Source organism: Pseudomonas sp. EpS/L25 (assembly GCF_001512295.1).
In the GTDB taxonomy this organism is placed as follows: Bacteria; Pseudomonadota; Gammaproteobacteria; order Pseudomonadales; family Pseudomonadaceae; genus Chryseomonas.
Genome location: NZ_LNUP01000016.1, coordinates 172,328 through 228,757, shown reverse-complemented (window position 1 = coordinate 228,757; position 56,430 = coordinate 172,328). Strand labels below are relative to the sequence as shown.

At 62.8% G+C, this 56,430-nt stretch carries 51 protein-coding genes and 4 pseudogenes (2 of these 55 only partly in view); 32 read left to right on the top strand and 23 right to left on the bottom strand.

Annotation, left to right across the window (positions count from 1 at the left end; translation table 11 throughout):
• The 3 genes in view from AR540_RS21515 to AR540_RS21505 are tightly spaced (at most 9 nt apart) and all read left to right on the top strand, a layout consistent with a single transcriptional unit that may run on beyond the window.
• Window positions 1-402, top strand: the end of a protein-coding gene (locus tag AR540_RS21515) for a putative hydro-lyase (RefSeq protein WP_059231958.1). It extends 405 nt beyond the left edge of the window; only the last 402 of its 807 coding nucleotides appear in the window; its start codon lies off the left edge, out of view; it ends in the stop codon at window positions 400-402.
• A gap of 9 nt (window positions 403-411) precedes the next feature.
• Window positions 412-2,016: a 5-oxoprolinase/urea amidolyase family protein gene (locus AR540_RS21510; RefSeq protein ID WP_059231956.1), complete on the top strand. Its 1,605-nt coding sequence runs from the start codon at window positions 412-414 to the stop codon at window positions 2,014-2,016.
• Entirely contained in the window at window positions 2,013-3,737 is a 1,725-nt protein-coding gene (locus AR540_RS21505; RefSeq protein ID WP_059231954.1) for an acetyl/propionyl/methylcrotonyl-CoA carboxylase subunit alpha, read from the top strand. Before AR540_RS21510 ends, AR540_RS21505 begins: the two co-directional genes overlap by 4 nt.
• A 309-nt stretch (window positions 3,738-4,046) precedes the next feature.
• Here the strand turns inward: AR540_RS21505 and trpE are convergent, their stop codons facing one another.
• The 3 genes from trpE to rpe form a co-directional block, all read right to left on the bottom strand.
• Window positions 4,047-5,525 carry an anthranilate synthase component I gene (gene trpE / locus AR540_RS21500; protein WP_059231952.1) on the bottom strand — a complete coding sequence of 493 codons (1,479 nt, stop codon included), beginning with the start codon at window positions 5,523-5,525 and terminating at the stop codon, window positions 4,047-4,049.
• 240 nt (window positions 5,526-5,765) lie between these two features.
• Entirely contained in the window at window positions 5,766-6,446 is a 681-nt protein-coding gene (locus tag AR540_RS21495; protein ID WP_059231951.1) for a phosphoglycolate phosphatase, read from the bottom strand.
• Window positions 6,443-7,120 carry a ribulose-phosphate 3-epimerase gene (gene rpe / locus AR540_RS21490; RefSeq protein ID WP_059231948.1) on the bottom strand — a complete coding sequence of 226 codons (678 nt, stop codon included), beginning with the start codon at window positions 7,118-7,120 and terminating at the stop codon, window positions 6,443-6,445. Before rpe ends, AR540_RS21495 begins: the two co-directional genes overlap by 4 nt.
• A gap of 221 nt (window positions 7,121-7,341) precedes the next feature.
• On the opposite strand from rpe, the gene AR540_RS21485 reads away from it, so the two are divergent.
• On the top strand, window positions 7,342-8,346 hold the full coding sequence (locus AR540_RS21485) for a DUF3530 family protein (protein WP_065242559.1): 1,005 nt from the start codon (window positions 7,342-7,344) through the stop codon (window positions 8,344-8,346).
• Here AR540_RS21485 and AR540_RS21480 read toward each other — a convergent pair.
• Genes AR540_RS21480 through AR540_RS21470 form a run of 3 tightly spaced genes read right to left on the bottom strand, consistent with a single transcriptional unit; the run spans window position 8,321 to window position 10,766 of the window.
• Window positions 8,321-9,085 (bottom strand): DnaJ domain-containing protein, encoded by a 765-nt coding sequence (locus AR540_RS21480; RefSeq protein WP_059231946.1) that lies wholly within the window; start codon window positions 9,083-9,085, stop codon window positions 8,321-8,323. The two genes, AR540_RS21485 and AR540_RS21480, sit on opposite strands and share 26 nt — an antisense overlap.
• Window positions 9,082-9,747 carry an N-acetylmuramate alpha-1-phosphate uridylyltransferase MurU gene (gene murU / locus AR540_RS21475; protein WP_059231944.1) on the bottom strand — a complete coding sequence of 222 codons (666 nt, stop codon included), beginning with the start codon at window positions 9,745-9,747 and terminating at the stop codon, window positions 9,082-9,084. Before murU ends, AR540_RS21480 begins: the two co-directional genes overlap by 4 nt.
• Complete coding sequence (locus AR540_RS21470; RefSeq protein ID WP_059231942.1) at window positions 9,744-10,766, bottom strand: aminoglycoside phosphotransferase family protein; 1,023 nt, start codon at window positions 10,764-10,766, stop codon at window positions 9,744-9,746. Before AR540_RS21470 ends, murU begins: the two co-directional genes overlap by 4 nt.
• A 119-nt stretch (window positions 10,767-10,885) precedes the next feature.
• Between AR540_RS21470 and AR540_RS21465 the strand changes: the two genes are divergently transcribed.
• From AR540_RS21465 to AR540_RS21415, 11 genes are all read left to right on the top strand, one after another.
• Entirely contained in the window at window positions 10,886-13,690 is a 2,805-nt protein-coding gene (locus AR540_RS21465) for an LPS-assembly protein LptD (protein WP_059231940.1), read from the top strand.
• Window positions 13,671-14,966, top strand: coding sequence for a peptidylprolyl isomerase (locus AR540_RS21460; RefSeq protein ID WP_059231939.1), 1,296 nt, complete (start codon window positions 13,671-13,673; stop codon window positions 14,964-14,966). The genes AR540_RS21465 and AR540_RS21460 overlap by 20 nt, the downstream gene beginning before the upstream one ends.
• 50 nt (window positions 14,967-15,016) lie before the next feature.
• Complete coding sequence (pdxA, locus tag AR540_RS21455; protein ID WP_059231937.1) at window positions 15,017-16,012, top strand: 4-hydroxythreonine-4-phosphate dehydrogenase PdxA; 996 nt, start codon at window positions 15,017-15,019, stop codon at window positions 16,010-16,012.
• Window positions 16,013-16,303: 291 nt separating this feature from the next.
• Window positions 16,304-17,095, top strand: a complete 792-nt coding sequence (rsmA, locus tag AR540_RS21450) for a 16S rRNA (adenine(1518)-N(6)/adenine(1519)-N(6))-dimethyltransferase RsmA (protein ID WP_059231936.1) — start codon at window positions 16,304-16,306, stop codon at window positions 17,093-17,095.
• A gap of 36 nt (window positions 17,096-17,131) precedes the next feature.
• On the top strand, window positions 17,132-17,518 hold the full coding sequence (apaG, locus tag AR540_RS21445; RefSeq protein ID WP_059231934.1) for a Co2+/Mg2+ efflux protein ApaG: 387 nt from the start codon (window positions 17,132-17,134) through the stop codon (window positions 17,516-17,518).
• Between the two features lie 8 nt (window positions 17,519-17,526).
• Window positions 17,527-18,348, top strand: coding sequence for a symmetrical bis(5'-nucleosyl)-tetraphosphatase (locus tag AR540_RS21440; protein WP_059231932.1), 822 nt, complete (start codon window positions 17,527-17,529; stop codon window positions 18,346-18,348).
• Complete coding sequence (glpE, locus tag AR540_RS21435; protein WP_059231930.1) at window positions 18,345-18,671, top strand: thiosulfate sulfurtransferase GlpE; 327 nt, start codon at window positions 18,345-18,347, stop codon at window positions 18,669-18,671. The genes AR540_RS21440 and glpE overlap by 4 nt, the downstream gene beginning before the upstream one ends.
• Before the next feature lie 599 nt (window positions 18,672-19,270).
• The gene (locus tag AR540_RS21430; RefSeq protein ID WP_059231928.1) at window positions 19,271-21,193 is read left to right on the top strand and encodes a PrkA family serine protein kinase; all 1,923 of its coding nucleotides are present in this window, start codon (window positions 19,271-19,273) and stop codon (window positions 21,191-21,193) included.
• A gap of 76 nt (window positions 21,194-21,269) precedes the next feature.
• Window positions 21,270-22,541 carry a YeaH/YhbH family protein gene (locus AR540_RS21425; protein WP_059231926.1) on the top strand — a complete coding sequence of 424 codons (1,272 nt, stop codon included), beginning with the start codon at window positions 21,270-21,272 and terminating at the stop codon, window positions 22,539-22,541.
• The gene (locus AR540_RS21420; RefSeq protein WP_059231924.1) at window positions 22,538-24,079 is read left to right on the top strand and encodes a SpoVR family protein; all 1,542 of its coding nucleotides are present in this window, start codon (window positions 22,538-22,540) and stop codon (window positions 24,077-24,079) included. Before AR540_RS21425 ends, AR540_RS21420 begins: the two co-directional genes overlap by 4 nt.
• A 51-nt stretch (window positions 24,080-24,130) precedes the next feature.
• Window positions 24,131-25,258: a multifunctional CCA addition/repair protein gene (locus tag AR540_RS21415; RefSeq protein ID WP_059231922.1), complete on the top strand. Its 1,128-nt coding sequence runs from the start codon at window positions 24,131-24,133 to the stop codon at window positions 25,256-25,258.
• A 566-nt stretch (window positions 25,259-25,824) separates the two neighbouring features.
• Here AR540_RS21415 and folK read toward each other — a convergent pair.
• Both folK and folB read right to left on the bottom strand, forming a co-directional pair.
• Window positions 25,825-26,358, bottom strand: coding sequence for a 2-amino-4-hydroxy-6-hydroxymethyldihydropteridine diphosphokinase (gene folK, locus AR540_RS21410; protein ID WP_059231920.1), 534 nt, complete (start codon window positions 26,356-26,358; stop codon window positions 25,825-25,827).
• Complete coding sequence (gene folB, locus AR540_RS21405) at window positions 26,355-26,708, bottom strand: dihydroneopterin aldolase (RefSeq protein ID WP_059231917.1); 354 nt, start codon at window positions 26,706-26,708, stop codon at window positions 26,355-26,357. Before folB ends, folK begins: the two co-directional genes overlap by 4 nt.
• Window positions 26,709-26,817: 109 nt before the next feature.
• Between folB and plsY the strand changes: the two genes are divergently transcribed.
• A complete protein-coding gene (gene plsY / locus AR540_RS21400; protein WP_059231915.1) occupies window positions 26,818-27,387 on the top strand; it encodes a glycerol-3-phosphate 1-O-acyltransferase PlsY in 570 nt (189 codons plus the stop codon).
• 45 nt (window positions 27,388-27,432) lie between these two features.
• On the opposite strand, the gene tsaD is transcribed toward plsY, so the two are convergent.
• Window positions 27,433-28,458 carry a tRNA (adenosine(37)-N6)-threonylcarbamoyltransferase complex transferase subunit TsaD gene (gene tsaD / locus AR540_RS21395; RefSeq protein ID WP_059231914.1) on the bottom strand — a complete coding sequence of 342 codons (1,026 nt, stop codon included), beginning with the start codon at window positions 28,456-28,458 and terminating at the stop codon, window positions 27,433-27,435.
• A 205-nt stretch (window positions 28,459-28,663) separates the two neighbouring features.
• On the opposite strand from tsaD, the gene rpsU reads away from it, so the two are divergent.
• The 4 genes from rpsU (at window position 28,664) to AR540_RS21375 (ending at window position 34,536) form a co-directional block, all read left to right on the top strand.
• Window positions 28,664-28,879 (top strand): 30S ribosomal protein S21, encoded by a 216-nt coding sequence (gene rpsU, locus AR540_RS21390; protein WP_007159750.1) that lies wholly within the window; start codon window positions 28,664-28,666, stop codon window positions 28,877-28,879.
• Window positions 28,880-29,030: 151 nt separating this feature from the next.
• Window positions 29,031-30,938, top strand: coding sequence for a DNA primase (gene dnaG, locus AR540_RS21385; RefSeq protein ID WP_059231912.1), 1,908 nt, complete (start codon window positions 29,031-29,033; stop codon window positions 30,936-30,938).
• A gap of 77 nt (window positions 30,939-31,015) precedes the next feature.
• Window positions 31,016-32,869, top strand: coding sequence for an RNA polymerase sigma factor RpoD (rpoD, locus tag AR540_RS21380; RefSeq protein ID WP_059231910.1), 1,854 nt, complete (start codon window positions 31,016-31,018; stop codon window positions 32,867-32,869).
• 338 nt (window positions 32,870-33,207) lie between these two features.
• A complete protein-coding gene (locus tag AR540_RS21375) occupies window positions 33,208-34,536 on the top strand; it encodes an integrase family protein (protein WP_059231909.1) in 1,329 nt (442 codons plus the stop codon).
• 301 nt (window positions 34,537-34,837) lie between these two features.
• Here AR540_RS21375 and AR540_RS25560 read toward each other — a convergent pair whose 3' ends face one another.
• The 4 genes from AR540_RS25560 to AR540_RS25075 form a co-directional block, all read right to left on the bottom strand.
• Window positions 34,838-35,419: a hypothetical protein gene (locus AR540_RS25560; protein ID WP_153014298.1), complete on the bottom strand. Its 582-nt coding sequence runs from the start codon at window positions 35,417-35,419 to the stop codon at window positions 34,838-34,840.
• Between the two features lie 104 nt (window positions 35,420-35,523).
• Window positions 35,524-35,847: a hypothetical protein gene (locus AR540_RS25080; RefSeq protein ID WP_082707081.1), complete on the bottom strand. Its 324-nt coding sequence runs from the start codon at window positions 35,845-35,847 to the stop codon at window positions 35,524-35,526.
• Window positions 35,848-36,003: 156 nt separating this feature from the next.
• Window positions 36,004-36,399 carry a hypothetical protein gene (locus AR540_RS21370; RefSeq protein ID WP_153014297.1) on the bottom strand — a complete coding sequence of 132 codons (396 nt, stop codon included), beginning with the start codon at window positions 36,397-36,399 and terminating at the stop codon, window positions 36,004-36,006.
• Complete coding sequence (locus tag AR540_RS25075; protein ID WP_082707080.1) at window positions 36,396-37,196, bottom strand: GNAT family N-acetyltransferase; 801 nt, start codon at window positions 37,194-37,196, stop codon at window positions 36,396-36,398. The genes AR540_RS21370 and AR540_RS25075 overlap by 4 nt, the downstream gene beginning before the upstream one ends.
• 466 nt (window positions 37,197-37,662) lie before the next feature.
• Between AR540_RS25075 and AR540_RS25065 the strand changes: the two are divergent.
• Window positions 37,663-38,515 (top strand): annotated as a pseudogene (locus tag AR540_RS25065) (IS5 family transposase).
• A 361-nt stretch (window positions 38,516-38,876) separates the two neighbouring features.
• Here the strand turns inward: AR540_RS25065 and AR540_RS25060 are convergent.
• A pseudogene (locus AR540_RS25060) lies at window positions 38,877-39,729 on the bottom strand (IS5 family transposase).
• Between the two features lie 518 nt (window positions 39,730-40,247).
• Here AR540_RS25060 and AR540_RS25555 point away from each other — a divergent pair.
• On the top strand, window positions 40,248-40,685 hold the full coding sequence (locus AR540_RS25555; RefSeq protein WP_153014296.1) for a hypothetical protein: 438 nt from the start codon (window positions 40,248-40,250) through the stop codon (window positions 40,683-40,685).
• 147 nt (window positions 40,686-40,832) lie between these two features.
• Here AR540_RS25555 and AR540_RS25550 read toward each other — a convergent pair whose 3' ends face one another.
• From AR540_RS25550 to AR540_RS25540, 4 genes and pseudogenes are all read right to left on the bottom strand, one after another.
• Window positions 40,833-41,045 (bottom strand): hypothetical protein, encoded by a 213-nt coding sequence (locus AR540_RS25550; RefSeq protein WP_160328354.1) that lies wholly within the window; start codon window positions 41,043-41,045, stop codon window positions 40,833-40,835.
• An 80-nt stretch (window positions 41,046-41,125) separates the two neighbouring features.
• Window positions 41,126-41,970: pseudogene (locus AR540_RS21345) on the bottom strand (IS630 family transposase); the annotation flags it as partial.
• A gap of 114 nt (window positions 41,971-42,084) precedes the next feature.
• Entirely contained in the window at window positions 42,085-42,651 is a 567-nt protein-coding gene (locus AR540_RS25545) for a hypothetical protein (RefSeq protein ID WP_153014294.1), read from the bottom strand.
• Window positions 42,652-43,708: 1,057 nt separating this feature from the next.
• On the bottom strand, window positions 43,709-43,993 hold the full coding sequence (locus AR540_RS25540) for a hypothetical protein (protein ID WP_153014293.1): 285 nt from the start codon (window positions 43,991-43,993) through the stop codon (window positions 43,709-43,711).
• Window positions 43,994-44,586: 593 nt separating this feature from the next.
• Between AR540_RS25540 and AR540_RS25055 the strand changes: the two are divergent.
• A pseudogene (locus AR540_RS25055) lies at window positions 44,587-44,836 on the top strand (transposase); the annotation flags it as partial.
• 390 nt (window positions 44,837-45,226) lie between these two features.
• Here the strand turns inward: AR540_RS25055 and tyrS are convergent.
• Window positions 45,227-46,426 carry a tyrosine--tRNA ligase gene (tyrS, locus tag AR540_RS21340; RefSeq protein WP_059231901.1) on the bottom strand — a complete coding sequence of 400 codons (1,200 nt, stop codon included), beginning with the start codon at window positions 46,424-46,426 and terminating at the stop codon, window positions 45,227-45,229.
• A 168-nt stretch (window positions 46,427-46,594) separates the two neighbouring features.
• On the opposite strand from tyrS, the gene AR540_RS21335 reads away from it, so the two are divergent.
• Both AR540_RS21335 and AR540_RS21330 read left to right on the top strand, forming a co-directional pair.
• Window positions 46,595-48,031 (top strand): OapA family protein, encoded by a 1,437-nt coding sequence (locus AR540_RS21335; RefSeq protein WP_059231899.1) that lies wholly within the window; start codon window positions 46,595-46,597, stop codon window positions 48,029-48,031.
• Between the two features lies 1 nt (window position 48,032).
• Window positions 48,033-49,118 carry an anhydro-N-acetylmuramic acid kinase gene (locus tag AR540_RS21330; protein WP_059231897.1) on the top strand — a complete coding sequence of 362 codons (1,086 nt, stop codon included), beginning with the start codon at window positions 48,033-48,035 and terminating at the stop codon, window positions 49,116-49,118.
• Window positions 49,119-49,136: 18 nt separating this feature from the next.
• Here the strand turns inward: AR540_RS21330 and erpA are convergent, their stop codons facing one another.
• A complete protein-coding gene (gene erpA, locus AR540_RS21325) occupies window positions 49,137-49,487 on the bottom strand; it encodes an iron-sulfur cluster insertion protein ErpA (protein ID WP_058766943.1) in 351 nt (116 codons plus the stop codon).
• 184 nt (window positions 49,488-49,671) lie between these two features.
• On the opposite strand from erpA, the gene hemJ reads away from it, so the two are divergent.
• From hemJ to coq7, 4 genes are all read left to right on the top strand, one after another.
• The gene (gene hemJ, locus AR540_RS21320; protein WP_059231895.1) at window positions 49,672-50,097 is read left to right on the top strand and encodes a protoporphyrinogen oxidase HemJ; all 426 of its coding nucleotides are present in this window, start codon (window positions 49,672-49,674) and stop codon (window positions 50,095-50,097) included.
• Between the two features lie 41 nt (window positions 50,098-50,138).
• Entirely contained in the window at window positions 50,139-50,927 is a 789-nt protein-coding gene (locus AR540_RS21315; protein ID WP_059231893.1) for an SDR family NAD(P)-dependent oxidoreductase, read from the top strand.
• An 81-nt stretch (window positions 50,928-51,008) separates the two neighbouring features.
• Window positions 51,009-51,350: a histidine triad nucleotide-binding protein gene (locus tag AR540_RS21310; RefSeq protein ID WP_017642985.1), complete on the top strand. Its 342-nt coding sequence runs from the start codon at window positions 51,009-51,011 to the stop codon at window positions 51,348-51,350.
• Between the two features lie 39 nt (window positions 51,351-51,389).
• Entirely contained in the window at window positions 51,390-52,037 is a 648-nt protein-coding gene (gene coq7 / locus AR540_RS21305) for a 2-polyprenyl-3-methyl-6-methoxy-1,4-benzoquinone monooxygenase (RefSeq protein ID WP_059231891.1), read from the top strand.
• Window positions 52,038-52,097: 60 nt separating this feature from the next.
• Here coq7 and pcaG read toward each other — a convergent pair whose 3' ends face one another.
• The 3 genes from pcaG to pcaQ form a co-directional block, all read right to left on the bottom strand.
• On the bottom strand, window positions 52,098-52,709 hold the full coding sequence (gene pcaG, locus AR540_RS21300; RefSeq protein ID WP_059231889.1) for a protocatechuate 3,4-dioxygenase subunit alpha: 612 nt from the start codon (window positions 52,707-52,709) through the stop codon (window positions 52,098-52,100).
• A gap of 11 nt (window positions 52,710-52,720) precedes the next feature.
• Entirely contained in the window at window positions 52,721-53,446 is a 726-nt protein-coding gene (gene pcaH / locus AR540_RS21295) for a protocatechuate 3,4-dioxygenase subunit beta (RefSeq protein ID WP_059231886.1), read from the bottom strand.
• 99 nt (window positions 53,447-53,545) lie between these two features.
• On the bottom strand, window positions 53,546-54,469 hold the full coding sequence (pcaQ, locus tag AR540_RS21290) for a pca operon transcription factor PcaQ (protein ID WP_059231884.1): 924 nt from the start codon (window positions 54,467-54,469) through the stop codon (window positions 53,546-53,548).
• Between the two features lie 117 nt (window positions 54,470-54,586).
• On the opposite strand from pcaQ, the gene AR540_RS21285 reads away from it, so the two are divergent.
• From AR540_RS21285 to AR540_RS21275, 3 genes are all read left to right on the top strand, one after another.
• Window positions 54,587-55,279, top strand: a complete 693-nt coding sequence (locus tag AR540_RS21285; RefSeq protein WP_059231882.1) for a TetR family transcriptional regulator — start codon at window positions 54,587-54,589, stop codon at window positions 55,277-55,279.
• Window positions 55,280-55,377: 98 nt separating this feature from the next.
• A complete protein-coding gene (ureE, locus tag AR540_RS21280) occupies window positions 55,378-55,878 on the top strand; it encodes an urease accessory protein UreE (RefSeq protein WP_059231880.1) in 501 nt (166 codons plus the stop codon).
• Window positions 55,875-56,430 carry the 5' portion of an urease accessory protein UreF gene (locus AR540_RS21275; protein ID WP_059231879.1) on the top strand. It continues 116 nt past the right edge of the window, so only the first 556 of its 672 coding nucleotides appear in the window; the start codon lies at window positions 55,875-55,877; its stop codon lies beyond the right edge, outside the window. Before ureE ends, AR540_RS21275 begins: the two co-directional genes overlap by 4 nt.

Below are 56,430 nucleotides of genomic sequence, written 5' to 3'. Positions count from 1 at the left end.
GGCATCGAGATCCGTCACATCACCGACGGCTGCAACGTGCCCATGTACCGCACCAACCGCGCCTGCCGTCCGGCGGGCCGCCTACATGGCGAGATGGTGGTGTCCATGCGGCCCATTCCCGCCGAGCGGGTCGCCGAGGCGGCCACCATCACCGCCCGCTACCCGGCGGTGCACGGCGCCCCGGTCCACATCGGCGAGCCGGCGCGGCTGGGCATCGCCGACCTGGCGCGGCCGGACTTCGGCGATGCGGTGCGCGTCGAGCCGGGGGAGATCCCGGTGTTCTGGGGTTGCGGCGTCACTCCCCAGGCGGCGGTCATGGCCTCCAAGGTGCCCTTCGCCATCACCCATGCGCCCGGCCATATGTTCATCACCGATGTGCCCGACCGCACCTATCACGTCTAGGAGAAGCCCTTGCGTTTTCTGCCCGTCAACCTGGATGCGCTGCTGGTGGAGCTGGCCGATCTCGACGAGACCCTGGCCCTGTTCGACGCCCTGCAGGCCCGGCCGCTGCCCGGGATCGAGGAGATCGTCCCGGCGGCCCGCACCCTGCTGGTCCAGTTCCGCCCCAGCGCCCTGAAAGCGACCGACCTGGTCGACCATATCGCCGCCCTGCCCCTCGACGGCGGTGGCCGCGAGGCCGGCAAGCTCGTCGAGATCCCGGTGCACTACAACGGCGAGGACCTGGACGAGGTGGCCCGGCTGCTCGGCCTGAGCGTGGCCGAGGTGATCCGCCGCCATACCGGCAGCGACTACCAGGTGGCCTTCTGCGGCTTCGCCCCGGGCTTCGGCTATCTCAGCGGCGGCCCGGGCTTCCAGGTGCCGCGGCGCCCTTCGCCGCGTACCCGGGTGCCGGCCGGTTCGGTGGCCATCGCCGGCGGGTTCGCCGCCGTCTATCCCCAGGCCAGTCCCGGTGGTTGGCAACTGCTGGGGGTGACGCCCCTGCACCTCTGGGACCTGTCGCGCCCGGAGCCGGCGCTGTTGCGCCCCGGCTACCGGGTGCGCTTCCGCGATGCCGGCCCGCTGCCCGCGGGTGGCCTGCCCGAGGCGCCGCTCGCGGCACCCACCGCGCCAGTCACCGCGGACTATCTGGAAATCCTCAGCCCCGGTCTGCGCACCCTGCTGCAGGACCTCGGTCGCCCGGGCCAGACCGGCCAGGGCGTCTCCGCCTCCGGCGCCCTGGATCGCGGCGCCCTGCGTGCAGCCAATCGCGCGGTGGGCAACGAACCTGGCAGCGGCTGCCTGGAAATCCTGCTGGGCGGCTTCAGCTGCCTCTGTCACGGCCAGGCCCTGGTCGCCGTCACCGGCGCTCCAGCCCCCCTGGAAGTGCTCACCCGCGCCGGACGCCGGCTGCAGCCAGCACCCTACCAGCCCTTCCTTCTGGAAGACGGTGACCGCCTCAGCCTGGGCAGTCCGCCGGCGGGGCTGCGCAGCTACCTGGCACTGCGCGGCGGCTTCGCCGTGGCACCGGTACTGGGCAGCCTGGCGTTCGATACCCTGGCCAACGTCGGCCCGGCGCCCCTGGCCGCTGGCGATCGCCTGGGCTTCCATCCCTTGGTCGGCGGCGCCGCCGTGTCCTGTAGCGAAAGGCCGCCCGTGACGCTGCCCAGCGCCGACCAAGAGGTGGTGCTCGATGTGGTCCTCGGTCCGCGTAGCGACTGGTTCACTCCGGCCGCACTGGAAACGCTGGCCAGGCAGAGCTGGCGCGTCACGCCCCAGTCCGACCGGGTCGGCATTCGCCTGGCTGGCGAGACGCCCCTGGAGCGCCAGGTATCCGGCGAGCTGCCCAGCGAAGGCACCGCCCTGGGTGCCATCCAGGTGCCGCCCAATGGCCAGCCGGTGCTGTTCCTGGCCGACCATCCGCTCACCGGCGGCTATCCGGTGATCGGCGCCGTCGCCAGCCACCATCTGGACCTGGCCGGGCAAATCCCGGTCGGTGCCCGTATCCGCTTCAATCCGCTGGGCCCCTTCGCCGAACTGCGCCCCAGCGCTTCTCCCGCTGCCGAGAACATCCGATGAAAAAAGTCCTGATCGCCAACCGCGGCGAGATCGCCGTCCGCATTGTCCGCGCCTGCCGTGACTACGGTGTGGCCTCGGTAGCCGTCTACGCCGACGCCGACTTCGACGCCCTGCACGTGCACCTGGCCGACGAGGCCCATGGCCTGGATGGCCAGCGCCCGGCCGAGACCTACCTGGACATCGCCAAGTTGCTGGACGTGGCCCGCCGCGCGGGCGCCGATGCCGTCCACCCCGGCTACGGGTTCCTGTCCGAGCGCGCCGACTTCGCCCGGGCGGTGCAGGCGGCCGGCCTGATCTGGATCGGCCCGGACCCGGACACCATCGATGCGCTGGGCGACAAGGTGCAGGCCCGGCGCATCGCCCTGGGCGTCGGCGCCCCCCTGGTGGCCGGCACCGAGGACCCGGTGAGGGGCGCTGCCGAGGTGCTGGCCTTCGCCGAGGAGCACGGCCTGCCCATCGCCATCAAGGCGGCCTTCGGCGGCGGTGGACGCGGCCTCAAGGTGGCCTGGCGCCTGGACGAAGTGGCCGAGCTGTACGACTCGGCGGTCCGCGAGGCCACTGCCGCCTTCGGCCGGGGCGAATGCTTCGTCGAACGCTTCCTCGACCGCCCGCGGCACATCGAAGCCCAGGTCCTGGCCGACCGCCATGGCCGGGTCGAGGTAGTGGGCACCCGCGACTGTTCGCTGCAACGCCGCAACCAGAAACTGGTGGAAGAGGCGCCCGCGCCCTTCCTGGACGACTCCCTGCGCCAGCGCATCCACGCCTCCGCCCGCGACATCTGCGCCGCCGCCCGCTACGTCGGCGCTGGCACCGTGGAATTCCTGCTGAGCCAGGACGGCACCCTGTCCTTCCTGGAGGTCAACACCCGCCTGCAGGTGGAGCACCCGGTCACCGAGGAAACCAGCGGCCTGGACCTCGTGGTCGAGCAACTGCGCATCGCCGACGGCCTGCCGCTGTCCTTCGGCGAGGTACCGGCGCCGCGCGGGCACAGCTTCGAATTCCGCATCAACGCCGAGGACCCCGGTCGTGGCTTCCTGCCCACCCCGGGTCCCATCACCGCCTTCCGCGCCCCCAGCGGTCCTGGCATCCGCCTGGACAGCGGCGTGGCGACCGGCTCCCAGGTGGCGCCCAACTTCGACTCCATGGTCGCCAAGCTGATCGTCACCGGCGCCACCCGCGAGCAGGCCATCGCCCGCGCCCGCCGTGCCCTGGCGGAGTTCAGCGTGGAAGGCGTGGCTACGGTACTGCCCTTCCACCAGGCGGTGATGGCCCACGCCGACTTCACCGGTGCGGCCTTCGCCGTGCATACCCGCTGGATCGAGACGGTGTTCGCCGAGCAGATCGCCCTGGCGCCACGCAGCGAACCGGCGAACGATGGCGTGCTGCGCACCTTCGTCGAGATCGACGGCCGTCGCCACGCCCTCGGCCTGCCCAGCGCCCTGCTGCGCGGCCTGGCGATGAGCGTCCCGGCAGGCGAAGAGATGGCGGCCACGCCGTCCACGGACGCCAATGCCGTCACCACCCCGGTGGCGGGCAACCTGCACGCCTGGACGGTGGAGAACGGCGCCGCGGTCGCAGCTGGCCAGGTGGTGGCGGTGATGGAGGCGATGAAGATGGAAACCCAGGTCCTCGCCCCGCGCGCCGGGCGTCTGGCGATCACCCAGGCGGCCGGAGACTACCTGGCGGCTGGGGCCGTCCTGGGGCGGATCGAAGAGGCTTAGCGAGAGGACCTCAGGCGAGGGACCTATAGCGGCCACGGGCCCCTCCTACAGCGGTTGACGCTTTGTAGGAGCAACTGTCTTATCGCCTGAGTCACTGAAGACGAGCGTCCGCTCCAAGCGCCCCCTCTCCCTTCGGGAGAGGGCTGGGGTGAGGGAATCCTGCGCGGCGAACTCACCCGTGGAAAAGGCTGCGCCGTTTTCCACACTACGACCTGTAGGAGCGGCCCGTGGCCGCGATCAGCAAAGCACCGGAGTCTTTCAGGAGCGGCCGCATCGGCGTACCGCCATGGCCGCGATCCCCGCGCGCCCCTAGACCTTGCCTTCCGCCAGCTTCACCGCGCGGAACATGGCGCGTCTCTTGTTGAGGGTCTCTTCCCACTCCGCCGCCGGCTGGGAATCGGCGACGATGCCGCCGCCCGCCTGCACGTGCAGCTCGCCGTCCTTGATCACCGCGGTGCGGATGGCGATGGCGGTATCCATGTTGCCGTTCCAGGCCAGGTAGCCCACGGCACCGCCGTAGATGCCACGCTTGACCGGCTCCAGTTCGTCGATGATCTCCATGGCGCGGATCTTCGGCGCCCCGGACAGGGTACCGGCCGGCAGGATGGCACGCAGGGCGTCCATGGCGCTCAGCTCGGGCTTGAGGCGGCCGGTGACGTTGCTGACGATGTGCATCACGTTGGAATAGCGCTCGATGACCATCTTCTCGGTCAGGGTCACGCTACCGGTGGCGGAGACCCGACCGACGTCGTTGCGGCCCAGGTCGATCAGCATCAGGTGCTCGGCCAGTTCCTTGGCGTCGGCCAGCAGGTCGCGCTCCAGCGCCAGATCGGCCTCTTCGGTGGCCCCGCGCGGGCGCGTACCGGCGATGGGGCGTACGGTGATCTCGCCGTCCTCCACCCGCACCAGCACCTCGGGCGAGCTGCCGACCACATGGAAATCGCCGAAGTTGAAGAAGTACATGTAGGGCGTGGGGTTGAAGCAGCGCAGCGCCCGGTAGAGGTCGATGGGCGCGGCCTGGAAATCGATGGTCATGCGCTGCGAGGGCACCACCTGCATGCAGTCGCCGGCCAGGATGTAGTCCTTGATCCGCGCCACGGCATTCTCGTAGTCGTCACGGCTGTAGCTGGAGCGGAACGCCGGCTCGCCGGGGACCTGCATGGCGGCGAAGTCCAGGCCCAGCCGGGGCGCGATGGGCTGGCGGATACGCTCGCGCAGCGCGGCCAGGCGTGCCTGGCCCTGCTCGTAGGCCTCCGGCTGGGCCGGGTCCACCAGCACGATGCAGTGCAGCTTGCCGGCGAGGTTGTCGAAGACCACCACCTCGTCCGACACCATCAGCAGGATGTCCGGCGTGCCCAGCGGATCGGGATTGGGCGAGGCGCCCAGGCGTTTTTCCACGTAACGCACGCAGTCATAACCGAAGTAACCCACCAGACCACCATCGAACTTGGGCAGATTGGGCACCACCGGCACGCGATAGCGGGTCTTGAAGGTCTCGACGAAGGCCAGCGGGTCCTCGACGGTACAGGCCTCGAGTTGCCGCTCGCCCGCGTGCACGGTCACCTGGTAGCCGTGCACGCGCAGCAACGTCCGGCACGGCAGGCCGATGATCGAATAGCGCCCCCACTTCTCACCGCCCTGTACCGACTCCAGCAGATAGGAATTGGGGGCATCGGCCAGCTTGAGATAGAGGGACAGCGGGGTATCGAAGTCGGCCAGGGTTTCGAAGGCCAGGGGAATGCGGTTATAGCCTTGAGCGGCCAGGCGCAGGAAGTCGTCGCGGGTCATGATCAGCCTCGTGGCGAGGAAAAACGAAAGGTCGGGTGCACAGCGCGCCGGTCAAATACCGGCCAGGACGAAATCAGGCGCGCCAGCGCCAACGGGCCAGGGCCTTGATGACTTTCATCCATGCTCGCGAGGAGCCTGTGCGGGTGACCACCACGATGCGATCTCTTGCTCTTGGGCGGGTAGAGCGGTCACGTTAGCCTAGCCGGCGCGGCATGGCAACCGGCCGGCTCGGGGCAGGTCCTAGATGAACAGCTCGCGCAGGTCGTCGATGACCAGATCCGGTCTCTCGTTGGCGATGGGCTCGCCATGGTTGTAGCCGTAGCTCAGGGCCACACAGGGCACCCCGGCAGCGCGGGCGGCGCGGATGTCGTTACGCGAATCGCCGATGAACAGCGCCTGGTCGGCGGACACCTGCGCCTGGGCCATCACTCGCAGCAGGCCGGCTGGATCGGGCTTCTGTTGCGGCAAGGTATCGCCACCAATGATCCAGTCGAATTCGCCCAGGCCCATGTCGGCCAGCAGCGGCGCCACGAAGCGCTCCGGCTTGTTGGTGATCACCGCCAGGCGCACGCCCAGGGTGCGCAGCAGCGCCAGGCTGTCCTGCACGCCGGGATAGACGCGAGTCAGGGCATGGCTGCCGCCATAGAGCTCCATGAACAGCGCCAGGGCCTCGTCGGCGGCGGCATCGTCCACCGCGGCATGCGCCATGTCGTCGGCCAGGGCGCGACGTACCAGCACCCGGGCGCCGTTGCCGATCCACAGCCGCACCTTGGCCAGTCCGGCCGGCGGGCGGCCCAGGCGTTCGAGCATGGCGTCCACCGCCGCTGCCAGGTCCGGCGCGGAATCCAGCAGGGTGCCGTCGAGGTCGAACATCACCAGCGCGGGCGGATGTCCGCCACCGAGCCGCACCAGCGCGCTCATACCGACTGGGCCTTGGCCAGCTCGGCGCGCATCGCCTGGATCACCGCGGCATAGTCTGGCTGGCCGAAGATGGCCGAGCCGGCGACGAAGGTGTCGGCCCCGGCGCGGGCGATCTCGCCGATGTTCTTGACGTTGACCCCACCATCGATCTCCAGGCGGATCGGCCGGCCCGAGGCGTCGATCAGGGCGCGGGCCTCGCGCAGCTTGTCGAGGGTACCGGGGATGAAGGTCTGGCCGCCGAAGCCGGGGTTGACGCTCATCAGCAGCACCATGTCGATCTTGTCCATCACGTACTTCAGGGCATCCAGCGAGGTGGCCGGGTTGAACACCAGGCCAGCGCGGCAGCCACCATCCTTGATCAGTTGCAGCGAGCGGTCGATGTGCTCGGACGCCTCGGGATGGAAGGTGATGTCGGTGGCACCGGCCTCGATGAAGTCGCCGATGATGCGATCCACCGGCTTGACCATCAGGTGCACGTCGATGGGCGCGGTCACCCCGTAGTTGCGCAGCGCCTTGCACACCATCGGGCCAATGGTGAGGTTGGGCACGTAGTGGTTGTCCATCACGTCGAAATGGACCATGTCGGCACCGGCGGCGAGGACCTTGTCGACTTCCTCGCCCAGGCGGGCGAAATCGGCGGACAGGATCGAGGGAGCGATGGCGAAGGGTTGCATGGGATAGCCTCGGCGAAGGTTAAGTGGCGGCATTGTAACGGAGATCCGCGCGCCGCTAAGAGCCTGCGCAAAGGCTCACGAGCTAGGCATTTTCAACGCCGTTTGGCCGGCGCGCGGCAGTCTTTGACCAGGCTCTAGGCGTTCCTGCTGCCGCGACGGGCCGAACGGCGGTAGTCTCGCCAGGGTCAACACCCCGCGTCCCTCGAACAGGATTCCGCCCGATGTCGTTTGCCCCGTTGCCGCTTCGCCTGCTCCTGCTACTCGGCCTGGCCATGCCGGTCCTGGCCGAGGAGACGCCCACCCCGCCCGCCGAGGCGCCCGCGGCTGTCGTCGCGCCCGCACCGGAGCGTAGCCAGGAACAGCAGCAGGCGCTGATGCGGCAACTGCCCGCCGAGCAGCAGAAGACCCTGCAGGCCGGCGACGAATCCTTTCTCGCCCTGTTGCTGCCGGCGGCCCGCGCCAAGGCCACCGGCACGGTGATCCTGGTCCCGGGCGACGGCGAATCGGCCGACTGGCCCAATGTGATGGCACCGGTGCGCCAGCAACTGCCCACCTTTGGCTGGCAAACCATCGCCCTGAGCCTGCCCGACCCCTACGATCCCGTGGTGGCGATCGAGCGGGATACCGCACCGGCGGACACCGACGCCCAGGCCAACAGCGAGCAGACGCCACCCCCGGTGACCGGCGGCACCGGCACGGCGCCCACGGCGCCGACGCAGGCCGAAGCCGGTAGCGGCGAACCGGCCCAGGCAGCGGTCGCCCCGGTCGATCCCGAGGCCGCAGCCAATGCCCAGGCCACGCGCGTACTGGCGCGCATCGCCGCCGGTATCGATCTGGCACTGCAGCAGGGCGCCGGACACATCGTGCTGGTCGGCCACGGCACCGGCGCCTACTGGGCCGCCCGTTATTTGGCAGAAAAGGAACCGGCCGAGGTCAAGCAACTGGCGCTGATCGATGGCCGCGAACCCCAGGGCCTACCCGCACGGCTGGACGCCACCATGGGCAAGACCGACCTGCAGATCGCCGACCTGGTACATGCTCCGGGGCCGGCCGCCCAGCGCCGCAAGGAGCGCGCGGCGCAGAAGGCCAACAAGAATTATCGCCAGATCGAACTGCCGGTCATCCCCGGCGATCGCGCAGCGGAGCAGGAACAGACCGTCCGCCGCCTGCGCGCCTGGCTGGATCGCCTGCCCCCGGCGGCTAGCGGAAGCCCCGACGCGTCTTGATCAGCTGATAGGCGGCATGCAGCTCGGCGGTGCGCTGGGCCGCGGCATAGACCGCCGACTGGGCCGCGCCGGCTCCCGCCTTCTTGTCCGGATGATGGCGACTGAGCAGGCGTCGATAGGCCTGCTTGACGGTGGCGGCATCGGCATCCTCGGTGACGCCGAGCAGTTGCAGGGCCTGGCGGTACTTCTCGTCATTGACGGGCTGTCGCGGCGCCGTCGGCACCGGCGGCTGCAGGGCCAGCACCTGGGCTTCGGCCAGCCCCATCGTCTGCCCCCAGCCGAGGATCTCGTCGCGATCGCCAGGGCGCACGCTGCCACTGATCCAGACCATGCGCCAACAGGCGCGCAGGATGGGTTCCGCGCGCTCGCTGAGGTGCTGCAATTCGACCGCCGACGGCAAGGTCCCGCCCTTGCCTTCCTCGAAGGCAGCAATGGCGCGCCGGCGGTCGTCGGTGCTCAAGCCCAGCCGCTCGATCTCGCCTTCGGCCTGGCGGATGTGGGCGGTGAGCACGCGACCGCCGCGCTTGGCCAGGCGCCCGAGCATCTGGAATTGCGCGCGGTGCTCGAAGCGACCGGGCCGCCCTCGCCAACGGGCCTTCCAACCCGCCACGGAGGTCAACCCCAACTGGCGCTCCCCCGCATGGGCGAGCAACGCCACCAGCAGCGCGCCCGGGATGCTGGCGACGGCCCAGCCGGCCAGGAAGCCCAGCAGCGTCAGTGGCCAGAACCAGAGCTTCAAGAGGCGGTCCCGAACAGCGACTCCGCTTCCGCCAGACGCTCCAGGGTGCCCACGTCGACCCAGCGCCCCGGCCAGCGCTCGCCGGAGACGCGCCCCGCCGCGATGGCCGGGCGCAGGACGTCCACCAGCTTGAAGGCCCCGGCCGCGCAGCCGGCGAACAGCTGCGGATGCAGCACGGCGATACCGCTGTAGGTGAAGCGTGGAGCGGTCTCCAGACTGATCCGCCCCTCCAGCAGACCGAAATCGCCCTCCGGATGATGGGCCGGGTTATCGACCAGCACCAGGTGTGCCAGGCAGTCCGCCGGCAATGCCAGGCTGCCGAAGTCGAAATCGGTACGGATGTCGCCGTTGACCAGTACGAAGGGCGCGCTGCCCAGCAACGGCAAGGCGCGGAAGATGCCGCCCCCGGTCTCCAGCGGCTCACCCTCGGCGGAGAAGCGGAGGGCAACGCCCAACCGGCGGCCATCGCCGAGCGCTGCCTCCAACTGATCGCCCAGCCAGGCGTGGTTGATCACCAACTCGGTGATACCGGCCGCGGCCAGCGCCAGCAGGTGGTGCTCGATCAGCGGCCGACCGTTCACCTCGATCAGCGGCTTGGGCCGGGTCAGGGTCAGCGGCCGCATCCGCTCACCCTTGCCAGCCGCCAGGATCATGGCCTTCATGCCTCGCCCCGCTCGGCGTGCAACTCGTCGAGCAGCGCGCCCAGGTCGGCCAGCTCAGGCCGCCGCGCCACCACGGTGCGGATATAGGCGAGAAAGCGCGGGGTATCGGCGACATAGCGCGGCTTGCCGTCGCGATGCCAGATACGGGCGAAGATGCCCATCACCTTGAGATGACGCTGCACGCCCATGAGGTCCGAGGCTCGCTGGAAGTCGGCGAACTCGGCCTGCACCGGCACCCCGGCGGCACGCGCCTGCTCCCAGTAGCCCAGCAGCCAACGCTGCACCAGCGGCTCCGGCCAACTGAGGAAGGCATCCTTGAACAGGCTGGTGATGTCGTAGGTGACCGGCCCGATGACCGCATCCTGGAAATCCAGCACGCCCGGATTGGGAGTGCTGAGCATCAGATTGCGCGGCATGAAGTCCCGATGGACCAGCACCTGGGGCTGTGCCAGGGCGCTGTCGATCAGCAGGCGGCAGATGGCCTGCCAGCGCTCGCGTTGCGTCTCGCTGAGACTCGTATCGAGTTCGCGGCCGACGTACCACTCGGGAAACAGCGCCAATTCCCGCGCCAGCAGAGCCTCATCGTAGAGCGGCAGACTGCCGTTCGTCGGCTGCTTGCGCTGAAAGGCCAGGAGCGCCTCGATGGCAGCCGCGAAATAATCGTCGGCGTTCGCCGCGTTGATCACCTCCAGGTAGGTGAGCTGGCCGAGGTCGCTCAGCAGCAGGAAACCACGCTCCAGATCCTGGGCCAGGATGCGCGGTACGTGCACCCCGGCAGCGGCCAGCAGCGCAGCCACCCGCACGAAGGGACGGCAGTCCTCCTGCGGCGGCGGGGCGTCCATCACGATCAGGCTGCGCCCTTCGCCCGCCCAGCGGAAATAGCGGCGGAAACTGGCATCGCTGCTGGCCGCGGTCAGGCTGCCGGACGGCACCTCGCCCCAGGCCTGCTCCCGGAAAATTTCCGGCAAAACGGTAGCCAGCCAGTCTTCTATCTGGTTTAAGCGAACATCTTCAGTCATTTACAGCGGATCCCCCGGCCCTAGCCGATGCGCAGGTCATGTTTTATTATCCGCTATCTTTTTGAGCCCATCGAGAGGCCGCGGCCCCTTAATGGCTGGCGTGCAGGACGACTTTAAGGATGGCCGTGAAAACCCCCGCGTTTCGCAGAAAATTTCCCCTCTTGGTAACCGGCAGCCTGCTCGCCATGCAGCCCGTCACCGCCCTGATCGCCGCGCCCGCCGAGCAGTTCAACTGTAGTGCCGGTGCCGGCGGTGGCTGGTCGTGCAACACCCAGGCCCCGGCAGCGGCGCTACCGCCTCGCCCGAGCAAGGGCGAGACCACGGGTGTCGCGGCGCAGCCCGCCGCGCGCAGAGGCGACGACGCCGTGCTGGTGACCGAGAGCAAGGGCCGCGCCCTGAAGTCCCGTAGCGCCGACTACAGCCACCTGGACTGGGTCCCGCGTGATCGGCTCACCCCGGCCCAGTTGGCCGAGACCGCGCCCTATTGCAGCGGCGCCTACGTCGAGCCGGTGCGTCCGGGCATGTACGACGACACCCCGACCGCCAAGGCCCCCACCTATGTTTCCGCCAAGGCCTCGCGCTACGAGCAGGAACAGCAGGTGGCCACCCTCGCCGGTGACGTGGTCCTGCGCCAGGGCGGCATGCAGGTGGAGTCCCAGGAAGCCAACCTGCACCAGCTGGAGAATCGCGGCGAGCTCAAGGGCAACGTCAGATTCCGCGACAACGGCCTGCTGATGGTCGGCGACAAGGCCGACATGCAGCTGGACAACGGCCAGGTCCAGGTCGACAACGCCGAATTCGTCATGCACCAGAACCATGCCCGCGGCAGCGCGCTCTACGCCAAGCGCGGCGACGACGCCATCATTCGCTTGAAGGACGGCACCTACACCACCTGCGAACCGGGCAGCAACGCCTGGCAGGTCAAGGGCAACACCGTCACCCTGAACCCGGCGACGGGCCTGGGCTACGCGACCAACGCCACGCTGCGGGTGAAGGACATCCCGGTCCTCTACACGCCGTTCATCTATTTCCCGATCGACGATCGTCGGCAGTCCGGCTTCCTGGCGCCCTCGATCAGCACCTCCAGCGATACCGGCTTCGCGATCACCACGCCCTACTACTTCAACCTGGCGCCCAACTACGACGCCACCCTCTATCCGCGCTTTATGGCCAAGCACGGCCTGCAGACCGAGGGCGAGTTCCGCTACCTGACCCGCAGCAGCGAAGGCCAGGTCTACGGCTCCTATCTCAAGGACAGCGATCCCGAGCACGAGGGCGAACCGGAAGCCACCGACAACCGCTGGCTGTACGGCTGGAAGAATCGCAGTGGCCTGGATTCGCGCCTGATGGCCGAGGTGGACTACACCCGCATCAGCGACCCCTACTACTTCCAGGACCTGGACACCGACCTCGGCATCAACAAGCCGACCTACGTCAACCAGCAGGGCCGTCTGACCTACCGCGGCGACACCTTCACCGCCGCGCTGAACGCCCAGGCCTACCAGCTGGCGACGGTCTCCGACGTGACGCCCTACAACCGCCTGCCGCAGCTGACCCTGACCGGCGCCCTGCCCTACAACCCGGGCGGCCTGGACTTCACCTACGACACCGAGGCGGTGCGCTTCACCCGCAGCTTCGACGACAACACCTACTTCGACCTGGACGACAACGGCAATCGCACCAACGTGCGCAACCGTCCCGACGTCAACCTGTTCGGCCTGACCCGCGCCGAAGGTGATCGCTACCACGTGGAGCCGGGCATCGCCCGCCCGATGACCGCGTCCTGGGGCTTCCTGACGCCGTCGCTGCGCTACGCCTACACCCGCTACGACCTGGATCTGGACAGCACCGGTCAGAACGATCTGAACTCGCCACTGGTTGGGGGCGGCCGCCGCGCCTCCGCCGGCTCCAGCCTGACCAGCTTCAACGACAGCCCGACCCGTTCGGTGCCGATCTTCAGCCTCGACAGCGGCCTCTACTTCGACCGTACCTCGAACCTGTTCGGCGAAGGCGGCAAGCAGACCCTGGAACCCCGTGCCAAGTACCTCTACGTCCCCTATCGCGACCAGGACGACCTGCCGGTATTCGACACCGGCGAATACACCTTCAGCTATAGCTCGCTGTGGCGCGACAACCGCTTCACCGGTCGCGACCGCATTGGCGATGCCAACCAGTTGGCCCTGGGTGCCACCAGCCGCTTCATCGAGCCCAGTGGCTTCGAACGCGCCAACGTGAGTTTCGGCCAGCTGTTCTACTTCCGCGATCGCGACGTGCAGTTGCCCGGCTTGACCAAGGATGACCTGGCCTACGCCCGTAGTATCGGCCAGAACCTCGACAACCCCCAGGCCACCACTTCGCGCTCGCCCTATGCCCTCGCGGGCATGTATCGCTTCAACCGCGACTGGCGCGTGAACGGCGAGTACAACTGGGATCCGGCCCTGCACCAGACGGATTCCGGCAGCGTCATGTTCCACTACCAGCCGGAAGCCCAGCCGGGCAAGGTGCTGAACGTCGGCTATCGCTATCGGGACAACGTCCGGGTGTTCGATCCGAACCTCGGCCGCTTCACCTACAACAGCGACGACTACAAGATCGACCAGCACGACATCTCCTTCATCTGGCCGATCGTGCCCCAGTGGTCGGCCATCGCCCGCTGGCAGTTCGACTACAACAAGAGCCGTACCCTGGAAGCCTTCGGTGGCTTCGAATACGACAACTGCTGCTGGAAGCTGCGCCTCATCAGCCGCTACTGGCTCAAGAGCGAAGACGACGTCTTCTACACCGCCCAGAGCTCCGAAGCCGATCGCGGAATCTTCCTGCAGATCGTGCTCAAGGGGCTCGGCAACGTCTTCGGCGGCAAGACCGAAGGCTTCCTGGACAGAGGCATTCAAGGCTATCGTGAACGTGAAGACCAAGCTATGTAACGCCCTGCGCCCGCTCGCCCTGGGCGCAGCGCTCGCTCTTACCCCCCTGGCTCAGGCTGCCGTGGTACCGCTGGACAAGGTCGTGGCCATCGTCGACAACGACGTGGTCATGCAGAGCCAGCTCGATCAGCGTCTCAACGAGGTCAAGCAGAACATCACCCGCCGCGGCGCGGCGGCACCGCCGGAAAGCGAGCTGCGTCAGCAGGTACTCGAACGTCTGATCCTGGAAGACATCCAGCTGCAGCTGGCCGGGCGCATGGGCGTGAAGATCTCCGACGACGAACTCAACCAGGCCGTCGCCACCATCGCCCAGCGCAATGGCCTGAGCGTGGCCGAGTTCCGCCAGGCCCTGGCCCGCGATGGCCTTTCCTACGATGCGGCCCGCGAACAGGTCCGTCGCGAGATGATGATCAGCCGGGTGCGTCAGCGCCAGGTCGGCCAGCGCGTGCAGGTCACCCAGCAGGAAGTGCAGAACTTCCTCGCCTCGGACCTGGGCAAGCTGCAGCTCTCCGAAGAGTATCGGCTGGCCAACATCCTCATCCCGGTGGCGGATAACGCCGGCACCGCGGGCCTCGACGCCGCCGCACGCCAGGCCCAGGACACCTACAACCAGCTGCGTCAGGGCGCCGACTTCAACCAGCTGGCCATCGCCCGCTCGGCCGGCGACAACGCCCTGGATGGCGGCGAGATCGGTTGGCGCAAGGCTGCCCAGTTGCCGCCGCCCTTCGACCGCCTGATCGGCAGCGTCGGTGTCGGTGGCATCACCCAGCCGGTGCGCGTACCCGGCGGCTTCGTGATCCTCAAGGTGGAAGAGAAGCGCGGTGGCGAGGCGAGCATCGTCGACGAAGTCCATGTCCGCCACATCCTGCTCAAGCCCAACGCGGTGCGCAGCGATGCCGAGACCCAGCGCCTGGCCGCACGGCTGCGCGAGCGCATCCAGAACGGCGAGGATTTCGCCACCCTGGCCAAGAGCTTCTCGGAAGATCCGGGTTCGGCGCTCAATGGCGGTGACCTGGGCTGGATCAACCCGGAGTCCCTGGTCCCGGAATTCCGCGAGGTCATGAACAACTCGCCGGTCAACCAGCTGTCACAGCCGTTCCGTACCTCCTTCGGCTGGCACATCCTGGAAGTCCTGGGCCGTCGGGCCACCGACAACACCCAGCAGGCTCGCGAACAACAGGCGCTGAATCTCCTGCGTAATCGCAAGTACGACCAGGAGCTGCAGACCTGGCTGAGACAGATCCGCGACGAAGCCTACGTCGAGATCAAGCAGTAACCCCAAGGCCGCAGGTGTCCCCTGCGGCCTTTCTGTTTCAGGAGCTGTGCATGGTCCTGCGCTTTGCCCTCACCCCCGGTGAACCCGCCGGTATCGGCCCCGATCTCTGCCTGCTGCTCGCCCGGGACGCCCAGCCCCACGCCCTGATCGCCATCGCCAGTCGCGACCTGCTGGCCGCGCGCGCCGCCGAACTGGGCCTCGTCATCGACCTGATCGCGGTATCCCCGGTCGCCTGGCCCGACAACCCGGCGCCAGCCGGCACCCTCTATGTCTGGGATACCCCACTGGGCGCGCCCGTGGTCACCGGTCAGCTCGATACCGCCAACGCCGCCTATGTGCTGGAAACCCTGGCCCGTGCTGGCCAGGGCTGCCTGGACGGCACCTTCGCCGGCATGATCACCGCGCCGGTGCACAAGGGTGTGATCAACGACGGCGGCGTGGCCTTCTCCGGCCACACCGAATTCCTCGCCGAACTGACCGGTACCCCCCAGGTGGTGATGCTGCTGGCGACCGAGGGCCTGAGGGTCGCCCTGGTCACCACCCACCTGCCGCTGCGTGAGGTGGCCGATGCCATCGATCGCCAGACCCTGCTGGACGTGACCCGCATCCTCGACGGCGACCTGCGTCGCTATTTCGGCATCGCCCGGCCGCGCATCCTGGTCTGCGGCCTCAATCCCCATGCCGGCGAAGGCGGTCACCTGGGCCGTGAAGAGATCGAGATCATCGAGCCAGCCCTGGCGACCCTGCGCACCGAAGGCCTCGACCTCGTCGGGCCGCTACCCGCCGATACCCTCTTCACCCCCAAGCACCTCGCGCACTGCGACGCGGTCCTGGCCATGTACCACGACCAGGGCCTGCCGGTGCTCAAGCACAAGGGTTTCGGCGCCGCGGTCAACGTGACCCTGGGCCTGCCGATCATCCGCACCTCGGTCGACCACGGCACCGCCCTGGACCTGGCCGGCAGCGGCCGGATCGACACCGGCAGCCTCGAGGTCGCCCTCGACACCGCCTATGCCATGGCAGCTCATCGCCGCTCGGCGACCTGAGAGACCGTTCGGAACCTCGCGAGCCAGGGCCAAAAGAGACCCAGGCGGCCCCACGAAAACACCTGCGGAAGCGGATCGGACTCGCGAGCGAGTCTACGCGAGGGACATGAGCATTCCCGACGGGGCCGCCCAGGTGGAGCTGGCCTTCCAAGGTCTTTTCAACGCCGTTTGGCCGACGCGCAGCAGGTCATGAACTGGCGCTGAGCGCTCCGGAGGCGGTAAAGGGTCTGCTAAACTGGCGGGTCTTTGCCGTCTTGAATCGCAGGCCCGGCGCCTGCGCCGGAGCACCTGATGACCGAGCTCTACCAACACCGCGCCCGCAAGAGGTTCGGCCAGAATTTCCTGCACGACGCTGGCGTGATCCATCGCATCCTGCGTGCCATCCATGGGCGCCCCGGCGAGCGGCTGCTGGAAATCGGGCCGGGCCAGGGCGCCCTGACCGAGGGCCTGCTGAGCAGCGGTGCCCACCTCGACGTCATCGAGCTGGACCAAGACCTGATCCCGCTGCTCAGGCTCAAGTTCGGTCTCAATCCGCTGTTCACCCTGCACCAGGGTGACGCCATGAAATACGATCTCTCCAGCATCGCCAATGGCGATCGCCTGCGGGTCGTGGGCAACCTGCCCTACAACATCTCCACGCCGCTGATCTTCCACCTGCTCAGCTTCGCCGACATCATCGCCGACATGCACTTCATGCTGCAGAAGGAAGTGGTGGAGCGTCTGGCCGCGGTGCCAGGGAACGGTGATTGGGGACGGCTGTCGATCATGGTGCAGTACCACTGCCGCGTGGAGCACCTGTTCAACGTCGGTCCCGGCGCCTTCAATCCGCCGCCCAAGGTGGATTCGGCCATCGTGCGCCTGGTGCCCCACACCGAGCGACCGCACACGGCCCGCGATCCAGCGCTGCTGGAACGCGTGGTACGCGAGGCCTTCGGCCAGCGCCGCAAGACGCTCCGGAACACCCTCAAGGGCACCCTGGACAGCGCTGCCATCGAGGCGGCCGACGTCGACCCCGGCCTGCGGCCCGAGCAACTGGACCTGGCCGCCTACGTGCGCCTGGCCAACCAGTTGGCGTCCAACTGAAGTCCTATCCAACCCGTATTCGCAGAGAGCCTTCTCGTGACCGAGTCCGATCCGCGCTACCTCATCACCGTGCAGGTCACCACCCGCTACCTGCCCGAGCAATCCAGTGCCAGCCAGGAGCGCTACGCCTTCGCCTACGACGTGCGCATCCGCAACGACGGCAGCCTGCCGGCGCAACTGCTCAGCCGCCACTGGATCATCACCGACGGCAATGGCGAGGTACAGGAAGTCCGCGGCCCGGGCGTGGTGGGTGAGCAGCCCCTGATCGCGCCGGGCGAGACCCACAGCTACTCCAGCGGCACCCTGATGCCCACCCAGGTGGGCAGCATGAGCGGCAGCTACCAGATGGTCGCCAGCGACGGCCATCCCTTCGAGGCTGCCATTCCCACCTTCCGCCTGGCCGTACCGGGCTCGCTACACTAGGACTGCCGATGACGCTGTACGCCGTGGGCGACCTCCAAGGTTGCCTCGACCCGCTCAAATGCCTCCTCGACGAGGTCCGCTTCGATCCCGCGCAGGACCGCCTCTGGCTGGTGGGTGATCTGGTCAACCGCGGACCTCAGTCGCTGGAAACCCTCAGATACCTGTATGCCCTGCGCGACTCGGTGGTGAGCGTGCTGGGCAATCACGACCTGCATCTCCTGGCGGTCGCCTTGGGCGGCGCCAAGCTGAAGAAGCAGGACACCCTGAGCGACATTCTCGCCGCGCCGGACCGCGATGAATTGCTGCACTGGCTGCGCCACCTGCCGCTGATCCAGCACGATGCCGACCGCAACTGTGTGCTGGTCCATGCCGGCCTGCCGCCGCAGTGGACGCTGAGCCAGGCCCTTGGCCTGGCCGGCGAGGTGGAAGCCGTGCTGCGCGACGACCAGGCCCATGTGCCTTTTCTCGAGCAGATGTATGGCAACGAACCGGCGCTCTGGCATGATGAGCTGCAGGGCCAGGAGCGTCTGCGCCTGATCACCAACTACCTGACGCGCATGAGATTCTGCAGCCCGGAAGGTCGTCTGGAATTCAAGAGCAAGGAAGGCCTGGACAGCGCGCCGGCCGGCTTCGCCCCCTGGTTCAGCCACGCACACCGGCTGACCCGCGACGTGCGCATCCTCTTCGGTCACTGGGCCGCGCTCAAGGGCCGCTGCGCAACGCCCAACGTCGAGGCGCTCGACAGCGGCTGCGTCTGGGGTGGCGACATGACCCTGCTCGACGTCGACGGCCAGCGCCGTCATCTCTGCAGTTGCAAGGAGAAGAAATGAGCGAATTCACCTGTATCTCCCCCGAACGCGCCCTCGAACTGCGCGATCAGGGCGCCCGCATCGTCGACATCCGTGATCCGCACAGCTACGCCAGCCTGCACGTGGCCGGGGCGCAACGCGTCGACAACCAGAACATCCACGACTTCATCGCCGCCGCCGATCTCGACGCGCCGCTGCTGGTGTTCTGCTACCACGGCCACTCCAGCCAGAGCGCTGCGGCCTTCTTCGCCGGCCAGGGCTTCAGCCAGGTCTATAGCGTCGACGGCGGCTTCGAGGACTGGCGCACCCGCTATCCCGACCAGACCGAAAGCGGTCAGGCCTGAGCCTATCCAATGGCTGCTGCGCGTCGGCCAAACCGCGTTGAAAAGACCTTCGGAATGCTCATTTACCACTCGTAAACTCGCGCGCGAGCCCGGTCCGCTTCCTCAGGTCTTTGATTCGCTAGCGCTCACCCTTCGGGCCAGCCGTTGGCTGTTACTCCCGTTGGTCGTTGCGCCTGGTTTGGCTCTGGCTCGCGAGCCTTTGGATAGGCTCTGAAGGCGCAAGCAGGCCGCATACCACAGGCGATTGACGCTGTCGTTACAAGAATAAACCGAATTGGCTCTTCCACATCTCGCAGATAGGACTATTCTGGAATCAGGCCCGTCGGAAACGTCGGGCTCGATAACCGGCTTTGGACCATCGGTGTAACCACTGGAGATTCGGGGGAATTCCAGGGGGACCGTCTCCATCGGTCTCCTTCGTGCGTCTCTCGAAACCCAACCCTACTCTGCAGGCGATAAGGATCGATCAGGCAAGACGACAGCGAAGGTAGTGCAGACGTAATCGTTCGTCGCCCGGCATGACCGCTTCCCACCGGCAGCAAGGCAAGGCTCCAGGCATCGATTCCAAGCTGGTCCAGGGTATCCAGCGAGGAGACGTCATGAGCATTTTCAGTCACTTCCAGGAGCGTTTCGAAGCGACTCGTCAGGAAGAGTATTCCCTTCAGGAATACCTTGAGATCTGCAAGAAGGATCGTACCGCCTTTGCCAGTGCCGCCGAGCGCATGCTCATGGCCATCGGCGAACCCGAGCTGGTGGATACCACCAGTGACTCGCGTCTATCCCGCATCTTTTCCAACAAGGTCATCCGTCGCTATCCTGCCTTTGCCGACTTCCATGGCATGGAAGACTGCATCGAGCAGATCGTGTCCTATTTCCGCCATGCGGCGCAGGGCCTGGAAGAGAAGAAGCAGATCCTCTATCTGCTCGGCCCGGTGGGTGGTGGCAAGTCGTCCCTCGCAGAGAAACTCAAGCACCTGATCGAGAAGGTCCCCTTCTACGCCATCAAGGGCTCGCCGGTGCTCGAATCGCCCCTGGGGCTGTTCAACCCGGACGAAGACGGCCAGATCCTCGAAGAGGACTACGGCATCCCTCGCCACTACCTGCGCAGCATCATGTCGCCCTGGGCGGCCAAGCGCCTGCAGGAATTCGGCGGTGACATCAGCAAGTTCAAGGTGGTCAAGCTCTACCCCTCCATCCTCAACCAGATCGCCATCGCCAAGACCGAACCGGGTGACGAGAACAACCAGGACATCTCCGCCCTGGTGGGCAAGGTGGACATCCGCAAGCTGGAGGAATACCCGCAGAACGACGCGGATGCCTACAGCTACTCCGGCGCCCTGTGCCGGGCGAACCAGGGCCTGATGGAATTCGTGGAGATGTTCAAGGCCCCGATCAAAGTCCTGCACCCCTTGCTGACCGCGACCCAGGAAGGCAACTACAACAGTACCGAAGGCCTCGGCGCCCTGCCCTACAGCGGCATCATCCTGGCCCACTCCAACGAATCCGAGTGGCACACCTTCCGCAACAACAAGAACAACGAAGCCTTCATCGACCGGATCTACATCGTCAAGGTGCCCTACTGCCTGCGCGTCTCCGACGAGATCCATATCTACGACAAGCTGCTGGTCAACAGCTCCCTGGCCAACGCCCACTGCGCGCCGGATACCCTCAAGATGCTGGCTCAGTTCTCGGTGCTCTCGCGCCTCAAGGAGCCGGAAAACTCCAACATCTACTCGAAGATGCGCGTCTACGACGGCGAGAATCTCAAGGACACCGATCCCAAGGCCAAGTCGATCCAGGAATACCGCGACAGCGCGGGCGTCGACGAGGGCATGAACGGTCTCTCCACCCGCTTCGCCTTCAAGATCCTCTCGCGGGTGTTCAACTTCGACGCCAACGAGGTAGCGGCCAACCCGGTGCACCTGCTCTATGTGCTGGAACAGCAGATCGAGGCCGAGCAGTTCCCGGCCGAGACCCGCGAGCGCTACATGAGATTCATCAAGGAATACCTGGCGCCGCGCTACGTGGAGTTCATCGGCAAGGAGATCCAGACCGCCTACCTCGAGTCCTACAGCGAATACGGCCAGAACATCTTCGACCGCTACGTGCTCTATGCGGACTTCTGGATCCAGGATCAGGAATACCGCGACCCGGAAACCGGCGAGATCCTCAATCGCGCTTCACTCAACGAGGAACTGGAAAAGATCGAGAAGCCGGCCGGCATCAGCAATCCGAAGGATTTCCGTAACGAGATCGTCAACTTCGTGTTGCGCGCCCGTGCCAACAATAACGGCAAGAACCCGAGCTGGCTGTCCTACGAGAAGCTGCGTGCGGTGATCGAGAAGAAGATGTTCTCCAACACCGAGGAGCTGCTGCCGGTCATCAGCTTCAACGCCAAGGCCAGCAAGGAAGACCAGCAGAAGCACAGCGACTTCGTTACCCGCATGGTCCAGCGCGGGTACACCGAGAAGCAGGTACGACTGTTGTCCGAGTGGTATTCACGGGTACGCAAGTCGCAGTAAGGCAGCCTGAGGCTGAACCCGCGACGGCGCGCCAGACGCGTCGTCGCGGTGTCCTGCAATAGCCCGGAGGGCCTGTATGAGTTATGTCATCGACCGGCGTCTAAACGGCAAGAACAAGAGCACGGTGAACCGTACGCGCTTCTTGCGACGGTACCGCGAGCACATCAAGAAGGCGGTCGAGGAGGCTGTGAGCCGGCGTTCCATCACCGACATGGAACATGGCGAGCAGATCAGCATTCCTGCCCGCGACATCGACGAACCTGCGCTCTATCAAGGCAAGGGCGGACGCCAGACCATCGTCCACCCGGGCAACAAGGAATTCGTCAGCGGCGAGCGCATCCCGCGGCCCCAGGGCGGTGGCGGCGGTCAGGGCCAGGGCAAGGCCAGCAACAGCGGCGAAGGCATGGACGAATTCGCCTTCCAGATCACCCAGGATGAATTCCTCGACTTCATGTTCGAGGACCTGGAGCTGCCCAACCTGGTCAAGAAACAGCTCACCGGTACCGACACCTTCAAGACGGTACGGGCCGGCATCAGCAACGAAGGCAATCCCGCCCGCATCAACATCATCCGCACCTTGCGCGCCTCCCATGCCCGCCGCATCGCCCTCTCGGGCGGCAGCCGCAACAAGCTGCGCGAGGCCAAGGCGGAACTGGCGCGCCTGCGGGTGGAAGAACCCGACAACCTGGGCGATATTCAGGCCCTGGAAGCCGAGATCGAGCGGTTGCGCGCGCGCATCGACAAGGTGCCTTTCCTCGACACCTTCGACCTCAAGTACAACCTGCTCTCCAAGCAGCCCAGCCCCAGTTCCAAAGCCGTGATGTTCTGCCTGATGGACGTCTCCGGCTCCATGACGCAGGCCACCAAGGACATCGCCAAGCGCTTCTACATCCTGCTCTACCTGTTCCTCAAGCGGAACTACGAGCGTATCGAGGTCGTGTTCATCCGCCACCACACCAGCGCCAAGGAAGTGGACGAGGAGGAGTTCTTCTACTCCCGGGAAACCGGCGGCACCATCGTCTCCAGCGCCCTCAAGCTGATGCAGGAGGTCATGGCCGAGCGCTATCCGGTCAACGAGTGGAACCTCTATGCCGCCCAGGCCTCCGACGGCGACAACTGGAACGACGATTCCCCCATCTGCCGGGAGATCCTGACCAAGCAGATCCTGCCGTTCATGCAGTACTACACCTACGTGGAAATCACCCCGCGCGAGCACCAGGCGCTGTGGTACGAATACGAGAGCGTCCGCGGGGCGTTCCCGGACTCCTTCTCGCAGCAGCAGATCGTCTCGGCGGGGGATATCTATCCCGTGTTCCGCGAACTGTTCCAGCGGAGACTCGTGTCATGAAACGTGAGCCCATTTCCACCGGCTCGGAATGGACCTTCGAGCTGATCCAGACCTACGACCGGGAGATCGCCCGCATCGCCAAGCGCTATGCGCTGGACACCTATCCCAACCAGATCGAGGTGATCACCGCCGAGCAGATGATGGACGCCTACGCTTCCGTCGGCATGCCCATCGGCTACAACCACTGGTCCTACGGCAAGCATTTCCTGCATACCGAGAAGCACTACAGCCGTGGCCAGATGGGCCTGGCCTACGAGATCGTGATCAACTCCGACCCCTGCATCGCCTACCTCATGGAAGAGAACACCATGACCATGCAGGCGCTGGTGATCGCCCACGCCTGCTATGGCCACAATAGCTTCTTCAAGGGCAACTACCTGTTCCGCACCTGGACCGATGCCAGTTCCATCATCGACTACCTGGTGTTCGCCAAGCAGTACATCACCCAATGCGAGGAGCGCCACGGCATCGACGCCGTGGAGGAGTTGCTCGACTCCTGCCATGCCCTGATGAACTACGGGGTGGACCGCTACAAGCGTCCCTATCCGATCTCCGCCGCCGAGGAACGTCAACGGCAGAAGGAGCGCGAAGAGCAACTGCAGCGCCAGGTCAACGATCTCTGGCGGACCATTCCCAAGCTGGCCGGCAAGGAGCTGCTCGACGAAGGCGCACGCTTCCCCGCCGAGCCCCAGGAGAACATCCTCTATTTCCTGGAAAAGCATGCCCCCTTGCTGGAGCCCTGGCAGCGCGAGGTGATCCGCATCGTGCGCAAGATCGCCCAGTACTTCTATCCGCAACGCCAGACCCAGGTGATGAACGAGGGCTGGGCCACCTTCTGGCACTACACCCTGCTCAACGACCTCTACGACGAAGGCCTGGTCACCGAAGGCTTCATGTTCGAATTCCTGCAATCCCATGCCGGGGTGATCTACCAGCCAGGCTTCGACAGCCCCTACTACAGCGGTATCAACCCCTACACCCTGGGCTTCGCCATGTTCCGCGACATCCGCCGGATCTGCGAAAACCCCACGGAAGAAGACCGTCGCTGGTTCCCCGACATCGCTGGCAGCGACTGGCTGGCCACCGTCACCTTCGCCATGAAGAGCTTCAAGGATGAAAGCTTCATCCTGCAGTTCCTCTCGCCCAAGGTGATCCGCGACCTCAAGCTGTTCAGCATCCTCGATGACGACCAGCGCGACGAACTGGAAGTGGCGGCCATCCACGACGATGGCGGCTATCGCCTGATCCGCGAACAGCTCGCCGCCCAGTACAACCTGGGCAACCGCGAGCCCAACGTGCAGATCTGGAACGTCGACCGCCGCGGTGATCGCTCCCTCACCCTCAGGCACTTCCAACACGACCGCAAACCGCTGGGCAACTCCACGGACGAGGTGCTCAAGCACCTGCACCGACTGTGGGGCTTCGACATCCGCCTGGAAAGCATGAGGGGCGAAGACATCGCCCAGAGCTTCCACGTCCCGCCGCGTCACGAGAGCCGCGACCACGACCGGCGCCTGGACCTGGCCTCGCCGATCTGAGTCCTGAGCCTCTTTCCGCTATCCTAGACCTCCGCAAGGAGGTCTTTTTCTATGCAAATCTTCAAGGTGGGCGGCGCCGTGCGCGACCGCCTGCTCGGTCGTCCGGTCACCGAAACCGACTGGGTCGTGGTGGGTGCCGATGCCGAAACCCTGGCCGCCCAGGGCTATCGCCCGGTGGGGGCCGACTTCCCGGTGTTCCTGCATCCTGAAACCGGCGAGGAATACGCCCTGGCCCGCACCGAACGCAAGAGCGGGCGCGGCTACGGCGGCTTCACCTTCCATGCCGCACCGGACGTCACCCTCGAACAGGACCTGATCCGCCGCGACCTCACCATCAATGCCATGGCCGAGGACGACGAGGGTCACGTCATAGACCCCTATGGCGGTCGCGCCGATCTCGCGGCGCGCCTGCTGCGCCATGTCTCCCCGGCCTTCGCCGAAGACCCGCTGCGGGTACTGCGCGTCGCCCGCTTCGCCGCCCGCTATAGCACCCTGGGCTTCACGGTGGCACCCGAGACCCTACGGCTCATGCAGAACATGGTCGCCAGCGGCGAACTCGACGCCCTGACCGCCGAGCGCATGTGGAAGGAAATCTCCCGCGCCCTGCTCGAAGACCGCCCGGATGTCTTCATCCGGGTCCTCCGTGACTGCGGCGCCCTGGCCGTGCTCTTGCCGGAAGTGACGGCAGGCCTGGAAGCCGACTCGCCTGAACCAGGCGCGCAGCTCTATGCCATCCTGCGCCAGACCGCCGAGGTACAGGCCTCGCTGAACGTGCGCTGGGCCTGCCTGCTCCTGGAGGTACCGGAGAAACGACAGGCCGCTATCAACACCCGCCTCAAGGTCCCTCGTGAGCCCGCCGAGCTGGCGCTGCTGCTAGCCCGCCATTGGGCCACGGCCCTGCAAGCGGAGCGCCTGACACCGGAGGCCTGGTTCGAGCTGCTGCAGAGCTTCGACGTACTGCGGCGCCCAGCGCGCTTCGACGAATTCCTGCAGGCCTGTGCCTGCGTGGCGGCCACCAGGCCGGACGAAGAAGAACCACGGCTGGCCCTGCTACGCCAAGCGGCGGAGGTACTGCGCGGGGTGGCAGTGCAGCCGCTGGTCGCCCAGGGCTTCAAGGGTGCGGCCCTGGGCGAAGCCCTCAAGCGAGCCCGTATCGAAGCCCTGGCACAGCTCTCTTAGAACCTGTTCACGATCTCCCGAGCTAGCGACAAACAAGGCCTAGGCGGCCCCCGCGAAAATAGCTGAGGAAGCGGAACGGACCCGCGCTCGGGTTGACGAGTGGTAAATGAGCATTGCGGCAGGGCCAACCTAGGCCGGGCTGGCGACCCAGGCCGCTTTCAACACCGTTTGGCCGACGCGCAGCAGATCGTGAACAGGTTCTTAGGTTGACGCTGAGCGCAGCGAAGCCCCCAACGTTGCTGGACCGAGCCCGCTTGGAGCCCTCGTATATCGCGGCCATGGGCCGCTCCTACGGGCACAGGTGTAGCTGTAGGAGCAACTTTCCTATCGCTGTGGGGATACCTCACGTAGCGTGGAAAACGGCGCAGCCTTTTCCACTGGAGACTTGGTGGCGAGGAAGCCCTCACCCCAACCCTCTCCCGAGGGGAGAGGGGGCTATCCGAGCAGGCGTTCGGTTTCATTAACCACGGCAAAGATCACGTCAAACCGGCGTACCTCTTCCTGTAGGAGCGGCCCATGGCCGCGATGCTCCCGGAAGCCGAAGCCGGAAACCCAACAGCAAGGCGCTACGACAGGTTGGCGCCGAGCAACGCCTCCGGTGTGAGATCAATCCCCTGCCAGAGGAAGGACACCGGGCGCAACACCTGGGTGGTCTGGCCACGCATCTCCTGCCACAACTCGTCGAAGCGGCGGCCATCGCTCGGGTGCCGCCGTTCACCGGCCAGCAGCGCCAAGGGCCAGAGCACGAAGGCATTGCGCAGGATCTCGGCCCGCGGCAGGGTCAGGCCGGCGACCTCGCCGCTCAGCTCGCCGTGGAGCAGGATATCGATGTCCAGCGGCAGGCCCTGGCGATCCGGCGCATAGCGCCCACTGCGGGTCTCGATGGCCTTGAGCGCCCGACCCAGGGTAGCGGGATCCAGGTCGGTGTCGCCCGCGACGACCAGATTGAGGAAGGGCGCACTGCGAATGCCCACCGCCTCACTCTCGAACACCGGCGAGCACTGCAGATTGGTCAGCAGCGTCGCAAGCTCATCCAGGGCCATGCCCAGGTGTTGCTCGCGCTGGACGTTGCTTCCCAGCCCCAGGTAGACGCGGGTCACGCCTGGCCTCGCTCGATCTCCACGCCCACGCCACGGGCGGTCGGCACCGCGCCGGGCTTGGTGATGCGCAGGCGCAGCCAGGGCAGGCAGAATTCGGCCTGCAGCAAGGCGGCCAGACGCTCGGCGAAGGTCTCGACCAGTTCGAAAGCCGTTTCATGGGCGAAGGCGGTGATGCGCTCGGCCACCGCCGCATAATTCAGGGTATGTTCGAGTTCGTCGTGCTCGGCAGCCGGACGGATGTCCCAACCCATGGTGAGATCGATGCGCAGGCACTGGCGGATGTCACGCTCCCAGTCGTACACCCCTATCACGGTGTCGACCTCCAGCCCCTCGATGAAAACCTTGTCCACTGCCTTTGCCTCGCACCTTTGCCGTGCTCTGTTGATCGTCGCCGCCGGCCTATCGTCGAGCGGCGGGCTGTCGGTAGAATCGAACCATATTCTGGCGCGGAACCCTACCATGTTCTGGCTGCTGCTCCTGCTGGCCTACCTCCTGGGCTCGCTGTCCTTCGCCGTGCTGCTCAGTCGCCTGTTCGGCACCCGCGACCCGCGTCACGATGGCTCCGGCAATCCAGGCGCCAGCAACATGCTACGCCTGGCCGGACGCAAGCTGGCGCTGCTAACCCTGGCCGGCGACCTGGCCAAGAGCCTCGTTCCGGTGCTCATCGCCCAGCAGCTGGGACTCTCCCCACTGCAGCAGGCCTGGATCGGGCTGGCCGCCGTGGTCGGCCACCTCTATCCGCTGTACTTTCACTTCAGGGGTGGCAAGGGCGTGGCCACGGCGGCCGGCCTGCTGCTGGGGCTCTATCCACCGGCTGCCCTGCTGGGCCTGGTCCTCTGGGCTGCGGTGTTCGCCGCCCTGCGCATCGCCTCCCTGGCGTCGCTGATCGCCGTGCTGGGCATCCTGCCGCTGTTCGCCTGGCAACGCCCGGACCTGCTGGCACCGATGCTGCTGCTCGCCCTGCTCATCCTGATTCGCCACCGGCACAATCTGCGCGCCCTGCGTCAGGGCACCGAGCGTCATTTTTGACCCCGGTGCCGCTTAGGGATTGCCCCGCTACGCCCTCCACCCGTCTCAGAGCGCCGCCAATTGCTCCATGGGCCAGCGCGCCTTGACGGCGATGGCCGGCCCCTCGTGCTGGCCGGCCAGCAGCCGCTGACAACCGGCGTAGGCGATCATGGCGCCATTGTCGGTGCAAAAGCGTGGTCGGGCATAGAAGACGTGACCACCCAGCTCACCGAGCATCTGCTCCAGCGTCTCGCGCAGCGCACGGTTGGCACTGACACCACCGGCGATCACCAGCGACTTGAGCCCGGCCTGCTTCAGGGCGCGCTTGCACTTGATCGCCAGGGTCTCGACCACCGCCGTCTGGAACGCCAGGGCGATGTCGCAGCGGGTCTGCTCGCTGTCGTCACCGGCCGCCTGGCAGCGCTGCCAGGTGGTGAGGGTGAAGGTCTTCAGGCCGCTGAAGCTGAATTCCAGACCCGGCCGATCGGTCATGGGCCGCGGGAAGACGAAGCGACCCGCCACGCCGCGCTCGGCCAGGCGGGCGATCTCAGGTCCGCCCGGATAACTTAGCCCCAGCAGCTTGGCGGTCTTGTCGAAGGCCTCGCCGGCGGCATCGTCCAGGGATTCGCCCAGCACGGTGTAGCGGCCGATGCCATCGACCTGCACCAGCTGGGTGTGGCCACCGGACACCAGCAGGGCGACGAAGGGAAACTGCGGCGGTGTCTCTTCGAGCATGGGCGCCAGCAGATGGCCTTCCATATGGTGCACGCCCAGGGCCGGTACGCCCCAGGCCAGGGCCAGCGCCTGGGCACAGGCCGCCCCCACCAGCAGGGCGCCGACCAGACCGGGGCCGGCGGTGTAGGCGATGGCGTCCACCTCGTCCGGGCGGCTGCCCGCCGCGCCCAGCACTTCGCGGATCAGCGGCAGCATGCGTTTGACGTGATCGCGCGAGGCCAGCTCCGGTACCACGCCGCCATAGACGCGGTGCAGATCGATCTGGCTGAACAGCGCATCGGCCAGTAGGCCCCGTTCGCTGTCGTAGAGCGCGACGCCGGTTTCATCGCAGGACGTTTCCAGTCCCAGAACACGCATGGAGATAAGCCTTCGAGGGTATAGAATGTCAGGCTGCGCATGATAAGCGCCGCTTCCAGCACCGGCCAGCGCTTTTCGTCCGCCGGGGCTTGGCAGCAGGGCGGTTGAAGCGTTACTATCCGCAACCCTTAAAAACCGACGCTTCCCGTGCCCTTTTGCCGCTAGCGTTGGATTAAACCTCGGTAAATTTGAAGGTACGACCTGGATGCCCAACGTCAAAGTCAAAGAAAACGAACCCTTCGACGTAGCGCTGCGTCGTTTCAAGCGTTCCTGCGAGAAGGCCGGTGTACTGGCCGAAGTTCGTAGCCGCGAGTTCTACGAAAAGCCCACCGCCGAGCGCAAGCGTAAAGCTGCCGCCGCGGTCAAGCGCCACGCCAAGAAAGTACAGCGCGAGCAGCGCCGTCGCGAGCGTCTGTACTGAGTTACAGCGCTCTCCTGGCGTCACAAGCAACCCGACCTCTGGTCGGGTTGTTCGTTTCTGGCATTCCCACTTCGCCCTAGACACCCGCTGGCGCTAGACTGCCCTCCTCGCTCCACCTTCCGCCACTCGCTCCTCCATCCAGACGCAGACCATGGCCGGACTCATCCCGCAAGGCTTCATCGACGACCTGCTCAACCGCACCGACATCGTCGAGGTGGTGGGCGCGCGGGTGAAGCTCAAGAAGGCCGGCAAGAACTGGATGGCCTGCTGCCCCTTCCATAACGAGAAGACGCCCTCCTTCAGCGTCAGCCCCGACAAGCAGTTCTACTACTGCTTCGGCTGCGGCGCCGGCGGCAACGCCCTGGGCTTCATCATGGACCACGACAACCTCGAATTCCCCGAGGCGGTCGAGGAGCTGGCCAAGAAGGCTGGCGTGGACGTACCGCGCGAAGAGAGCGGCGGCCGGCGCAAGCCACGGCAACCCACGGATTCGCCGCTCTACCCGTTGCTAGCTGCCGCTGCCGAGTACTATCGCCTGGCGCTGCGCAACCATCCCAAGCGCCAGGCCGCGGTGGACTACCTGAAGAAGCGCGGCCTCACCGGCGAGATCGCCCGCGATTTCGGCCTGGGCTTCGCCCCACCGGGCTGGGACAACCTGGGCAAGCACCTGGGCGGCGACGACCTGCAGCAGAAGGCCATGCTCGACGCCGGCCTGCTGGTGGAAAACGCCGAGAGCGGCAAGAAGTACGACCGCTTCCGCGACCGGGTGATCTTCCCGATCCGCGACAGCCGTGGCCGGGTCATCGCCTTCGGCGGCCGGGTGCTGGGCGACGACAAGCCCAAGTACCTCAACTCGCCGGAAACCCCGGTGTTCCACAAGGGCCAGGAGCTCTACGGGCTGTTCGAGGCGCGCAAGCACAACCGCGACCTGGACGAGATCCTCGTCGTGGAAGGCTACATGGACGTCATCGCCCTGGCCCAGCAAGGCATCCGTAACGCCGTCGCGACCCTGGGCACCGCCACCAGCGAAGAGCACATCAAGCGGCTGTTCCGCATCGTGCCGAGCATCCTGTTCTGCTTCGACGGCGACCAGGCCGGTCGCAGCGCCGCCTGGCGCGCGCTGGAATCGGCCCTGCCGGTGCTCAAGGACGGCTTCCGCGTACGCTTCCTCTTTCTGCCCGAGGGCGAGGACCCGGACAGCCTGGTGCGCGCCGAGGGCGCGGACGCCTTCCAGGCGCGCTTCGTCCAGCAGGCGCAGCCGCTGGCCGAGTATTTCTTCCAGCAACTGATGATCGAGGCGGACCCGGCCACCCTGGAGGGCAAGGCACACCTGGCCACCCTGGCAGCCCCGCTGATCGAGAAGATTCCGGGCAACAACCTGCGCCTGCTGATGCGCCAGCGCCTGAGCGAGCTCACCGGCCTCGGCAACGACGCCCTGAGCCAGCTGGCACCGGCCGCCCCGCCGCAGGACGCCCCGCCCATGGACTATGGTGACTACGCCTACGCCCATGCCGAGGAAGCGCCGGCACAGCAGCAATGGACGCCACGCCGCGATGGCAAGGGAGGGCGCGACGGCAAGGGCTGGAAAAAGGACTTCAATGGCAAGGGCGGCGGTGAACGTATCCCGCGCCAGCCGCCGGTCAAGGTGGAAACCCCCGTACTGGCCGCGCTGCGCAGCCTGCTGCATCACCCGACCCTGGCCCAGGCGGTGCAGGATGCCCGCAACCTGGCCGAGGAAAGCGATCAGTACGCCCAGCTATTGGTCGCCTTGGTCGAGGCGCTGCAGAAGAAACCGGGGCAGAGCACCCTGGCACTCATCGCTCGCTGGCACGGCACCGAACAGGGACGGCTCTTGCGCGCCTTGGCGGAAAAAGAATGGCTGATCGCCGGCGATAACCTTGAACAACAGTTTTTCGACACCATAACGAGGTTAGCCGCCAGCCAGCGTGATCGCTCGCTGGAGCAACTCCTACGCAAGGCGCGACAGAGCGAGCTGAGCTCCGAAGACAAGGACCGCCTACGCGAACTCCTTAGCCGTCCAGCGGGCACCGTGACCTAACTAGCACGGACACCGTCTAACCGGCTATAATGTTCAGCTTATTTTTGCCCGCCTAAGCCTTCAGTGGAAGGGTACCTATGTCCGGAAAAGCGCAACAGCAATCCCGTCTGAAAGAATTGATCGCCCGTGGGCGTGAGCAGGGCTACCTGACTTACGCGGAGGTCAATGACCACCTACCGGAGGATATTTCAGATCCGGAACAGGTGGAAGACATCATCCGCATGATCAATGACATGGGGATCAACGTATTCGAGACCGCGCCGGACGCCGATGCCCTGCTGCTGGCGGAGACCGATACCGACGAAGCCGCCGCCGAAGAAGCCGCCGCCGCCCTGGCCGCGGTGGAGAGCGATGTCGGCCGCACCACCGACCCGGTGCGCATGTACATGCGTGAAATGGGTACCGTGGAACTGCTGACCCGCGAAGGCGAGATCGAGATCGCCAAGCGCATCGAGGAAGGCATCCGCGAAGTCATGGGCGCCATCGCCCAGTTCCCGGGCACCGTCGACTACATCCTCAGCGAATATACCCGCGTCACCACCGAAGGCGGGCGCCTGTCCGACGTCCTGGCCGGCTACATCGATCCCGACGACGGCAGCCTGCCGAACGAGAGCGAAGAGCTGCCCGTCCCGAACAAGGCCACCGATGCCAAGGCCGTGGACGACGAGAAGGACGAAGAGGAAGAGAGCGACGACGCCGAAGAAGAAGAAGGCGACGGCGGTCCGGACCCGGAAGAAGCCCGCCTGCGTTTCGGTGCGGTCGCCGAGCAGTTGGACAAGACCCAGAAGGTGATGAAGAAGCACGGCCGCGACGATGATCGCACCGTGGAAGAATTCGTCGCCCTGGCCGTGCTGTTCTCGCCGATCAAGCTGGTACCCAAGCAGTACGAAGCCCTGGTGACCCGCGTCCGCGAAGCCCTGGAACGTGTTCGTGGCCTCGAGCGCGCCATCATGCAGCTCGCCGTGCGCGATGCCCGCATGCCGCGTGCCGACTTCCTGCGCCACTTCCCGGGCAACGAGACCAACACCGACTGGACCGCCGGCCTGCTCAAGGGCAAGCCCAAGTACGCCGAAGGTCTCGAGCGCTTCCAGGCCGACATCCAGGCCAAGCAGACCCAGCTGGCCGAGCTGGAGCGTGACTACGAGCTGAAAGTCTCGCAGATCAAGGACATCAACCGCGCCATGTCCATCGGCGAGGCCAAGGCCCGTCGCGCCAAAAAGGAGATGGTCGAGGCCAACCTGCGTCTGGTGATCTCCATCGCCAAGAAGTACACCAACCGCGGTCTGCAATTCCTCGATCTGATCCAGGAAGGCAACATCGGCCTGATGAAAGCGGTGGACAAGTTCGAATACCGCCGTGGCTACAAGTTCTCCACCTATGCCACCTGGTGGATTCGCCAGGCCATCACCCGCTCCATCGCCGACCAGGCGCGCACCATCCGGATTCCGGTGCACATGATCGAGACGATCAACAAGCTGAACCGGATCTCCCGCCAGATGCTGCAGGAGATGGGCCGCGAGCCGACCCCGGAAGAGCTGGGCGAGCGCATGGAGATGCCCGAGGACAAGATCCGCAAGGTGCTCAAGATCGCCAAGGAACCGATCTCCATGGAGACGCCCATCGGCGACGACGAGGATTCGCACCTGGGCGATTTCATCGAGGACAGCACCATGCAGTCCCCGATCGAAGTGGCCACCAGCGAAAGCCTCAAGGAAGCCACCCGCGACGTGCTCTCCGGCCTCACCGCCCGTGAAGCCAAGGTGCTGCGCATGCGTTTCGGCATCGACATGAACACCGACCACACCCTCGAGGAAGTGGGCAAGCAGTTCGACGTCACCCGCGAGCGTATCCGCCAGATCGAAGCCAAGGCCCTGCGCAAGCTGCGCCACCCTTCCCGCAGCGAACACCTGCGCTCCTTCCTCGACGAGTAAGGCGCCCTCGCTGCACCACAAACCGGAGCCCAGGCTCCGGTTTTTTTATGCCCGACAAGGGTTTGGCGATCCTCCCCCACCCCGGTATACTCCACCGCGCTATAGGGCCTATAGCTCAGTTGGTTAGAGCAGAGGACTCATAAGCATCTAGAGTGGCATTTCGCAAGCCCTTGCAGGCGCTGGGAATGCTCACTATTCTTGCGCTAAGTCATTGTTCTGGAATGACTTTCCAGTGCGCCACAATGCACTGGACTTGGATGGGCTGCGATCAACTTGTAGCCCGCGTGTAGCCTATGTGTAGCCTGGGATTGGCTGCGCGTAGCCTAGAGGAGTCCAAGATGCCCAAGCTCACACAGTCCTTTGTAAAGTCCCTGCCGCCGGCCGCGGCTGGGGAGCAAACGCTGTACATGGACGACGAATTGACCGGCTTCGGTCTGCGCGTTTCAGCGACCAAAAAGGTGTTCTATCTCCAGGTCCGCGTCGGCAAAAAAGTGCCGAAGCGGAAGCTCGGAGAGTACGGCCCCATGACTGTGGACCAGGCGCGAAAGAAAGCCCTGCTCTTGAAAGCGCAGTTACTGGACGGCAAAGATCCCTACGCCGAGCGTGAGCGAGGCCCTATCGACGCCACGCTCGGAGAACTCTTCCTGGAATACCGGAACGAGGTCTCGCATCGGCCCAATACCAAGAAGAGCATTAACGCAGCCATCAAGCACTTCGGTGGCCATGAGGGGCAGGCGTTCAAGAGCACGCCAGACGGCAGATCGCATGAGACGGTCGAGATCGTGAAGGTCGTGCTGCCCAATTGGCTCAAGCGCCCATACCGCGAGATCACACAGGATGAAGTGCTAGCACGCTTCGATGTAGGCTCACGCATGCTTGCCAAGCGTCGGCGCGGTGGCCAGCCGGCACCCATAACCCGCACCATCAATCAGCACTTCAAGTATCTCCAGGCTGCCTACAACTACGCGATCAGCAAGCATCGTCTGGCCGACGTGGGTTTCTCCAATCCGGTTGCCATCCTCAAGACTGCCCGGCGCTGGAGCCGGATGAACCGGCGTAGCGGATTTCTCGATACGACGAAGCCCTATTTCGTGAAGTGGTGGTATGCCTGCGAAGCGTTGAAGCCAGTAGTGGCCGACTACATCCTGTTCACGCTCATCACGGCTAGCCGTTCTATTGAGTCCGCGACACTGCGGTGGAGCACCGACGTGGATTTCAAGAAGAACGAGGTGACATTCCGGGACACCAAGAATGGTCAGTCCTACACCTTTCCGCTCGCGCCGCTGGCGCGCACGATCTTAGAGCGGCGCTACGCGGCGAGGATCAACGACTTCGTGTTCGGCTATGCCAAATCGAAGACGGGTCATGTGGCCTGTCCACCGCAGTACCACATCAAGCTCGTTCGGGAAGCATGCGATCACTCGTGGTCCATGCACGACCTGCGACGCACCTTTACCACCACGCTGACGCGCCTAAACGTGCATGCGTTTACGATCGCGCACCTGATGAAGCACTCGACCAATAGCTCGATGACGTTTTCCTACGCGCCTCCCACACGGGAGCAGCTACTGGAAGCCCTGACTACGTTCGAGGATCACCTGTTGGAGCAGGTACGGCCTTCAGCCAGCAATGACGAAGCCGTAGTTTCAGCCACCGCCGCTGCTTGAAGGCATTCGGGCAATGCCGTCTGATACTGCGTTCACACGGCGGAGCGGTCGTATCGTCGAACGTGTTGCCAGGCTCGTAGCAAGTGGCCACATACCGTCCATCATGCGAGCCCCGCTCGCCTAGCCAATCATCGAAGCGATCTAAGCCACCTTGAATCGACGTACAACCAGTAAGTGCCACCATAAAAACGGTAGCTGATGATACTCGGAGAATGCGGGATAGATTTAGCATTTCTAAGTACAGTGGCAAAGAGTGAGCGCCCCTAGTCAACAAACCACAGCGGCGCGTCACCTTAGCATATTAATTCTGTTTAAGCGTGAAGTTGGCGTTAATAGACCAGCTACCTCCAGTCGAACCAAAACCCAATGATGTTTGAAATCCGCCTATTGTCGGTGACGACCAATTCGCGTTCCATGACCCGTCGAAACCTCTACTGATAGAGGCACTGGCGCCACTATCGAAACTGAATGTTGTACCAACCGAACTGTTTGAAAACTCGTAAGAAATGTCACCGACAGTGACCTTGCCCGAACCGTTGAGTTCACCACCAGGTGTGAACGATGCACTGAACTCAAAATGATCTTGTGTGGTCCTGAAGCCCACGCTGCCATTCATTGATGTGCCGTTTGTAGACGCCGTCCCAAACGCATTTCCTTGCTCGACAGTGAGCTCGGCATGACCGGTCTTGACCTTTCCATTGAAGGTGGCGGTGTCGACCTGCCCCCTGAAAGTGGCACCAATGACACGCCCATTTTCTTTCCATACATCTGCCTGGAAAGGAATTTCATCTTCAGGCATGGGTAGACCTGGCCCATTCGGATTTCTGGCATTTGGAAAGGCGTCCCGATCGGTTTGGATGCGATCTTTACTCGAAGAAGTCATGGCAATCTCCATGTTGTTTACAAGAACAAAAGACGTAGCAAAGAGTCATAGGCAGGTCGCGCTGTCATACTGAGCCTATAAGTAGCTCAGCACGAGCCAAGGGCTCACCCTCCGAAGGGCCCAGCCTTGATAGCCTGCCCTTTAGGGGCGCACTGCGGCGGGTTTGTCATGCCCATGGTCAATATATTTCCACCATTTATAATGCAGCTAAATTGCTTTTTGTCATTGGTTCTGACCACTACATAGGTATTGGTACCTTCAACCCGCTTGCTGAGAATCTCCACCTCAGAGGGCTCGTACCCTATCGCCCCACCGGCTTGAGATTTAATTTTATCGTCGCTCAACATATTTGTTTTACTGGCGATCGTGTCACAGCCGGACAAAAGCATAGGCAAAACAAGAACTGCCAACAGAGGAAAGGCTCTCATACACACCTCGATTTTTTTGATGGAGTTGAACAGCCTAGCGAAAACCAGCGCGCTCTGCGGTAGTACATTTGTACATAACCTCAGGATGCCGCGGTGTTCCTGTCAGTGCCGAATAGCCGCAGCCGGCTGCATCGGTTGCGGCTGTCGGCAGGATCGTCAATGGACGGTTGCGTGGGGCGCGGTGTTCGGGGTCAACCGGACGAACTTCCACTGTCCATCGTTGATGCCTCGGCCATCGTTGTAGATGTTCGCCGTCGACGGGAATTTGTGCCCGAGCAAGGTCTGGGTGTCCACGCCGATGTCCCGGTACGACCGCTCTGCGAGCGATCTGACCTCATGCAGCGAGGGCAATGTTCGCCCAGGCGGGATGTCGCTACTGGTAAGCACTAGTTTGCGGATGTTGATGAACTCGTAGCTGAGCTTCGCGGGTGAGCTAGGCATTCCATTGCGCTTGGGCAGCATGAAAGCCGATTGTTGTCGATAACGACGGGCTGCTCCCGACCCAAAGCTGCCTTTGCCGTAGGGCAGGTAGCGGCCAAGAGCAGACTTCAACTATCTACCAGGCGATATAGCGCTTGAGCGTGGGATGTCGCTAGCCCTGTACGCTGCAAATTTCGGCAACTTTGCGAGCTGGGAAGTGCGGTTGCGGCGATCACAAGACTGCCGTGTTTTTTTGCTTGCTCTATCCGATGAGATATCAGGGCTCCATGGTAGCCCTGGCCTCGTGCACTTTTACGGGTGGCAGCCGTCCCAAGGTAGGCAACTCCATTGCAGGCCAGGTACATCAACGCTCCTGCCACGACCTTTCCATCAGCTTTAAGGACGTAGATTTTCAGACGTTCATTTGACATCAGTCCTGCGAACGAAGCCTGGCTCAACTTAAGATGCTCTGGCTTGGTATGAAATCCACTCGCATGCACGGCTGCGAACTCAGACAGCGTTTTTGAGGTTGCTTCTTCGATTTCGAATGAGTGGTGATTCAAGACCACATTTTCGATGGTGCACGCGAGTTGCAGATGCGTCCACCCCCTCAGACGCTCCATCCGCTTCTCACCCACCAAAGCGTACTGTTCCAAAGCCGAGGCCTTTCCGATAAGAGGCGTTACTGTCGAATACTCTGCTGATTCCTTGAGCAAGCTCAGCAGTGACTTGGGTCTGTCGATACTATCGCCGTAGATGCGATTGAGCATCGGGCTAGGTGATGCCTTCACCTGAAAGCAGGGAAAAGCTTCGTTGAAATACACACGAGCACCAAAAGGGTTTCCACTTATCCGAGACAAACTCTCGACGCGGACACACAAATACTCGCTTTCTGCGGCCTCAATCGCATGAGCCATTCCGACATTCATGTGCATAGTCCTTTTTGCGTGACGTCCCAGAAGGGTAACGGCAAATTCAACATACACACCTCCAAAAACACAGCTGGTAGATAACCTGCTCCGGTGTCCCTTTGGGATCGGTTGCGGCCCTTCGCGAGAGGCAGCAATCGGCCTGGTGCAGTTACACAGCGGCAAAAGGACATCCGCTCTGTGCCGGATACAGCCATGCAGCGGACAGCCGCATTGAGCCCGCGCGATCGCTTGTAGAGCTCAGGACCCACAGAGCGCGAAATCAACGTCCTCACTCTCCATGACTCCGCCCAAGCGCCCCGGGGCTTTTTGATTGTTCCAGTAAAGGTTGGTGTGCCTGATCACGGCCTCTGCGGGCGGCGCACCCGTTTGCGTCATGTCTTCGGTGGTGTGGGCATCGCTTATTAGGGTTTGTCTGAAAAGTCGTGTTTGCTAGCCTACGCCTGTGATGGCAGCGGAGACAGGCATGACTGGGCGTTACGAGCTTTCGAATCAGCAGTGGGCGTTGATCGAAGACATCGTTTCCCCTCCCCGGAGGATGGGGCGCCCACGCCATGATGATAGGCAAATGCTCAATGGCCTCTTCTGGATTTTGTGCTCGGGTGCCAAATGGTGTGACCTGCCCGAGCGCTATGGTCCCTGGAAGACGGTCTACCAGCGCTTCCGACACTGGCGCGACGACGGTACCTTCGAGCGCATCCTGGCGCGTCTGCATCTGAAACTGCTCCAGGATGGTTATCTGGATCTGGACACCTGGATGATCGATTCACCACGATCCGCGCGACACGAGCCGCCTCGGGAGGTGGAAAAAAGGGGGCCTGGACGAACTGCTAGATCATGCGTTGGGCCGTAGCCGTGGTGGGCTGGGTACCAAGCTCCATCTGCTCTGTGATGCCCGGGGGTTTCCACTGACCTTTACGCTGTCGCCAGGACAGCAGGCCGACTCACAGCATTTCATTCCCCTGCTCGAACAGGTGCGTCTGCCAGGCACCAGAGGCAGACCTCGCAAGCGTTGCCGCCGGATCGTGGCAGACAAAGGGTACGACAGCGAAACACTCCGGCGTCATTGCAACCGTGTCGGTATTCAACTAGTCATTGCTCGACGCAAGATGCGTCGTAAGCCCCGCCCTGGCTTACCTCGGCTCTTCGATCAACCCACGTACCGCCAGCGCAATGCGATCGAACGCCTGTTCAGCTGGCTCAAGGAAAAACGTCGGCTCTGCACCCGGTTCGACAAGCTGGCCAGCAGCTTCAAGGCGATGGTCACTCTGGCCTGCATCGATCGCTGTTGGCGCGTCGCCTTTTCAGGCAAACCCTAGGCAGGAGTTTGCCTATGGTGTGCGATCCCTGGGGCTGACAGGTGTGACATCCACCTTGCATTTCGATGGCCATAGGCTAGGCTAAAATTTGTTTGTTTTATTACAAACAAAAGAAGTTATGTTCTTCTATCCACCGCAGGGGACGCTCTCAATGTTTGCGCACGAAAAGCTAGGGTTAGTGCTGTTGGTTTCCACCTTGGGCCTTGCAGCATATCTTGTGGTTCATCATCTGTTTTTCAGTCGACTAACGAAAAGGAAATCGGATGATGATAATTAGTGAAAGACAACGACCACCGAGCATAGCGACAGGCGCCTAAGAAGCCAGCGCTACGCTATTCGGTCATCAGGTTCGACGATAGGGCTAGGCTCTGTACGAAAAATACTGGCGTAGACAGCGCAGCGCGCAAGCGAGCGTGACCATCGCAGCGAAATTTTTTGCCAGCTTGTCGTAGCGAGTGCCGATCCTGCGACTCTCCTTCAGCCAGCCGAACATCCGCTCGATGATGTTGCGTTGTCGGTACTTCGGACGGCCGAACAGCCTCGGCGATCCCGGCTTGGGCTTGCGTTTCATCGTTCGCAGCGGAATCACAGGCTGCATCCGGTAACGGTCGCAGTACTGGCGCAAGTGCTCAGCATCGTAGCCCTTGTCTGCCAGCAACCAGTGGCAGCGCTTGCGGGGACGGCCTGGCTTACCAGGGATGCGAACTTGATCCAGGAGAGCCTGAGCATTCGAGATGTCGCTGGCCTGACCAGGCGATAATACAAAGCGTAGGGGGACGCCGTTGGCGTCGCAAATCATGTGGATCTTGGTGGTCAAGCCACCTCTGCTGCGCCCCAGCGCATGGTCTATCGGCTCTTCTGGCCCCCTTTTTTTCCGGCGCCAGAAGAGGCTCGGGCTGCTCGTACCGCAGTGGAGTCGATCAGCCAGGTGTCCAGGTCAATTAGCCCTTCCTGATTCAAGCGAATGTGTAAACGCTCGAGAACTCGATCAAAGGTGCCGTCATCTCGCCAGTCACGAAACCGCTGATACACCGTCGACCAGGGCCGAACCGCTCTGGCAGGTCGCGCCAGGCAGCACCTGAACACAGGATCCAGAAGATGCCATTGAGCATCAGCCGGTCATCACTGCGGGGGCGCCCCATCCTCCGGGGTGGGAAAACGATCTCTTCGATCAATGCCCAAAGCTCGTTCGAAAGGTTGTAAAGCTCGGTCATGCTGGCCTCCGCTGCTATCACAACGGCACGCTAGCTAACGTGACTTTTCAGACAAACCCTAAGTAAATCTAGCTCACTCTCAGCTAGCAGTGTACGAATCACATCGTAAGATCTTACTAATTATCGTGATTTGATTTTAGGTCAAGTGTCAAAAAACGCACCACAGAAGTTTAAGGTGCCAATTGAATGGCTCGCTCGTGACACTGGTGAATCGACTGGAAAAAGAAATACTTTATCCGGAAGATTTTGATGAAAGAGCTCAACAGGGAAAAATATAGAATCAATAGATTTACTATTCCTCGGTAAAAGCCAGATAAGCTGACGCAGTAAAGCCTATTACAATAACAAAATTTGATATTTTTTTAATAAATTGTTACTCCTCTATCATTCAGCGAAAAGCAAGCTCGGAATTATTACTTGAATATCCCGCTTCGCTCGCATTAAAAATGCTCTGTTATGAGCAACTACTTTCTGTTGAGAAGTGAGTACATTCTGAGATGAAAATATCACGATCTGCTATGCGAAAAGAACTGATAGAACGTGTTTTTAAATTTGAAACGTTAAAGCATAGATGCACACAAGAACAAACATCAATCAGGCTATACCAAAAAATATCATTGATAGTAGCTAAAAAGATGAAAGTAATGTCTTTAGATGATAGACGCTTCGTTGACGCCATTGCTATTTATCATGTAATAACGAGCAAGGAAATTGACACAAAATATGCTTGGAGCCTGTACAAAAAAATAAAGAATCAGCTTAACGAATACCAACGCCTAATTGTACTTAGTCATTTCGTCCAAAGGCACGATTACAAACTCAGTCATAAGAAAGAAATCACGGAAGAATTCTACAGTATCGACCTGGACGGACTGAAAAACTCAGGCAGTTATATAAAAAATTTGTTTGTACATTCAAACTTAGAGGCTATCGAAAATTTTATTTCACAAACTTAACTTCTCCATATTTTTTACGCCTTGTATTTGATTTTATCTCTCAATCTAACCTCGTCGAGAAGTTCCATTCTCAGCATGCTTTTCATAAAAGGAAATTTATCGTCCGATTCCGCATTATTTCTTATTACGTCAGGAGGAACAGTACAATCAGCAGCTACCTCCTGTGTCAAAAGCGCTTCCGTACAACTTCATCTCTCCTAAAATTCTTCTGATTTTTGTGCTGCTGTAGAGACCATCTCCAATCGCAACTTGAGCGAATTCTGCTAGAGAAATACCGTGATGGGCTGATAGCGCGGCTTGAGCAAATATATAAAATACTTTTGCTTTACCTGCAAACTGGCCCGCCGACAGTCTTTCCAAGATAATTATTTCATTTCTCAAATCGCATTCGTCGTAGACTTGGAAATCGGCTCTCTAGTGTGGTGTTTCAGAAATAACGCTCATAACTTCTGTTTCATTGCCTGAGCCGCACGGCTGACACTCGCGAGGATATCCTCGGCCTTCCTGTACCAGCGAGAGGCCTGGGATTGGCATTGTGGGTGCCCAGATAATGCCTGATCGACTCTTCCAGACCTTGCACACCGGTATGGGCTTGGCGTTTGATCCATTTTTCGCTCAGGGTCGAAAAGAACCGCTCCACCAGGTTCAGCCACGAGGCGGACGTGGGGTGAAGTACACTTGGTAGCGGGGGGGAGCGGCAAGCGAGGCCCTGATCTTATCGGTCTTGTGCGTGGCGTAGTCATACATGATCAGGTGGACGGGCAGGTCGGGCGGCACCTGGTCGTCGATCTCTTTGAGAAACGCCAGGAATTCGGTACTGCGGTGCCGCTGCTTCAATCGACCGATCACTTCCCCAGTGGCCACATCCAAGGCAGCGAACAACGACGTCGTGCCGTGGCGTTGGTAGCCATGGGTGTGGGTGATAGGGCGACTTGGGCCAAGGGCGAGCTGGGTTGCGTTCAATTCAAGGCCTGGATCTGGCTTTTCTCATCGACGCATAGCACCAGCGCCCGGTCAGGCGGATTGAGATACAGTCCGACGATATCGTGTACCTTGTCGACGAAGGCCGGATTGGTTGACAGCTTGAAGGTCTTTGTCAAATGCGGTTTGAGGCCAAAGGCCTGCCAGATACGCATCACGCTGGCCGGGAGATCCCAGTGGCCTGGCTCATGCGTCGGGTGCTCCAGTGACTGGCATCGCGGGGCTTGGTCTGCAAGACCTGGTCAATGACCGCCTGCACCTGTTGATCGGTAATCGTGCGAGGGCGGCCTGGTTTGCGTTCGTCTCAGGATTGGCATGAGTAATAAGGATCGTTTTCATACCCAGCAGCAGAATCACTGCCCTGCACCCTCCCGATAACGAAATAATCCATGCAAAGCTGTTCATTTTATGATCTTCCCTATGGAAATTCACCTAGACGCAATTCCGCCAAACGCAACTCACGCCCTTCATCTAAAATCATAACTAGCACGTCAATAACTTCACAGTCATGACTGCCAATGTCTAATAGCGCATCCAGATAACCCTTCGATTGATCGTATATTGAATTTAGAGCATTTTGATCAGTCGCGCGATTAATACCAACTATGTAATTTGCAAATCTAAAACTGGCCGTATACGCTTCAGGTAAGAAAACGCCTCCCTCTTTAATAGCGCAGGCTTGGTGTTGCTCGCGACCTGCAGGCGCTTTCTTAACTAAAACCTCTCTTAGTAAGGCAAGTTCTTCTTCTGACAAAAGATCAGGTGATGGATGGACATTGACTATAGATGCCAGACATTTCTTACGCATTTCGGCAAGTGCGAGTGTTTCCGTGCCGGTTGGGCACGCGTGATCGCTCCCTACGGCTCGATCACATAGCTCACAGATGGCCTGTAGTGTAGTAATTGGAAGAGCAGCAAGCTGCTGGGTGTTACTTTCCGAAGTTGGGGCATCTTTGGTAGATACGTTAGGCAGCTTGGTGTCCATAACATCCTCCACGCAGGTAGCACCGTTGGATATCCACTCAGGACGCATTGATCATCGACGTAACGACACTACACCTAAACCTTAGCGCGCTGTCGTATTGAGCCTTCGGTGCGAGCCAAACAAATTGCTAGATCCGAAATTTTCGATTTCCGCAGTGAAGACGAATATAGTCGTCCTCTTCACTTGTGAACGGCAACACATTGTCCCTTTGCCGAATCCCAAGACTTCTGCAGCGAGCCCTAACAGCGGCCCCGGTACGTCCAAGCTCGGCACAGAATATCGTACCTTTTTCTGAATACGATTCTTTGAGGAACGCGTCCTCTTTAGTAGTCCATGGGCGCACTTTCGCTTCGCTCACCTGTTCTGCCACCTGGTCACTTGTGGTGATGGACTATGATAAAACCTGATAACTAATCATCAACCCTAAAACTCTATTTTTGGTGCCTCCTTGAGCCAACCCTCTCATTAAAAGCAAGAAACCTCGCCTTCCTTGCTAGCGCGCACTCGGCAGGACCTCCATAACCTTAAAATCTCGCGCTCAGACAGCTTGCGCTCAAATTGCACTATCGCGCTTTGTGTTAAATGACGCAAACAACATTATAGTGATCGGCATTTGTATGGCGTTAATTAAGCTCAACTCCCTGCGCAGCATTGATGCCTATTCATTCGCACAAGCGAAAGCCAAATGCCTCCTAGCAATACTTAAAGAAGAAAAAGGCCGAATGCGACAATATTAAAAAATACTTAAACAGCTTTGGATTTATACCTTTGCTGAATAACACCCAACTCCTGTCAGCCTGTTTGACCTAATATATTACTTCGGTCCTAGTAAATGTGATTCATTGATCTATGGATTCGTTCCAAACACTTGGCGGTAACGCCTCCACGTCGTTCAATGCTGACATGTAATATCTGGATATGGCTCCGGCCCGACTCAAGAATGTCAATACTTTCAGCTTTGCCCATCCAATGAGCATAATGCTCTAACGTAACGGAGATCTTTCTTCCGATTAGCGGGGATATACAAGACTCAGAGCAACCAAAGTCAGAATTGTATTTAGCTCTCCAGCTCATTATTAGCCTCTCGCATCTCTGCTTTACCTTTTTCCTCTTTTGCCTGACGAGCCAGAACTCGCTCCACAATCTCTCTACTATCACTTCGCTTTCGGTTCCAATGACGCGGCGGCCGAAGAATCGCTGCCAACAGGCTTACGGCACCACCTGCTAGTGCCCAACCTGGATAGCCAAAGGCCATACTGACCACACTACTTCCAGCACCTACAAAAATAGCTGTTTCATAACGTCTTACATTGCCACCCTGCAAACCGTACTTGAACGCCATATTTAATGCCCTCCAATTTAATGCCCTCCAAGGCTGCAAATTATCTTATCCAACCTACGGAAACCTTAAGACTGGTAATGCGTCTAATGCTGATTGCTCTCACTGTAATTCAGCCTGAGGCAGACCTCAGAAACAAGAGATGCCGCAAACTATTACACCAATAACATTTACCGCAAAAACATAGGCGTCGTTTCAGCGTCATAAAGGCATGATCTACATATGATGTGAACAACATAAATAGTTTTACTATTACTCCGCTGATGGCTAGCCCGGAGGACCAGAGAAGACAGTCAAATGAAGAAGGCTCAACGCCGGAATAATCGGTTCTGTTTAGCTATCCCGAACCCCCATTTGCTGGGGATATTCTCCAGTTTGCAGATAAATCCGTAGACGCTGGCTTGATCGCACTTGGCGATAGATTGCTCATCCGCAGTGATTCGCCATCACCTCGCTTATTCAAATCCAAAGCCCAGGCGCTTGCGGTTCAAGTCACTCATGAATAGGCCGTAGATATGCTTGTACTCCTTGGCCTTAGGCTCTGTACGAAAAATCCGAGCGAGTAGAATTGGCGCCATGAGGGGCTGGAGGGCCGCATGGCAAAGCGTTACGAACTCCCGGATGAAGCATGGGAGCTGATTGCAGATGTTGTTTCGCCCGAGCAGACGAGGGGGCGGCCACGCAGTGATGACCGGCTGATGCTCAATGGCATCTTATGGATCCTGTGTTCAGGTGCTGCCTGGCGCGACCTGCCAGAGCGGTTCGGCCCCTGGTCGACGGTGTATCAGCGGTTTCGTGACTGGCGAGATGACGGCACCTTTGATCGAGTTCTCGAGCGCCTACTCACAAGCACCCACACGAATTGCTTGATTCAACTTGTTAAAGAGCAGTTGGCTGCGACCCGAGCCGCTAACCGAGGCGCGCATTCTACGCCAGCCTCACATCCTGTCAAGCGTTGATTTGAACTTTTCGTTTCAACTCAACCACTTGCGCCACCCTGACCGGCCTAGCCAATCTCGGCAGCGGGAGGCGAATCCTACAGCATCCCAAGACGCTGTCAACCCCTCCCCTTCACTGCGCCATCACCCGAAGGCGTTGACCCAACCGCGAGGACTCCGTGGAGCACTCGCCCGACCCAGACCTAAGTGCTTGATTTTCAAGCCGCTTCAGCGTCTGCGCCGGAAGTGGGGCGCATTATAGGGGAGTTTTGGGGCAGGTCAACAGGTTATTTCAACTTTATTGCGGACGGACGCTGATGCGGGCGAAGGCCTTCTTGCCCGCCTGACATATATAGGTACGACCGATCTCGAACAGGAAGCCACGGTCGACCACCTCGCCATCCACCTTGACGCTACCCGCGGCCAGCAGGTCGCGGGCTGCTGCAGCGTTCTTCACCAGACCGGCTTTGTTGAGAACAGCCGCCACCGGCAGCGCCGTATCGGTTTCCAGCTCGACTTCCGGCAGGTCTTCCGGCAGCTCGCCGTCCTTCATGCGGTTGCCCGCGGAACGGTGGGCCGTCTGGGCGGCTTCTTCGCCATGGAAACGGGCGACGATCTCCTCGGCCAGCTTGATCTTGATATCGCGTGGGTTCGCGCCCTTCTCGACGTCATCCCGGAACTGGGCGATCTCTTCCAGGCTGCGGAAGCTGAGCAGCTCGAAGTAACGCCACATGAGGGTATCGGGAATGGAGACCAGCTTGTTGTACATGCCGCCGGGAGCTTCCTGGATGCCGACGTAGTTGCCCAGGGACTTGGACATCTTCTTCACACCATCCAGGCCTTCGAGCAGCGGCATGGTCAGGATGCACTGGGCTTCCTGGCCGTAGGCACGCTGCAGCTCGCGCCCCATGAGCAGGTTGAATTTCTGGTCGGTACCGCCCAGCTCGACGTCGGCGCGCAGGGCGACGGAGTCGTAGCCCTGTACCAACGGATAGAGGAACTCGTGGATGGCGATGGGCTGATTGCCCGCGTAACGCTTGCTGAAGTCGTCGCGCTCGAGCATCCGGGCTACGGTGTACTGGGAAGAGAGGCGAATGAAGTCGGCCGGGGACAGCTGATCCATCCAGGTGGCGTTGAAGGCCACTTCGGTTCGGGTCGGGTCGAGGATCTTGAACACTTGGGCCTTGTAGGTCTCGGCGTTCTCCAATACCTGCTCACGGGTCAGTGGCGGACGGGTGGCGCTCTTGCCGCTGGGGTCGCCGATCATGCCGGTGAAATCGCCGATCAGGAAGATGACCTGATGGCCGAGCTCCTGGAACTGGCGCAGCTTGTTGATGAGCACGGTGTGCCCGAGGTGCAGATCTGGCGCGGTCGGGTCGAAGCCTGCCTTGATGCGCAGCGGGGTGCCGCGCTCCAGTTTTGTTACAAGTTCTGACTCGACAAGCAGCTCATCTGCGCCACGCTTGATGATCGCCAGCTGCTCCTGGACCGTTTTCATTGGGGCTCCGCCTCTGAATTTCGAAAGCGTGAACCTTATCAAGATGCCCCTGGTAGCCGCCAGCCAGCACGTCGGATCAGCCACCCCAAAGGGTTGTGACAGCCAGCTTTTGATTATATTTTAGGCAGTTATTCACTTCTTTTAACGTCACATCATCACTTTAGCTAAATGACGAAGCCCATCCCCAAAAGTCCGTTCTACCCCAAAAGCCACCTCGTGGCCGCCAGCGGGGTGGCCGCACTCTTGAGTCTGGCCTTGCTCGTGTTTCCCTCGCAGCAGGTCGAGGCGAAACGTACTTCCATCAACTTGGATGTTGAGCACGACGCCGCGCGCGCCGTGCAGGGTCAGGACGATCTAAAGGAGCAGGTGCTCTCCGAGACTCAGGCTGCGGACGCCCAGAACACTTCACCTTTCGCCCAGATCTCCCAGGATCAGCCGGCCGCGCAAGGTGACGAGGAGGCGCCGGTCGAGGAAGAGGTCGCTGCCGCCGAAAGCGTCGAGCCGCAGTGGACGATCGAGACGGTGCGCAAGGGCGATACGCTCTCGACCCTGTTCGAACGAGCCGGTCTGGCCGCCGCCGTGGTGCACGAGGTGCTCGCCAGCAGCAAGGAAGCCAAGAAGCTGACCCGCCTGCGCGTGGGTCAGAAGATCGAATTCCAGCGCGAGCCGTCCGGTGAACTGCTGGCGGTGCGCACCAAGCTGACCGCGCTGCAGACCTTGTCGCTGGTCAAGTCCGACCAGGGCTACGAGGTCGAGCACAAGACCGTCACTCCCGATATCCGCAAGGCGTATGCCCAGGGACGCATCACCAGCTCGTTGTTCGCCTCGGCGCAGAAGGCCGGGCTGTCCCATGACATGACCATGGCGCTGGCCAACATCTTCGGCTACGACATCGACTTCGCCCTGGACATCCAGGAAGGCGACGAATTCGAGGTGGTGTACGAGGACAAGGTGGTCAATGGCAAGCACGTGGGCTACGGCAATATCCTGGCCGCGCGTTTCGTCAACAAGGGCAAGGCCTACACCGCCGTGCGCTACACGGCGAAGAACGGCACCACCAACTACTACACCGCCGAAGGCGGCAGCATGCGCAAGGCCTTCATCCGTACCCCGGTGGAGTTCTCGCGGATCAGCTCGCGCTTCACCATGGGGCGCTTCCATCCGGTGCTGAACAAGATGCGCGCGCACAAGGGGGTCGACTATGCCGCGCCCACCGGTACGCCGATCCATGCCACCGGCGATGGCAAGATCGCCAAGGCCGGCACGGAGAATGGTTATGGCAACGTGGTGATGATCCAGCATGGCAAGACCTACACCACGGTCTATGGCCACATGAGCCGCATCGCCAAGGGCATGCGTGCCGGTGTGACGGTGAAGCAGGGCCAGGTGATCGGCTACGTGGGCATGACGGGCCTGGCGACCGGCCCGCACCTGCACTATGAATTCCGCATCAATGGCAATCACGTCGATCCGCTCGGGGTGAAGCTACCCATGGCCGATCCCATCGCCAAGAACGAGATCTCGCGTTTCCTGGCGCAGAGCCAGCCGCTCATGGCCCGCATGGACCAGGAACGTGCCTCCCTGCTCGCGATGAACAAGCGCTGAGATGGAGCGCTACCTGGGGGTGATGTCCGGCACCAGCCTGGATGGGCTGGACATCGCGCTGATCGAACAGGGCGAACGGACTCGCTTCGTCGCCGCGCTGGGCGTTCCCATGCCGAAGGTACTGCGCCAGGAGCTACTGGCGCTGTGCGCCCCCGGGGACAACGAGATCGAGCGGATCGCCCAGGCCGAGCAAGCCTGGATCGCGCTCGCCGCTCAAGGCATCGCCGAGCTGCTGGAGCAACAGGGACTGGTGCCGGACGACATCCGCGCCGTGGGCAGCCATGGCCAGACCATCCGTCATCTGCCCGCCCAGGGCTACACACTGCAGATCGGTGACGCCGCCCTGCTGGCCGAACTCAGTGGCATCGACGTGGTGGCCGACTTCCGCCGCCGTGATCTCGCCGCCGGTGGCCAGGGTGCGCCGCTGGTACCGGCCTTCCATGCCGATCTGTTCGGCCAGGATCGTCCACGGGCGGTGCTCAACATCGGCGGCTTCAGCAATGTGACTCTGCTGGCGCCGGAGCTACCGGTGCGCGGCTTCGACTGCGGACCGGGCAACGTGCTGCTGGACGCCTGGATCCAGCACAATCTGGGCGTGGACTTCGATGCGAACGGAGCCTGGGCGGCGCAGGGACAGGTAGTCCCAACGCTCCTGCGACAGTTGCTGAGCGATCCCTTCTTCGTGAAGAGCGGCCCGAAGAGCACCGGGCGCGAGCATTTCAATCTGCGCTGGCTGCGACAGCATCTGGACCGGCATGCCGAACTGGCACCGGTGGACGTCCAGGCCACCCTGGCCGAGCTGAGCGCTCGCAGCATCGCCGACAGCATCCGGGCTACGCAGGCAGTGGATGAGGTACTGGTCTGTGGTGGTGGCGCGCACAATACCGACCTGATGGAGCGGCTGGCCAAGCAACTGGCACCGGCCAGGGTGACCAGCACCGAGGCCTATCAGGTATCGCCGGACTGGATGGAGGCCATGGCCTTCGCCTGGCTGGCCCACCGCTTCTGCACGGGCCTGCCCGGTAATTGCCCGGAAGTGACCGGGGCCAGCGGGCCGCGGGTGCTGGGCGCGCTCTATCCGCGCTAGACGCAGCCCCGCTTTCGCTCAGATGGAGAAGGACTGACCGCAGCCGCAGGTGGTCGCGGCATTGGGGTTCTTGATGACGAAGCGCGAGCCTTCCAGGCCTTCCTGGTAGTCCACCTCGGCACCGGCCAGGTACTGGAAGCTCATGGGGTCGACCACCAGGTGCACGCCATCGCGCTCGATGACGGTATCGTCGTCCGCGGAATCCTCGTCGAAGGTGAAGCCGTACTGGAAGCCGGAACAGCCACCACCGGTGACGAAGACGCGCAGCTTCAGGCGGGGATTGCCCTCTTCCTCGATCAGGTTCTTCACCTTGGTGGCCGCACCCAGGGTGAACTGCAGGGGGGTCGGGGTGAAGGTTTCAATGGTCATTGCCGTAGTCTCCCGGCTCGCGCCGAACACAATTCAGTGACGAAATTATCCGCTTGCCCCAGCAAAACGGTCAACTATTGTGCGACCGCGGGACAGCTACCGAGATGACCGGAGTGAATGACTTGCCGGCAGCGCCACTCTAATATCGCGCCGCCTCATGCCGCCTGATAAGGAGAACGCCCCGATGCTCTATCTTTGGTTCAAAGCCTTTCACCTGATCGCCCTGATCTGCTGGTTCGCCGGCCTGTTCTATCTGCCGCGCCTGTTCGTCTACCACGCCCAGAGCAGCGATACCGTGAGCCATGAGCGTTTTTGCCTGATGGAGCGCAAGCTGTACCGGGGCATCATGTTGCCGGCGATGATCCTGACGCTGGTGTTCGGCATCGGCCTGCTGGTGATCAATCCGAGCTGGATGACCCAGGGCTGGATGCACACCAAGCTGGCCCTGGTGGTGGTGCTGATCGGCTATCACCACGTCTGCGGCGCCACGCGCAAGAAATTCGAGCGGGGCGAGAACAAACGCAGCCACGTGTTCTATCGCTGGTTCAACGAGGTGCCGGTACTCATCCTCATCGCCGTGGTCATCCTGGTGGTGGTCAAACCTTACTAGATCCGGTCGCGTCCCGACGTCTCGGTCCTGGAGAAAGCAGTATGCAGCGTTATGCCCTGGTAACCGGTGCTTCGTGCGGAATCGGCCTGGCCTTGGCCGAAGCCCTGGCGCGGCGTGGTCAGCCGCTGATCCTGCTGGCACGGCGCAAGGACAAACTGGAGAGCATCGCCGCCGAACTGGCCCAGCGGTTCGACGTGGAGGTGCTGTACCGGGTCTGCGACCTGGCGGAGCCGCTGCATCTGACCGGGCTGCTGCACGAGCTGGAGCAGAGCGAGCGGGCCATCGGGCTGCTCGTCAACTGCGCCGGGATCGGTAGCGGCGGGGACTTCCTGGAAGCCGACTGGCCGCGGGTACAGGAGCAGTTGGAGCTGAACATCCTGGCGCTCACTCGCCTGTGCCATGCCCTGGGCCAGCACATGGCGATCCAGGGCGGCGGCCAGATCCTCAACGTGGCCTCCACCGCGGCCTTCCAGCCGATTCCCTACCTGAGCAGCTATGCGGCGACCAAGGCCTATGTGCTGCACTTCTCCGAGGGTCTGCGCGAGGAGCTCAAGAAGCGCGGCGTGTCGGTATCGGTGCTCTGCCCCGGCCCGACGCGCACCGCCTTCTTCAAGAATGCCGGGTTGCAGACCGGGCGCATGGAACAGAGCAAGCTGCTGATGTCCGCCGAGGAGGTCGCCCTGGCGGCGATCCAGGGACTGGAGCGGCGCCAGGCGGTGATCGTGCCCGGTTGGCGCAATCGCCTGGGCAGCCTGATGCCACGCTTCTTCCCGCGCTCGCTGGTGCGTTCGGCCGCGGTGCGGATCGGCAAACTCTTTCAACCCGCGTAAGGGTGATCCCGCCAGCGGTACCTGCCTGCGGGCGGTAGCCGCTGGTACACTCGGGGTCTATTCAGCCAGCAGGAGATCGACGTGGATTGTCTGTTCTGCAAGATCGTCGCCGGGGACATTCCGGCCAAGGTGCTCTACGAGGACGATCAGGTCATGGCCTTCCATGACATCGCCCCCCAGGCGCCGGTGCATTTCCTGGTCATCCCCAAGAAGCACATCGCGACCCTGCACGACCTGAGCGAGGCCGACGACAAGCAGCTCGCCGGGCACATCCTCTTCACCGCCCAGCGCCTGGCCCAGGAGCAAGGCTGCGAGGAAGGCTTCCGCGTGGCGATGAACTGCAACGCCCTGGGTGGCCAGACGGTCTATCACATCCATATGCACGTGCTGGGCAAGCGGCAGATGACCTGGCCTCCGGGCTAAGGGTCGTTTCGCCTTTCCCCATCCACCAAGGAGATCACCATGGGCTCCACCCGCCAGTATTCCCCGTTCGATCGGCTGCTGATCCAGGCCGATACCGCGCTGCGCACCCTGACGCCCTTCAGCGGCGCGCCGACCCGCAGCTCGCCGGCGATTCCGCTGAAGGATGCCGAGCTGAGCGACGAGGAGCGTCGCCACGCGGCCGGCCTCATGCGGATCAACCACACGGGCGAGGTCTGCGCCCAGGCGCTGTACCAGGGCCAGGCGTTGACCGCCAAGCTGCCGGAAGTCCGCGAAGAGATGGAGCGCGCGGCGGACGAGGAGATCGACCACCTGGCCTGGTGCGAACAACGCATCCGCGCCCTGGGTGAACGACCCAGCCTGCTCAACCCGCTGTTCTATGGGCTGTCGTTCGGCATCGGCGCCGGGGCCGGCCTGATCAGCGACCGCCTGAGCCTGGGCTTCGTCGCGGCGACCGAAGATCAGGTCTGCCGTCACCTGGACGAGCACCTGGAAAAGCTGCCGGCGGCCGATGCCAAGTCGCGGGCGGTGCTGGAGCAGATGCGCATCGACGAGGAACAGCACGCCGAGCACGCCCTGGCGGCCGGCGGCTGGCGCTTTCCCACGCCGGTGAAGTACGGCATGAGCCTGGTGGCCAAGGTGATGACCAAGACCACCTATCGCATCTGACCCCAGATTGCGGCCATGAAAAAGCCCTGCCTAGGCAGGGCTTTTTGCTGTCTGCCTCGTTCAGATATCGAAGAAGACGGTTTCCTGCGAGCCCTGTAGGTAGATGTCGAAGCGATAGGCCAGGCGGCCATCGATCTTGCAGCGACGGGCCAGCAGGGTTGACCGACGCTCAGGCTCCGGCAGGTTGTAGACCGGGCAGCGGGCGTTCGCCTCGGCTTCGTCGTCGAAGTAGAGACGTGTCTGCAGGTGGATGTTGATGCCGCGAGCGAACAGGGTGACGTTGATGTGCGGCGCCATGGGCTGGCCGCGCTGGTCGACGACCTGGCCGGGCTTGACGGTATGCAGGGTCCAGTCGCCGGCGTCGAAGGTGGTGGCGGTGCGGCCGAAGCCGTTGAAGGCCTTCTCCACGTCATAGACCGGATCGTATTTCCCTTCGTGGTCGGCCTGCCAGAACTCCAGGAAGGAGTCGCGCACCAGGTTGCCGTTGCCATCGAACACCTGGCCGGTGAGCAGGATGTGCTCGCCGGGAGCGCCGGGCTTGGCCAGCTGGTTCCAGATCTCGACCTCGCGGGTGGGGTTGCCGGCGGCAGCCAGGGCCAGGCCGATGTGGACGTAGGGCCCGGCGGTCTGGGAGGGGGTTTCCGGCAGCAAGGCTTGGTGATTGGGCGTCATCTCGGGCGTCCTCAGTGGTGTTCGAAGAACGTCTGCCGCGCACCGCGGGTGACGATGTCGAAACGATAGGCCAGGCAGTCCATGGGGTTGGCCATGCTCATGTCCAGGCGGGCGATGAGGGTCTGGACGGCATCCGGATTGGCGATGGCCTTGACGATGGGGCACAGCGGGATCAGCGGATCGCCTTCGAAGTACAGCTGGGTGATCAGCCGGGTGGCGATGGCCGGGCCCATGACCGAGACGTGGATGTGCGCCGGACGCCAGTCGTTGCTGCCGTTGCGCCAGGGATAGGGACCTGGGCGAATGGTGCGGAAGACGTAGTTGCCCTGGCTGTCGGTGCGGGTCCGGCCCACGCCGCCGAAGTTGGGATCGAGCGGCGCCAGGTAGACGTCGTTCTTGTGCCGGTAGCGACCGCCAGCGTTGGCTTGCCAGATCTCCACCAGCGAATTGGGTACCGGCTTGCCGAACTGGTCGCGCAGGGTGCCGAACAGGATGATGCGCTCGCCCTGGGGCAGTTGACCGGTACCGAAGTTGAGCAGCAGGTCGTTGTCGTGCGGCCCCATGGGCAGGCGCGAGAAATCCGGACCGGTGCGCTCGGAGGCGGTCTGGTGCTGCAGGCTCACCAACGCCTGACGTGGCGAGCGTGGAATGGAGGACTTGTAGGCAGGGGTATAAGCCTGGGGATGCCAGGTGCGATCACGGGCGACGTAGCGAACGTCGTGGGGCTTGTTATGCATTGGAATGCTCCACGGAAGGATCGGGCCAAGGGGTGGCTGATCCCAGTGTGGCGCAGCGCGGCCGCGGATTGAATTGAAAGCTGCGCCACAGCCCATAACCTAATGGTTAAGTGTCAATTCCCCAGCCACCTCGCGCAGCACGTCGCAGAATCTCTGGGTAGCCAGGGACAGGGGCACGCTGCCGTTGCGGCAGATGCCGACCGAGCCACCCGCTTCACATACGCCCAGCTGCACCTCGACCAGCTCGCCGGTCGCCAGGTCGCGGCGTACCGCATCCAGCGGCGCGATCCACAAGGCATCGCTCTGGCGCACGTACTGGCGACTCAGGGTCGGTGACAGGGTCTCCAGTCGCTGGGGACTGAGCGGAATGCCGCACTGCACGAACAGGCTTTCGGCATGGCGGCGGATGGTGGTGCCGGGCAACGGCAGCACCAGCGGATAGCGCGCCAGGGTCGCCAGGTCGGCCGGCAGGGCCTGGCTGAGCGGGTGCTGCGGGCGGACCACCAGGGTCAGGGCCTCGGTATAGAGGTGCTCGAAATTCAGGCCATGGATGTCGGGGCTGTCGGTCATGCGGCCGACCACCAGATCCAGGTCGCCGACGCGCAATTGCCCGAGCAGGTAGGCGCTGGGGCCGGTGGCGACGTTGACGATCAATTGCCGGTACCTCTCATGCAGCCGCGCCAGGACCTCGGGCAGTACCTGGCTTTCCACCGTCGACAGGACACCGACCCGTACCAGGCCACCCGCCTCGCCGCCACGCACCAGTTGCATGCCCTCGCGCAGGGCCTGGACGCAGGGGCCGGCGTGGCGCAGGAACAACAGGCCCGCCTCGGTGAGCGTCACCTCGCCCTTGCCGCGCTCGAACAGCCGCACCTCGAGGATGTCCTCGAGTTCGCGGATGGTCTTGGAGATGGCCGGCTGGGATACGGCGATGGCATCGGCCGCCTTGGCGAAACTGCGCTGCTGGGCGATCTCCAGGAAACACAGCAGGTGGCGAAACTTGATGCGGTTGTCGAGATTCATGGCGCTCTGCAGGGTGGGCCTGGAAGCAGAGACTACCACCCAGCGGTCGCGGTAAACCCTTGCAGTCAGTCGGGGCTTCCTTTGTTACAGTGCCGCCTTGCCTCCTGGAATCTCCCCATGTCGATTCGTGCCCAGCAGAAGCTGCAAACCCGCCAGGCGCTGCTGGAATCGGCGCGTCTACTGATGAACAGCGGTCGTGGCTTCGGCAGTCTCAGTCTGCGCGAGGTGAGCCGCCAGGCCGGGATCGTCCCGGCGGGTTTCTATCGCCATTTCGCCGACATGGAAACCTTCGGTCTGGCGCTGGTGGCGGAGGTAGGCGACACCTTCCGCGACGCCCTGCGCCAGGTAAGACACCACGAGTTGCAGCAGCGCGGCATGATCGAGGCCTCGGTGGAGATATTCCTCCGCGCCGTGCACGACAACCGCGACCAGTTCCTCTTCCTCGCCCGCGAGCAATACGGCGGTTCCCTGGCCGTGCGCCAGGCCATCGCCGAGCTGCGCCAGCGCATCACCCAGGATCTGGCGCGGGACCTGCTCGCCCTGGGCCGGCTTCCGCACCTGGTACCCGCGCAGATCGATGTGCTGGCCGACCTGGTGGTGAAGACGGTGTTCGCCACCCTGCCCGAACTGATCGATTCGCCACCGGAGTTGACGCCACCACACCTGTGGCCCGCGGCAAAGATGGTGCAGCAGCTCAAGCTCATCCTGATCGGCAGCAAGCACTGGCGGCGCGCGGAGAACAAGGACGCACCAAAAGAAAGCATTGACCGCCTGGCGAATGCGATGATGCACCAAATAAAGGCAAACTGATCGTCCGGTCAGCTTTCCTCGCCCCTTGCAGCAGCCGAATCCGGCCTTTGGCAGGCCCCTTGCTGTAGTGCACGACTATAACTGCCAAGAGTTTTGCCATGCTGGTCATCCATAACCGTTGCGCGACCCGGGATACCTGGGACGCCGAACTCCATCTCACCTTCGATGCCCGCAGCAAGAGTCGCCTCAGAGCGACGAGCAGTGCGGGTGAAGATGTCGGCCTGTTCCTCGAACGCGGTCAGCCTCCGCTGGCCGATGGCGACTTTCTCGAAGCCCGCGATGGCCGCATCGTGCGCGTCGTCGCCCGGCCGGAAAAGCTGCTGCACGTGACCTGCGCCAGCGCCTTCGAGCTGACCCGCGCCGCCTACCACCTCGGCAATCGCCACGTGGCCCTGCAGATCGGCGATGGCTGGCTGCGGCTGCTGGACGACTATGTGCTCAAGGCCATGCTGGAGCAGCTCGGCGCCCAGGTCAGCGAGATCGAGGCGGGCTTCCAGCCCGAGCATGGCGCCTACGGTGGCGGCCACCACCACTCGCATCACGGCGAGGAAGGCTTCAACTACGCACCCAAGCTGCACCAGTTCGGCGTCCGGACGTGAAGGTGCCCTTTGCCCTGCTGCGCCTGGCCAGCCCCCAGCTGCCCATCGGCGGCTACAGCTACTCCCAGGGCCTGGAACTGGCCATCGACAGCGGCCTGATCCGCACCGCGGCGGACGCCGAGGCCTGGCTGCGCGACAGTCTCGAGCTCAACCTGGCGCGCTTCGAGGCGCCGCTGCTGCTGGCCCATTGCGAGGCGGCGGCGGCGGGCGACTGGCTGCGGCTGAGCGAGCTCGCCGACCGCCACCGCGCCAGTCGAGAGACCGCCGAATTCCAGCTGGAAAGTCGCCAGACCGGCTATTCACTGGCGCAGCTGTTGCTCGGCCTGCCGGAGCTGGATGAAGACAGTCGCCGGCTGCTGGCCGAGCTGGCGCCAACCTTCGCCCTGGGCTGGGCCCTGGCGGCCCGTAGCTGGGCGATCGCACCGCGCGCCGCGCTGGATGCCTGGCTGTGGACCTGGCTGGAAAACCAGTTGGCGGTGCTGATGAAAACCCTGCCGCTGGGCCAGCAAGCGGCCCAGCGGCTCACCTCCATCCTGTTGCCGACCCTGGCCG

Bases quoted from the DNA above. Each gene is read 5' to 3' on its own strand.
- ureE (WP_059231880.1), top strand. From the start codon at position 55,378: ATGCTGGTCATCCATAACCGTTGCGCGACCCGGGATACCTGGGACGCC.
- AR540_RS21335 (WP_059231899.1), top strand. From the start codon at position 46,595: ATGACGAAGCCCATCCCCAAAAGTCCGTTCTACCCCAAAAGCCACCTC.
- AR540_RS21375 (WP_059231909.1), top strand. From the start codon at position 33,208: ATGCCCAAGCTCACACAGTCCTTTGTAAAGTCCCTGCCGCCGGCCGCG.
- rpsU (WP_007159750.1), top strand. From the start codon at position 28,664: ATGCCCAACGTCAAAGTCAAAGAAAACGAACCCTTCGACGTAGCGCTG.
- AR540_RS21485 (WP_065242559.1), top strand. From the start codon at position 7,342: ATGTCGTTTGCCCCGTTGCCGCTTCGCCTGCTCCTGCTACTCGGCCTG.
- rpe (WP_059231948.1), bottom strand. From the start codon at position 7,120: ATGCAACCCTTCGCCATCGCTCCCTCGATCCTGTCCGCCGATTTCGCC.
- tyrS (WP_059231901.1), bottom strand. From the start codon at position 46,426: ATGAAAACGGTCCAGGAGCAGCTGGCGATCATCAAGCGTGGCGCAGAT.
- AR540_RS21315 (WP_059231893.1), top strand. From the start codon at position 50,139: ATGCAGCGTTATGCCCTGGTAACCGGTGCTTCGTGCGGAATCGGCCTG.
- pcaQ (WP_059231884.1), bottom strand. From the start codon at position 54,469: ATGAATCTCGACAACCGCATCAAGTTTCGCCACCTGCTGTGTTTCCTG.
- AR540_RS21415 (WP_059231922.1), top strand. From the start codon at position 24,131: ATGCAAATCTTCAAGGTGGGCGGCGCCGTGCGCGACCGCCTGCTCGGT.
- AR540_RS25545 (WP_153014294.1), bottom strand. From the start codon at position 42,651: ATGGACACCAAGCTGCCTAACGTATCTACCAAAGATGCCCCAACTTCG.
- coq7 (WP_059231891.1), top strand. From the start codon at position 51,390: ATGGGCTCCACCCGCCAGTATTCCCCGTTCGATCGGCTGCTGATCCAG.
- AR540_RS25540 (WP_153014293.1), bottom strand. From the start codon at position 43,993: ATGGCGTTCAAGTACGGTTTGCAGGGTGGCAATGTAAGACGTTATGAA.
- hemJ (WP_059231895.1), top strand. From the start codon at position 49,672: ATGCTCTATCTTTGGTTCAAAGCCTTTCACCTGATCGCCCTGATCTGC.
- AR540_RS25560 (WP_153014298.1), bottom strand. From the start codon at position 35,419: ATGACTTCTTCGAGTAAAGATCGCATCCAAACCGATCGGGACGCCTTT.
- AR540_RS21505 (WP_059231954.1), top strand. From the start codon at position 2,013: ATGAAAAAAGTCCTGATCGCCAACCGCGGCGAGATCGCCGTCCGCATT.
- rsmA (WP_059231936.1), top strand. From the start codon at position 16,304: ATGACCGAGCTCTACCAACACCGCGCCCGCAAGAGGTTCGGCCAGAAT.
- pcaG (WP_059231889.1), bottom strand. From the start codon at position 52,709: ATGACGCCCAATCACCAAGCCTTGCTGCCGGAAACCCCCTCCCAGACC.
- AR540_RS21495 (WP_059231951.1), bottom strand. From the start codon at position 6,446: ATGAGCGCGCTGGTGCGGCTCGGTGGCGGACATCCGCCCGCGCTGGTG.
- tsaD (WP_059231914.1), bottom strand. From the start codon at position 28,458: ATGCGTGTTCTGGGACTGGAAACGTCCTGCGATGAAACCGGCGTCGCG.
- AR540_RS21465 (WP_059231940.1), top strand. From the start codon at position 10,886: ATGGCCGTGAAAACCCCCGCGTTTCGCAGAAAATTTCCCCTCTTGGTA.
- AR540_RS21430 (WP_059231928.1), top strand. From the start codon at position 19,271: ATGAGCATTTTCAGTCACTTCCAGGAGCGTTTCGAAGCGACTCGTCAG.
- AR540_RS21470 (WP_059231942.1), bottom strand. From the start codon at position 10,766: ATGACTGAAGATGTTCGCTTAAACCAGATAGAAGACTGGCTGGCTACC.
- AR540_RS21425 (WP_059231926.1), top strand. From the start codon at position 21,270: ATGAGTTATGTCATCGACCGGCGTCTAAACGGCAAGAACAAGAGCACG.
- AR540_RS21420 (WP_059231924.1), top strand. From the start codon at position 22,538: ATGAAACGTGAGCCCATTTCCACCGGCTCGGAATGGACCTTCGAGCTG.
- dnaG (WP_059231912.1), top strand. From the start codon at position 29,031: ATGGCCGGACTCATCCCGCAAGGCTTCATCGACGACCTGCTCAACCGC.
- plsY (WP_059231915.1), top strand. From the start codon at position 26,818: ATGTTCTGGCTGCTGCTCCTGCTGGCCTACCTCCTGGGCTCGCTGTCC.
- AR540_RS25075 (WP_082707080.1), bottom strand. From the start codon at position 37,196: ATGAATGTCGGAATGGCTCATGCGATTGAGGCCGCAGAAAGCGAGTAT.
- rpoD (WP_059231910.1), top strand. From the start codon at position 31,016: ATGTCCGGAAAAGCGCAACAGCAATCCCGTCTGAAAGAATTGATCGCC.
- erpA (WP_058766943.1), bottom strand. From the start codon at position 49,487: ATGACCATTGAAACCTTCACCCCGACCCCCCTGCAGTTCACCCTGGGT.
- pcaH (WP_059231886.1), bottom strand. From the start codon at position 53,446: ATGCATAACAAGCCCCACGACGTTCGCTACGTCGCCCGTGATCGCACC.
- AR540_RS25555 (WP_153014296.1), top strand. From the start codon at position 40,248: ATGCGAAAAGAACTGATAGAACGTGTTTTTAAATTTGAAACGTTAAAG.
- pdxA (WP_059231937.1), top strand. From the start codon at position 15,017: ATGGTCCTGCGCTTTGCCCTCACCCCCGGTGAACCCGCCGGTATCGGC.
- murU (WP_059231944.1), bottom strand. From the start codon at position 9,747: ATGAAGGCCATGATCCTGGCGGCTGGCAAGGGTGAGCGGATGCGGCCG.
- AR540_RS25080 (WP_082707081.1), bottom strand. From the start codon at position 35,847: ATGAGAGCCTTTCCTCTGTTGGCAGTTCTTGTTTTGCCTATGCTTTTG.
- trpE (WP_059231952.1), bottom strand. From the start codon at position 5,525: ATGACCCGCGACGACTTCCTGCGCCTGGCCGCTCAAGGCTATAACCGC.
- glpE (WP_059231930.1), top strand. From the start codon at position 18,345: ATGAGCGAATTCACCTGTATCTCCCCCGAACGCGCCCTCGAACTGCGC.
- AR540_RS21440 (WP_059231932.1), top strand. From the start codon at position 17,527: ATGACGCTGTACGCCGTGGGCGACCTCCAAGGTTGCCTCGACCCGCTC.
- AR540_RS21285 (WP_059231882.1), top strand. From the start codon at position 54,587: ATGTCGATTCGTGCCCAGCAGAAGCTGCAAACCCGCCAGGCGCTGCTG.
- AR540_RS21330 (WP_059231897.1), top strand. From the start codon at position 48,033: ATGGAGCGCTACCTGGGGGTGATGTCCGGCACCAGCCTGGATGGGCTG.